The 43827-nt window shown below is 61.1% G+C and carries 29 protein-coding genes and 2 pseudogenes; 17 read left to right on the forward strand and 14 right to left on the reverse strand.

Going from position 1 to position 43827, the window contains the following annotated elements; all coding sequences use genetic code 11:
• Positions 1 to 482: ISAs1 family transposase (locus P0D89_RS33675; protein WP_408377764.1), on the forward strand; the 482-nt coding region annotated here is incomplete at its 5' end.
• Between the two features lie 111 nt (positions 483 to 593).
• Here the strand turns inward: P0D89_RS33675 and P0D89_RS33680 are convergent.
• From P0D89_RS33680 to P0D89_RS33705, 6 genes are all read right to left on the reverse strand, one after another.
• The gene (locus tag P0D89_RS33680; RefSeq protein WP_408377766.1) at positions 594 to 1328 is read right to left on the reverse strand and encodes an ABC transporter ATP-binding protein; all 735 of its coding nucleotides are present in this window, start codon (positions 1326 to 1328) and stop codon (positions 594 to 596) included.
• A 46-nt stretch (positions 1329 to 1374) separates the two neighbouring features.
• A complete protein-coding gene (locus P0D89_RS33685) occupies positions 1375 to 3315 on the reverse strand; it encodes a branched-chain amino acid ABC transporter ATP-binding protein/permease (protein ID WP_408377768.1) in 1941 nt (646 codons plus the stop codon).
• Positions 3316 to 3323: 8 nt separating this feature from the next.
• Complete coding sequence (locus P0D89_RS33690; RefSeq protein WP_408354906.1) at positions 3324 to 4199, reverse strand: branched-chain amino acid ABC transporter permease; 876 nt, start codon at positions 4197 to 4199, stop codon at positions 3324 to 3326.
• A 127-nt stretch (positions 4200 to 4326) separates the two neighbouring features.
• Entirely contained in the window at positions 4327 to 5541 is a 1215-nt protein-coding gene (locus P0D89_RS33695; protein WP_408354903.1) for an ABC transporter substrate-binding protein, read from the reverse strand.
• A 275-nt stretch (positions 5542 to 5816) separates the two neighbouring features.
• Positions 5817 to 6839, reverse strand: a complete 1023-nt coding sequence (gene galE, locus P0D89_RS33700; RefSeq protein WP_408377769.1) for a UDP-glucose 4-epimerase GalE — start codon at positions 6837 to 6839, stop codon at positions 5817 to 5819.
• 12 nt (positions 6840 to 6851) lie between these two features.
• A complete protein-coding gene (locus P0D89_RS33705) occupies positions 6852 to 7976 on the reverse strand; it encodes a glycosyltransferase family 4 protein (RefSeq protein ID WP_408377802.1) in 1125 nt (374 codons plus the stop codon).
• Positions 7977 to 9147: 1171 nt separating this feature from the next.
• Between P0D89_RS33705 and P0D89_RS33710 the strand changes: the two genes are divergently transcribed.
• Entirely contained in the window at positions 9148 to 10173 is a 1026-nt protein-coding gene (locus tag P0D89_RS33710; RefSeq protein ID WP_408377770.1) for an IS30 family transposase, read from the forward strand.
• A 419-nt stretch (positions 10174 to 10592) separates the two neighbouring features.
• A pseudogene (locus P0D89_RS33715) lies at positions 10593 to 10930 on the forward strand (transposase domain-containing protein); the annotation flags it as partial.
• Positions 10931 to 10982: 52 nt separating this feature from the next.
• Here P0D89_RS33715 and P0D89_RS33720 read toward each other — a convergent pair.
• The 4 genes and pseudogenes from P0D89_RS33720 to P0D89_RS33735 form a co-directional block, all read right to left on the reverse strand.
• On the reverse strand, positions 10983 to 11675 hold the full coding sequence (locus P0D89_RS33720; protein WP_408377771.1) for a phosphatase PAP2 family protein: 693 nt from the start codon (positions 11673 to 11675) through the stop codon (positions 10983 to 10985).
• Between the two features lie 536 nt (positions 11676 to 12211).
• Positions 12212 to 13780: a hypothetical protein gene (locus tag P0D89_RS33725; protein ID WP_408377773.1), complete on the reverse strand. Its 1569-nt coding sequence runs from the start codon at positions 13778 to 13780 to the stop codon at positions 12212 to 12214.
• Positions 13781 to 14000: 220 nt separating this feature from the next.
• Positions 14001 to 14441 (reverse strand): annotated as a pseudogene (locus tag P0D89_RS33730) (transposase); the annotation flags it as partial.
• A 382-nt stretch (positions 14442 to 14823) separates the two neighbouring features.
• Complete coding sequence (locus P0D89_RS33735) at positions 14824 to 15375, reverse strand: tyrosine phosphatase family protein (protein WP_408354876.1); 552 nt, start codon at positions 15373 to 15375, stop codon at positions 14824 to 14826.
• Between P0D89_RS33735 and P0D89_RS33740 the strand changes: the two genes are divergently transcribed.
• A complete protein-coding gene (locus tag P0D89_RS33740; RefSeq protein ID WP_408377774.1) occupies positions 15376 to 15795 on the forward strand; it encodes an NUDIX domain-containing protein in 420 nt (139 codons plus the stop codon).
• Between the two features lie 238 nt (positions 15796 to 16033).
• Here P0D89_RS33740 and P0D89_RS33745 read toward each other — a convergent pair whose 3' ends face one another.
• Positions 16034 to 18493, reverse strand: coding sequence for a membrane-bound PQQ-dependent dehydrogenase, glucose/quinate/shikimate family (locus P0D89_RS33745; RefSeq protein ID WP_408377775.1), 2460 nt, complete (start codon positions 18491 to 18493; stop codon positions 16034 to 16036).
• 695 nt (positions 18494 to 19188) lie between these two features.
• On the opposite strand from P0D89_RS33745, the gene P0D89_RS33750 reads away from it, so the two are divergent.
• Positions 19189 to 19494, forward strand: a complete 306-nt coding sequence (locus P0D89_RS33750) for a hypothetical protein (protein ID WP_408377777.1) — start codon at positions 19189 to 19191, stop codon at positions 19492 to 19494.
• 175 nt (positions 19495 to 19669) lie between these two features.
• Here the strand turns inward: P0D89_RS33750 and P0D89_RS33755 are convergent, their stop codons facing one another.
• Together P0D89_RS33755 and P0D89_RS33760 are read right to left on the reverse strand one after the other, a co-directional pair.
• Positions 19670 to 21358 (reverse strand): GDSL-type esterase/lipase family protein, encoded by a 1689-nt coding sequence (locus tag P0D89_RS33755; RefSeq protein WP_408377779.1) that lies wholly within the window; start codon positions 21356 to 21358, stop codon positions 19670 to 19672.
• 52 nt (positions 21359 to 21410) lie between these two features.
• A complete protein-coding gene (locus P0D89_RS33760; RefSeq protein ID WP_408377780.1) occupies positions 21411 to 23228 on the reverse strand; it encodes a serine aminopeptidase domain-containing protein in 1818 nt (605 codons plus the stop codon).
• A gap of 567 nt (positions 23229 to 23795) precedes the next feature.
• Here P0D89_RS33760 and P0D89_RS33765 point away from each other — a divergent pair.
• The 11 genes from P0D89_RS33765 (at position 23796) to P0D89_RS33815 (ending at position 40943) form a co-directional block, all read left to right on the forward strand.
• Positions 23796 to 26861 (forward strand): acetoacetate--CoA ligase, encoded by a 3066-nt coding sequence (locus tag P0D89_RS33765; protein ID WP_408377781.1) that lies wholly within the window; start codon positions 23796 to 23798, stop codon positions 26859 to 26861.
• Between the two features lie 668 nt (positions 26862 to 27529).
• Positions 27530 to 28696, forward strand: a complete 1167-nt coding sequence (locus tag P0D89_RS33770) for a hypothetical protein (protein WP_408377782.1) — start codon at positions 27530 to 27532, stop codon at positions 28694 to 28696.
• A gap of 604 nt (positions 28697 to 29300) precedes the next feature.
• Positions 29301 to 31541 (forward strand): polysaccharide biosynthesis tyrosine autokinase, encoded by a 2241-nt coding sequence (locus P0D89_RS33775; protein WP_408377783.1) that lies wholly within the window; start codon positions 29301 to 29303, stop codon positions 31539 to 31541.
• Between the two features lie 89 nt (positions 31542 to 31630).
• Positions 31631 to 32908: a Vi polysaccharide biosynthesis UDP-N-acetylglucosamine C-6 dehydrogenase TviB gene (gene tviB, locus P0D89_RS33780; RefSeq protein WP_408377785.1), complete on the forward strand. Its 1278-nt coding sequence runs from the start codon at positions 31631 to 31633 to the stop codon at positions 32906 to 32908.
• Between the two features lie 83 nt (positions 32909 to 32991).
• Positions 32992 to 34023, forward strand: coding sequence for an NAD-dependent epimerase/dehydratase family protein (locus tag P0D89_RS33785; RefSeq protein WP_408377786.1), 1032 nt, complete (start codon positions 32992 to 32994; stop codon positions 34021 to 34023).
• A gap of 88 nt (positions 34024 to 34111) precedes the next feature.
• On the forward strand, positions 34112 to 35476 hold the full coding sequence (gene murJ / locus P0D89_RS33790) for a murein biosynthesis integral membrane protein MurJ (RefSeq protein ID WP_408377787.1): 1365 nt from the start codon (positions 34112 to 34114) through the stop codon (positions 35474 to 35476).
• The gene (locus tag P0D89_RS33795) at positions 35473 to 36681 is read left to right on the forward strand and encodes a glycosyltransferase family 4 protein (RefSeq protein WP_408377788.1); all 1209 of its coding nucleotides are present in this window, start codon (positions 35473 to 35475) and stop codon (positions 36679 to 36681) included. The genes murJ and P0D89_RS33795 overlap by 4 nt, the downstream gene beginning before the upstream one ends.
• Complete coding sequence (locus tag P0D89_RS33800; protein ID WP_408377790.1) at positions 36678 to 37802, forward strand: glycosyltransferase family 4 protein; 1125 nt, start codon at positions 36678 to 36680, stop codon at positions 37800 to 37802. The genes P0D89_RS33795 and P0D89_RS33800 overlap by 4 nt, the downstream gene beginning before the upstream one ends.
• 61 nt (positions 37803 to 37863) lie before the next feature.
• Positions 37864 to 39054, forward strand: a complete 1191-nt coding sequence (locus P0D89_RS33805; RefSeq protein ID WP_408377792.1) for a glycosyltransferase family 4 protein — start codon at positions 37864 to 37866, stop codon at positions 39052 to 39054.
• Positions 39055 to 39163: 109 nt separating this feature from the next.
• Positions 39164 to 39901, forward strand: coding sequence for a DUF2334 domain-containing protein (locus P0D89_RS33810; protein WP_408377794.1), 738 nt, complete (start codon positions 39164 to 39166; stop codon positions 39899 to 39901).
• A gap of 40 nt (positions 39902 to 39941) precedes the next feature.
• Positions 39942 to 40943, forward strand: a complete 1002-nt coding sequence (locus tag P0D89_RS33815; protein ID WP_408377796.1) for a right-handed parallel beta-helix repeat-containing protein — start codon at positions 39942 to 39944, stop codon at positions 40941 to 40943.
• Between the two features lie 226 nt (positions 40944 to 41169).
• On the opposite strand, the gene P0D89_RS33820 is transcribed toward P0D89_RS33815, so the two are convergent.
• The gene (locus tag P0D89_RS33820; protein WP_408377798.1) at positions 41170 to 42345 is read right to left on the reverse strand and encodes a glycosyltransferase; all 1176 of its coding nucleotides are present in this window, start codon (positions 42343 to 42345) and stop codon (positions 41170 to 41172) included.
• A gap of 429 nt (positions 42346 to 42774) precedes the next feature.
• Between P0D89_RS33820 and P0D89_RS33825 the strand changes: the two genes are divergently transcribed.
• On the forward strand, positions 42775 to 43827 hold a 1053-nt coding region (locus P0D89_RS33825), incomplete at its 3' end, for an EpsG family protein (RefSeq protein WP_408377800.1).

Below are 43827 nucleotides of genomic sequence, written 5' to 3' on the forward strand. Positions count from 1 at the left end.
GCTATTGCGCTGCGGCCCAATGCAACGTGCAACACGACAAGGGACACGGCCGTATCGAGACGCGTACCGTGCGCATCTGGAGCATGTCGGAGAACTGGCTGGAAGATGACTGGCAGCCGCTGGTACAGCAGATGGTCAGCGTCTCGCGTACGGTCGAACGCCGCCACCGCACTGACGGCTGGGTCCGCACCAGCGAAACTGCGTGGTGGGTCAGTACATCCGTCATGAGCGCCGAAACCTGTCAGACGGCCATCTGTGGCCACTGGTCAGTAGAGAACCAGAATCATCACGTGCGCGATGTGGCCTTGCGAGAGGATCACTGCTCGACGCGAACCAAGCCCGGAATTCTGGCGCGCCTGCGCTCCATGGCCCTGAACTGCATGCGGGCTACATCAGGCCGAAGCATCACCATCGAGTGGCACCGCAACGCGCTGAACTTTGAACATTTGCGGCGCTGCGTCTGCGGAGCCACGAGAAATTAACAGCCCTGGCCCCCGAACGATCCGATCGTGCCCGCCGGGCCGCTATTCCGTTTCCGTGCGCACGCGTTGATGCGTTACGTGAAGTGCCCACCGCCTGGAATGGAAATAACCTCAATGACTCGTACCCAGATAAGCAGCCTTCACCGACGGATCGTTGCGCAATTGCAGCGCCGGCCCATGCGCGGCGATCCGGCCGTTCTCCAGCACATAGCCGTAGTCGGCCACGTTGAGCGCCGCCGCGGCGAACTGCTCGACCAGCAGCATCGTCACGCCTTGGCCCTTCAGATTCTCGATGATCCGGAACACCTCTTCGACGAGAATCGGCGCGAGCCCCATTGACGGCTCGTCGAGCAGCACGAGTTCCGGGTTCAGCATGATCGCGCGCGCCATCGCCAGCATTTGCTGCTCGCCGCCGGAGAGCGTGCCGGCCAGTTGATGGCGCCGTTCCTTCAGACGCGGGAAGAGTTCGATCGCGCGCTCCAGATCCGCGTTCACGTCGCCGCGCGGGCGCGCCCAGGTGAGGCGCGCAAACGCGCCGAGAATCAGGTTGTCGGTCACGCTCATCGTCGCGAACACGCGCCGGCCTTCCGGCGAATGCGCGAGGCCGAGCCGCGCGATGTGATGCGAGTCCAGCGCATCGATGCGCTTCGCGCCAGCGCCCACGCCCATCGTGATCTCGCCCGCGCTCGGGCGAATCATCCCGGAGATCGCGCGCATCGTGGTGGTCTTGCCCGCGCCGTTCGAGCCGATCAGCGTGACGACCGAGCCCTTCGGCACGTTGATCGAAATGCCGTGCAGCACCTTCACCTTGCCGTAGCCCGCATGCAGATTCTTGACCGATAGCATGTCTGTTCCTGTGGATCTCGTGGGTCTCGACGGAGGCCGGCGCGGCTTACGCCGCTTGCCCCGCCGCCTGGCCGCCGAGATAAGCCTCGATGACTTTTTCGTTCGACTGGATGTCGGCCGGGTTGCCTTCCGCGATCTTCTGCCCGAAGTCGAGCACCGACACGCGATCGCACACGCTCATCACGACATCCATATGATGTTCGATCAGCACGACCGTAATGCCGTGATCGCGCACCTTGCGGATGATCGCGACCAGCTCCTTGATGTCCGGCGCGGTGAGCCCGGCGGCCGGCTCGTCGAGCAGCAGCAGTTGCGGATCGAGCGCGAGCGCCCGCGCGATTTCGAGCAGCCGCTGCTTGCCGTAGGGCAGGTTGCGCGCTTCCTCGCCGGCAACGTTCTCCAGCCCGACGAAGCGCAACATGCCGAACGCGCGCTCGCGCGCGGCGCGCTCTTCGCGCCGGTAACGCGGCGACATCAGCCCGACGTCCGCGAGATTGGCGCGGAACGTGTGATGCAAGCCGACCAGCACATTTTCGAGCGCGGTCATTTCGCCGAATAGCTGCACGTTCTGGAACGTGCGCGCGATCCCCGCCAGCGCGATCTGTGCCGAGGTCTTGCCTGCTAGCGACGCGCCGCGGTAGTCGAGCGTGCCCGCGGTCGGCACGTAGATGCCGGTCAGCACGTTCATCATCGTGCTCTTGCCCGAGCCGTTCGGGCCGATCAGACCGTGAATCGTGCCGCGCCGCACGGTCAGATCGACATTGTTGAGCGCCTTCAGGCCGCTGAACTGCATCAGGATGCCGCGCAATTGCAGGATGTCTTCCGCGCCGCCCGCGTGCACGGCCTGGATCGCGTCGGCGCCGATGGCCTCGGGCTTCGTGGTGTCGACCGTGACTGTACGCACGCGGCCATGCATCACGATCTTGCGCACGAAGCCGACCACGCCGTCCTGCAGGTAGTACACGACCAGCAGGATCATCAGGCCGAAAATGGTCAGGCGCCAGTCGGCGAGTGTGTCGATGCGGTACGAGAAGGCGGCGAGCCCGACCGTGCCGAGCACCGGAATCGCCACCTTGCGCGGCGTCGACACCTTGCGCGCGAGCGCCACGCCCGCGCCGATCACCACCACGGCCGCCAGCACCGACCCGACCGTGCGGAACATGTCGATGTCGTCGAGCAGCTTGGGCAGCAGCACGATGATCGCCGAGCCGAGCAGCGCGCCGGTACGCGTCTTGCGCCCGCCCATGATGATCGCGAGCAGGAACAGGATGGTGAGTTCGAAGTTGTAGGTATTCGGTGAGATGTACTGCTCCGAATACGAGTACAGGCAGCCCGCGAGACCGGCAAAGCCCGCGCTGATCACGAACGCGTAGACCTTGTAGCGGTACACCGACACGCCCATGCAGTCCGACGCGATCGGACTGTCGCGCAGCGCTTCGAACGCGCGGCCCAGATGCGACTTCAGCACGCGGTGCACGACGATCAGCGACACCACCAGCAGCGCCGCGACGAGCCAGTAGTATTCGACTTCGTTCATCGGCCGGCCGCCGAGCGAGGGCTTCGGAATCTTCACGCCCATCGGCCCGTTGGTCAGGAAATCCATCTCGTTGATGAGGATTTGCAGGATCGTGCCGAACGCGAGCGTGACCATCGCGAGGTACGGGCCGGACACGCGCAGCGCGGGCAGCGCGAGGATCGCGCCGAAGCCGGCCGTGATCAGGATCGCGAGCGGCGCGGTGACGAAAAACGGCATGCCGAGCTTGATGAACAGCACGCCCGCCGTGTAAGCGCCGACGCCGAACAGCCCCGCATGTCCGAGCGAAACCTGGCCGGTGTAACCGACCACGATGTCGAGACCGAACAGCAGGATCGCGTAGATCATGATGGTCTCGAACAGATGGATGTAGTACGGGTTGCCCGACAGCACCGGGAACGCCGCGAGCGCGATCAGCGCGAGTGCCGAAGCAATGAGTTTCTTCAGGTTCACGGCGGCCCTCACACTTTCTTGATCGAGGTTTTGCCGAACAGCCCGGCGGGTTTCAGCGCGAGCACGATCAGCAGCAGCACGAGTCCCGGCACGTCTTTGTAGCCGGTGGAGAGGTAGAAGCCGGTGGTGGTCTCCGCGATCCCGAGGATCACGCCGCCCACCACGATGCCCAGCCCGCTCGACAACCCGCCGATGATCGCCACCGCGAACGCCTTGAGCCCGAGCACCGCGCCCATCGTCGCGCCGGTCAGCGTGAGCGGGGCGATCAGCACGCCGGCAAACGCGGCGGTCAGCGACGACAGCGCGTACGAAAACGTGATCACGAGGCCGGTGTTGATGCCCATCAGCGCTGCGGCGTCGCGGTCGTTCGCGGTGGCCACCACCGCCTTGCCGAAGATCGTCTTGCGGTTGAAGAACTCGACGGCCAGCATCATCACGAGCGCGCCGCCGACCACCAGCAGTTCCATCGGCAGCACGTTCGCGCCGAACACTTTCAGCGGCGCTTCCGGCAGCGGCGACGGGAAGCGCAGGTCGTCGCGGCCCCAGACGTTTTCCGCGACGTTCTTGAAGATGATGCCGAGCGCGATGGTCGACATGATCCAGCCGAACTCGGATTTGATCTTGATCGCGGGCCGCACGCCGATCCGTTCGACGAACGCGCCCTGTAACAGACCGAACACGCAGACGAGCGGAATCATCAGCCAGTAGTTGACGCCGAGTGACACCAGCGTGAGACCGACCAGCGCGCCGAGCATCAGCGCGTCGCCCTGGCCGAAGTTCAGCGTGCCGGAAGTGGCGAACGTGAGTTGATAGCCGAATGCGATCACGGCGTAGATCATGCCGAGCGCAATGCCGCTATAGATGAGCTGCAGAAGAATGGCCATCGTCGAGCGCCTTGGAGTTCACCGTGTATGAAGCAAAGCCGCCCCCGCCGGCGGGCGGGTGCGGCTCTGGAACATGCTGCCGCGCCGGGTTCGCGCGCAAAACTGTGCGAATCTGCGTTGCTTGCGCCTAGTTCGCCGACGCCTGCTTGCTGCGCAACTGGCTGCCGCCCTTGCGATCGGCTTCATACGCATAGACCACGCGGCCACCCTTGACCTCGCCGACCACCGGCACGTTCGGGCTGATCGCTTCGTGGTCGTCATGCGTGAACGGCTTGTCATAGACCATCACGACGCCTTCCACCTTGGTGTTGAGGGTTTCGAGTGCGGCGCGCACCTTCGGGCCATCGGTCGAACCGGCCTGGGTGATCGCGGCGGCCAGCAGGTACACCGAGTCGTAGCCTTGTGCGGCGGACACCGGCGAGTCGATGCGGTTGTTCTTCGGCTTGAATTCCTTCAGGTACGCGTCGATGAACGCCTTGCGTTTCGGCGTGTTCGCTTCCTGAATGAAGGTCTGCGGCATGCGCGCGCCTTCGCCGTTGGTGCTCGCGTTGTCGATGTAGTTCGCCATCGACAAGGTCCAGCTGCCGATCAGCGGCACCTTCCAGCCGAGCTTGGCCATGCCGTTGGCGATCTGCGCGAGTTCGGGCCCGATGCCGTAGGTCAGCACCGCTTCAGCGCCGGCCTCCTTGGCCTTGAGCAGCTGCGCGGTCATGTCCACGTCCTTGATGTTGAATTTCTCTACGGCGACCGGTTTCACGCCTTTGGCGGCCAGCGCCTTTTCGAGGTCTTCGCGGCCGAGCTGGCCGTAGTTGGTCGAGTCCGCGAGAATCGCGACCTTCTTGAAGCCGCGTTTGGTGACTGCTTCGTCGACGATCATCGGCGCCTGAATGCGGTCGGCGGCGGCGTTGCGGAACACGTAGTTCTCCGGTTGATCGGTGAACTGCCGGGTCACGATGCTGCCGGTCGCGACGTTGTTGAAGACCGGAATCTTCGCTTCCTGGAAGAAGCGTTGCGACGCGAGCGCGACACCGGTGTTGATGTAGCCCACCACCGCGACGACTTTTTCCTTGTTGATCAACTCTTGCGCGATCTGCACGCCGCGTTCGTTCTTCGCTTCGTCGTCGCGCTCGACCAGCACGATCTGACGGCCCAGCACGCCGCCGGACTTGTTGATTTCAGCGGTGGCGAGACGCACGCCGTCGCGCATGCTCACGCCCATCGAAGACGACCCGCCGGTGAAAGGTCCATCGACGCCGATCTTGATCGGGTCGGCTGCGTAACTGACGTTGGCGAGGGCACACAGCGCGAGCGCGCTCACTACGCTCTTCAAGCGAATTCCCATAACTGTCTCCGTAGCATGTCTTTTCTTGCACGGAGCCTCGATGGGGCTCCCATGCGCGCCGACCGGACGTTCTTAGGAAGCCTGACCGTCGATCGGTGAGGCAGTATAGGAAATCGTAAAGATCCAGTAATATTCGGAATTACCCGCTTGGTGCAATCCCTCAATCGACGGCGGCGGAGTCCGTGCGTCGCGACTCGCCAGATCCGCCGTCGATTTTCACTGCTCTTCGGTGCTCTTCAGTGCGCCTCGACACGCTTGAACGCACTTTGGCCGCTTCACGCGAAGCCGTGCGGATTGCTCGACTGCCAGCGCCAGTGATCCGCGCACATCCGCTCGATACCGAACTGCGCGCGCCAGCCGACGATGTTCTCCGCCGCGGCCGGATTGGCGAAGCACGACGCGACATCGCCCGGACGGCGCGCGACGATCTCGAAGGGAACCGGCTTGCCGGACGCCTTTTCGAACGCCCGCACCACGTCCAGCACGCTATAGCCCTGGCCCGTGCCGAGATTCACGACGAAGCTCTCATCGCGTTTGACCAGCGCATCCAGCGCGGCGATATGCCCGCGCGCCAGATCGACCACGTGGATATAGTCGCGCACGCCGGTGCCGTCGGGCGTTTCATAGTCGCCGCCGAACACGCGCAGTTTTTCGAGCTTGCCGACCGCCACCTGCGCGACGTACGGCATCAGGTTGTTCGGAATACCCGCCGGATCTTCGCCGATCAAACCGCTTTCGTGCGCGCCGACCGGATTGAAGTAGCGCAGCGTGGCGATGCGCCAGGACGGGTCGGCCAGTTGCAGATCGCGCAGCACCTGCTCGGCGATCAGCTTCGACTGGCCGTACGGATTGGTGGCCGACAGCGGGAACGACTCGTCGATCGGCGAGCTTTTCGGCACGCCGTACACGGTCGCCGACGAACTGAACACGAGCTGCTTCACGTTGCGCTCGCGCATCACGCCGAGCAGCGTCAGCAGGCTGCCGACGTTGTTGCTGTAGTACTCGATCGGCTTGGCCACCGATTCGCCCACCGCCTTCAGCGCGGCGAAGTGAATAGCGCCCGTGATCGGGTGAGCGTCGAAAATACGGTTGAGCGCCGCTTCGTCGCGCGCGTCGGCTTCGTAGAACGTCACTGCCTTGCCGGCGATCTTTTCCACGCGCCGCAGCGATTCGCGGTTGCTGTTCACGAGATTGTCGATTACCACCACGTCGTAACCGCCGTTCAGCAGTTCGACACAGGTGTGCGAGCCGATAAAGCCCGCACCGCCAGTTACCAGAATCGTGCCCTTCGTGGTCATGCTGTTGCTCCGTTAAAGTAGAACGCCCGTTATTTTCCGCACCAGGTCTTTATAGGTTTCGACGACCACGCGCTCGTCGAATTCCGTCGCGACTTTCTGCCGGCCGCGTTCCGCCATCGCGCGGCGTTCCGTGTCGCTCATGTCGAGCATGCGCGCGAGGCTCGCGGCGAGGCTCGCGGCATTGCGCACTTCGCACAGCAAGCCGTTGACGCCGTCGGCCACCACCTCGCGGCAGCCGGGCACGTCGGTCGCGACGATCGGCCGGCCCATCGCCGACGCTTCCATCAGCGTGCGCGGCACACCCTCGCGATACGACGGCAGCACGACACAATCGGCGTCGGCGATGAACGGCCGCACGTCGTGCGCCTCGCCAAGATACTCGATCACGCCTTCGCGTTCCCATGCCGCAACTTCGTCGCGCGTGATCGCGCTCGGATTGTCGACGCCGACCGGCCCGAGAAGCTGGAAGCGCGCGCGCGGATAGCGTTCGCGCAATTGCCGCGCGGCCTCGACGTATTCGCCGACGCCCTTGTCCCACAGCAGCCGCCCGATCAGCACGAAGCGGAACTCCGCGCCCTCGCGCAGCGGCGTGAACGCGAACTGCTCGAGATCGACGCCTTCGCCATGCAACAGCCGCGCGCGCTCGGGATGCACGAGCAGCTTGCCTTCGACGAACGCAGCCTGATCGTCGCGATTCAGAAACCACACTTCGCGCGGGAACCGGAACGCGAAACGATACAGCTTTTTGGCGACCTGCGCGGCGCGGCTGTGCTGGATGAACACATAGCCGAGCCCCGTCGTGACCGCGACCGACTGCACGCCGGCCAGCTTCGCCGCGATCGAGCCATAGATGTTCGGCTTGATGGTGTAGTGGAATACGACGTCGGGCTTCAGCGCGCGATAGTGCTTGAACAGCGCGAGCAGCGTGCGCAGGTCGTCGACGGGATTGGTGCCCTTCGAGGTCACCGGCAGATCGATGCAGTGGCAGCCGAGCGCCGCGAGCGGCTCGAACGTGCGGTCGCGCGGCGCGATGACGGTGACGCGGGCACCAGATGCCGTGAGCGCAGAAAGCAGCCCTTGGCGGTAGGTATAGATCGCCCAGGCGGTGTTGCAGACGAGCGCTATATGTAGCGGCAGCCTCTGCGCTGTAGCATCGCGTGGGGAAAGCGGGGTTTGGGCAGCAGGGGGGGTCACGAAGGAAGAGTCGTCATATCAGTATGGCGCGACCTGGCCGGGTCATCGCTATTTGTCGATGTCACACCGCATAGCAGGCGGAAATTCGCCGGCACCACATGAGAAACGCGCGTGGTATCGCGCAACGCCGTGCACGGGCCGGTCGTCATTCTAGCCGATGCGATGCCAGCGCCAGCGGAGGCGCACGGCATCGGGGCGCCGATGCTTCGGTTCACCGGCGAGGTTTTTCGGCGTGCGGTTTGCCCAAGGTCGTGGAGCTTGGCTTTGCAAGGAGCAGGCTGATTGGACCCATGGCGGCTGTAAGGAATGCGGTGATGCCGTCGCCTGTGTCTCGTCAAACGCTTGCGGCGCGAGTGTGCGAAGGAAAAAGTGCGCGTTATTTCGGAGGCGACGGAATGACTTTGCCCGATCTACCACTGATTACAGGGTAACGGGCTGATAAATGGTGTGGCGGCCTCAAATATGAAGTGCGACACCTTATACGAGACAGGTGTTGCACTCCATATTTGAGGCCGCCGTCTTCGACTCGCGGCTGGCCCGCGTCGAGCGCCAGGCGCGTTTTGAAAGTCGATGGGGTTCGTCGCGATGGCCTATGTATGGTATATGCGGGCCGGCCTCTACGTCCAACTGCCCCGCAGATGATGAGGAGCATCGGCATCACAGCGTCGAGCTCTCTTCCGGGCGGCGGCCTTCGCGCACATCGGGCCAATCTCCGTGATCACCTTTGACTTCGCCGCTCGTGACGGATCGTGGCGATTGAGTTTCCCAATAGCGCAGCTCAGACGCGGTATGAGCCTTGAATTGCCTCGATGAGGCAAGTAGCTGATCGTGTTGCTCGCGCTCTCGAATTGCTCCCCTGCGGACCAGCGCACAGAGGAAAAGAATGAAAATAAGCCATAGCGATATGCTAAGGATTACTGTAGAAGTTGTCGCCATAACGAGCCTTTTATAGATGGAAGGCGATATTTGAGAAGCGCAAACGGCTGCGTTACCTTCAAATAAACCGGCTCGAACTTGGCACCTGGAATTTTCCGATTGGGCATAAGAGTCTCCTTTTTTATGAAGGGCGCGATCAAATCTGAAGTGCAACACCTTCCTCGTGTAAGGTGCGCACATGCAAAAAAGAAGAACGTATCAACAGCTTCAGCCTGAAGAGCGCATGACCATTGCAAGCATGAAGCAGCTGGGATCGAGTGTTCGGGCCATGGCCCGAACACTCGGGCGCTCGGCATCGACCGTGAGCCGCGAGCTGGCCAGAAACACCTGTTCTGCCGTGGGCTATGCGTCTGCACCGGCGCACGCGCTTAGCGCGAGTCGACGTGAGGCTGCGCGCCCCTGTCCCAAGCTGCACCCTCAAAGCGTGCCGTGGCGTGTAGTACTCACACTGCTGGAGTGGAAGTGGTCACCCCAGCAGATCTCAGGTACCCTCAAGCGGATGTGGCCCAACGATCCGACGCAGCACGTCTCGCACGAGACCATCTACACCGCCATCTATGCGCAGCCACGCGGTGAGCTGCGCCGCCAGCTTATCGCCTGTCTGCGCCACGGCCACAGCACGCGCATGTCACGTAAGCGCGGCACTGACCGGCGTGGCCAGATCCCCGACATGGTGAGCATCCATGTGCGCCCGCCCGAGGTCGACGACCGGGTGATGCCTGGTCACTGGGAGGGCGACTTCATCAAGGGCGCCGGCAACCAGTCTTCCGTCGGCGTGCTGGTTGAGCGCACCAGTCGCCTGGTGCTGCTGGCGAAGATGGAAGATGCCACCGCCGCCTCGGCCCTGGCGGGCTTCACGGCCAAGCTGAATTCGATCGCTACCCCACTGCGCCAGAGCTTCACCTACGACCAGGGCAAGGAAATGACCCGCCATCAGGAGCTCAGCGCCGCCACCGGCGTGCGCGTGTACTTCTGCGATCCGCACAGTCCATGGCAACGCGGCACCTGTGAGAACACCAACGGGCTGCTGCGTCAGTACTTGCCAAAAGGCACCGACCTCTCGATCTACAGCCAGGACGAACTCGATGCCATCGCCGACAGCCTCAACAGCCGACCGCGTGCTACCCATGCATTTCATTCGCCATTCGAGGTCTTCGAACGTATGCTCGCAACCGCTTCGATAACTTCAGCTTCCGTTCATTAACTCCCTGTTGCGCTTCACTCTTGAAACCGCCAAGTATTTGATATCAACCGTACAACCAACGCCATGTCATTTCTGCGGCGTTGAACACACACGCAGTAATTTTTTTGCCGCGGAAGAATTGAACGACAATTAGCTCATCGTATTGCGGACGCTCCGGCTTTGAAGCCCTCGGTGCGCCCGCCAGCGCACTGCGTGCCCACAAGGAGAAGTCACGCAGATCGCGTACCCATTGCCGCGGTGTCTATCGAAATCATCACAGATGACAGAGTCAACGGCTCGTCGAGGCCGACGCGATTCGCGTGACTCGCAAGGGGCGGTGGCCACGACAAATGACGCGCCACGCGCAAACGCGTGATCACGGAAAGCGACCTATAGGTTCATCGATTCAACTGCGACGAGCAGAACCGCGCGTGTTGCACTACGTGCGCGAGTGTCGGGACGGCCTGATGCTGTATCTGGACGACCCGGATGTCGAGATCGATACGAATTCATTGGAGCGCGCGTTGCGCGCCATTCCAATGGGAAGAAGACCTGGATGTTCTGCTGGACCGAACTCGGCACCAGGCAGATCGGCATCGCGCAACGCCTGTAGGTGACGTGCAAGCTGCACGATATCGAACCCTACGATTATCTGGTCGACGTGCTGCAGCGCGTGGGCCAGCATCCGGCTTCGCGCGTGAACGAACTTACGCCGCTTATGTGGAAACAACTCTTCGCCGACAACCCACTGCTCTCGCCCCTGCGTCACATCGTCTGAGATCGCAAGGACGTCGGTGAATTACCGATTACTTCATTGCTGAAGGCCACACTCACAGGTTTCTAAAAACGGCATTGGCGAACGACCTCAGTTCATCGAACTGGGTCACGATTTCCAGGCACAGCACGAACCCAAGCACCGCCGATTGTCCCGGGTAGGATTCGATCCAACGCAATACACGGGTCGCGTACAAAGTCCTGACAGAGTCCCGCGTCATAAGGTAAGTAATGAGAATTCCGATCGCTGCCCCCGCAAGCAGATCAGTTGGATAGTGAAAGCCGAGGTAAGCACGCGGAGCGCAGATAACGATTGCCGTGTACAAAAGCGCGAGCACACCCAGCCGGCGGGAGACAATAAGAATGCCCACTGAGACCGCGGCCCACAGCATGGCGTGATCACTCGGGAACGAACTCCACGCCGACAGCAGGCTTTCATGCTGCGGGATAGAGGGAAAGCTCAGATGCAAGTCCTGCGCATAGAGAGGCCGTACCCGGAACGGCAAGAAATGGGCGAGAAGCCGCCCGACCAGAAGGGCGAGCAGGCCGCTGAAGATCGCCGCGATAACCATTTCCCGCCGCCACTCGCGACGCGCTCCTGGACGGAACCATATCCACCATAGAACCGGAATGAGCACGAGACCTTTGAAGGTATACGAATCCGCGACGAATCTTATTGCCGAGCTACACAGGACGCTAAGGTGCAATTGCGTCAGGAAAGTCTCGATGGCTGTATCGAACGTGTCCATTTTTTTCTATGTGGTGTGTGGAGAACGGCGGCAGAATAAGAGCCGCGCTCGTTATGTTATGGAGTCCACTGCGTGGAGTCGCCGCGCACAATCAAGGCGAACCTGCCATCTCAAATGACTATGCATCTGTTGCTGGACAACCAGGTACGCACAAGAGCTCCTCCTCCAACTTATGGCTGGGGCGCCATTCGCATTTTGATGCGCATCTCATCCAAGCCTCCTACTTCGTGGATTAACCATGTCACACGATGGTTTGTAGTGCTAATCACAATACACATCCGCCGCGGCGCTCATCACTCCACCCCGGCAAATCGGACAGGCTATTCGCCATCTGTCCAGTTCAACAACGCCTATCCGAGACCTTTCCGCTGGTCCAGACCGGCCCACGACGTCCTCGCCAGCGCTAAGCGCTTCTTCTAGTAATCTGTGGATCGCAATATTAGGTTAGGCCAGTTCCTCTACTGCTGTACAGGGCATTCGCAATCGAATGCGCGACCGGTCACATAAGTGCAATAAATTTGGTGTAAGGCGCAAAATCAGCTTCCCGGCAACCGCGCTGAAGGGGACGCAAGTTCATACAGCCGATGTTCGGGCAAAGTCGCGACTAGGCGCCAGCCGGGCAGCGTCTCCGAAAGACGCCGATAGGGGTCGAACACTGCAAGATAGACAGCTGTGAACCGGTTTTGAAGATCAGGAAAGCGTTGTTGTAGCTCGGTCGACCATGCGCGCAACATGGCGTCGTTCGCTTTGAACTCAATGTCGCCGTTCTCGCTATCGTCCTGGAACCGCCTCAATGCGGCATTCTCGCCTCGGTAGAGCACAGGTTGCTGGCCAGCCTTCAGATAAAGATCGGGCACAAGAACACCGTCGAGCGTTGCGAGCGCGACGACCTTGTCCAGATACGGATTCCATCGGCGAGGATCGTTTCTTGGGGATGGGTAAGTTGTGTCCTGTTTGTATTGGAAGAGGACGGACCCGACCTTCAGGGATGTGAAGCTTTTGCGGTAAGCGTCAATGGTGGGTTTCGCGGCCTGCCAGTCGTGAGTCACCGTCGCAATCCGGAAACCGAACACAAGCACGAGCGCGAGCGCGGCGGCACGCTGCAGGCGGGGCGTGGAAGCCCGCACGTCAACCAGGGCAGTCAGCAGGAATGCGAAGCTCAGCGCGCATCGCGGGACGACGCCGTAGGAAGCGAATGCGGAGAACGGCGCAAACAACGCTACGAGCGGAAGCGCCATCACCGTTATCCGGCACTCCGGCTTCCACGTCCACCACCTCAGTAGTAAGCCGATGGCCAATGCCAAGCCCAAGCTTGACAATATCGCCACGTCGGCCACCCGATTGCCAATTGTAAATACGTCGAGCCATTGGTTGATCTTTGTGCGGATATGAACGAGGCCGAAGTCGATCGATCCACTAAGTCCGCCGGTACTGCTGTGCGCTAGCAAAACAACGGGCACAACTAATGGAAGGAGACTCGCTGCCGCATGCAACGTCAACGAACGAATCCGAAACTTCCTTTCCTGGATCAGGCAGCCTAATTCCCAGGTGCCTGTGACGAGTGCGAAAACGGCGAGAGGAAATAGGTGACAGAAATAGATAATGAACGCAGTGCAGCATGAGGCGACGATGCGTGCCACGGTTGCGCCGCGAAGCGCGATATGAAGCGCGATCGCCCAAAAGCAAAGACCGAGGCCGAAGAGGAAGTTGTCGTAACCGCGAATGAGCATCCAGTTATAGAGCAGAAGGAAACTGCTAAGCGGCAACCACGACCAGCGACCATTGACGACGCGGCTGAGCATCACGCAGCCCGACGTCAGCAGCCCGAGTTCCACGACCACAAACAGCCAGGTGGCCCATGCCACGGGCATGAGTCTCGTCAGCCAGGGAACGGTGAGATCCATCGCGAGATCGGGCAACGGATCCCACCGAACTACGAAATTGCCGGCGTACGCTGCCGGGTGCGAAAGGATGTCTATTCTTACGATGTTGTAGAAGTGCTGGCCAAGCGGTGGGATCGACGTAATCAGCAGTGGCACAGAAGCCAACAGCGTTCCGACAAGCCAGATGCCCCACACACGCGATGGCAAAACGCCATCGGCCATTCGTCTTTCCGCAGTCATTCGAGTCACCATGGGGGTCTGTTAATTTCTTTACGGCGGGAGAGTTCGAGAAAACACCTGCCTCTCACACGGCTTGCATAAGCCTTTCGCGCAACACGCGTACGGTCATGGCTGAAATCGATTCTAATGTGTGGGGGAACGCAGATTTGTACGCCAATGCACAGTCACAAGCGGCCCGCGTGGGGAAGCATGCACACGCTTGTCATACAAGATGTATCTCGCAAGCCCTGAGCAACTCTCTCGAACGTAAAGCGTTTTTGGAATCCGACTGATGAAAAACAGCGTCCCACGGCTTCCCTGTTTTGACCATTGCGTTGAGGATGGTCAGCAGCTTGCGCATGCAGGCGACGAGCGCGACTTTCTTGGGTTTGCCTGCGGCGACGAAGCGGTCATAGAACACCTTGATGGCAGGATTGAAGCGAGCCGCCACTAGCGCAGCCATGTACAGCACCTGCCGCACGCTGCCGCGACCGTCGAAGATCGTGCGTCTTCCCCGCATGCGCCCCGAGTCGCGATTGATCTGCGCGACACCGATCAGCGCACTGATCTCGCGCCGCGATAGCTTGCCCAGTTCAGGAGCCTGAGCAATCAGTGTGGAAATCGGTGTCTTGCCGACACCCTTTGCGCTGTCGAGCAGTTCCGACAGGCCGGCACAGCGACCGCCAACTGGGGAGGGGCACGGGTTTGTGCGCGTAGGCGCTGTCGATGTTCGACAGCCTCGCCGAGCGCATCCTCGAGTCTGATGCGAAGGCCGGGGCGCTGCCGATACCGCAGGGTGTCATGAGGTGGAGCTGACCGGGCTGGAGAAGAAGCGCTACAGAACATCCCGCGGTTCGACGCGCGGGCCGTGCTGGCGGACTGGGCGGGCGTGGACGTCACGCGCATGAAGGCCTGCCCGAGGCAACCGTGATGACACCCTCTCCGGGAACGGTCCGGACCATGGAATTTTTACAGACCGTCGGACGGTCCTGACGGCCGATGGAACACCTTCTATTGCTTTTATTTCCGATAGGAGTTGCCTCTCGCTACCGCACGATTTCCGAAGAACGCCCCATGCGTTCGAGCGAGCGGGCCCATTCAGGATTCGTTGCTAGCCCCCGCTTGTACAGCTCGCGTGTCGCTTGAATCAATCGTCCGTTACGACTTAGTAATTCATCCGCGTATTTGATCATTAAGGAATTAGGCCAAGCCTCAGGCCTTATTTGCAAAAGATGTTCGATGATCGAGGACTCGCTTCTTTCGGGCATCGCCTGGGCCCAAACCATTACGGCTGCCGCGGTCGATCGCGACTTCCCCGATAAGCAATGAACAAATAAACGCGAATTTGGGTAGATGTTAAGCTTCTTTCCAAATGCTAGGATCTCGGCAACCGATCCTTGAGTTGGCAATAGTCGTCCTTCCCTTTGTTCAACATCATCATGAAAACGTTGCAGCAACCATTGGCAGGGCGGCCATGACGCGAACGCCACGGGCTGGGTCCATTCTGGATCGATGAGAGAAAGCACGTGCGTATGCCCCGTCGGATCGGCCAGTTTTCGCAAACCAGAAATTGTCGTGCGGTCCAGGAAATCATTCATATGCATAATGTCACCCTAACCTTGGCTAGCGTAAATGTGATCGTCCGGGACGCGGCTGGTCGTACGCTACTGCAGATGCGCGACAGTCAGACCAAGATATCGCCATTGCTTTGGGGCTTCTGGGGTGGAGCAGTCGATGTGTCGGACGAATCTGCTTATGATGCTGCGGCACGCGAGTTAAGTGAAGAACTTTGCGTGCCCGCCGCTTCTGCCGATTTCCTGAGCCTGGGTCGGCGTGTTGACAGTCGCGGGCGTTTAGCGGAACTGCTTTTGTATCGTCCGCCACTGTCATGGACGCAAATTTGCATTTGTGAAGGCGCGGGCGCGGCTTTCTTTTGGCGCAGGGAAATGAAAAATCTTCCACTAACAAATAGCGTAGCCTGGTATTTAGACAGGAGCCCGGAGTTCTTCTCCGACTGACGCGTCAGTGGCATACCAATTTTCATCGTGTCCTTCAATTGCGGGCGATCGGGCACAAAACGCACATCAATGAAGTCGTTGAGCGCGGCGAGCGTCATTTTTGCTGCCGCCTTGGATCAGGCGTTCGGCTCGAGATTACGCAGACAATACAGTCTTGCGAAGTGCAAACATGGCGGCGAAAATGGGGATGAATGCTACTGCAGACATTGCGTGTCGCGCACGACAACTCGAGCCGATCTCAAGCTCCGCGCTTCGGTAAAGCGTATGCAATTACGTAGTCTCCAGGCGGCGTCTGCATGAAATGATGGCCCGCGGCAACAATGGCAATGAACTGGCGGCCATTCACTTCATACGTCATCGGAGTCGCCTGACCGCCCGCCGGCAGAACATCACTCCAGATGACCTTGCCTGTTTTTACGTCGATCGCGCGGATAAGATTGTCCGTCGCTGCCGCTACGAAAACGAGGCCACCAGCAGTGATTATCGGACCGCCGTTATTTGGTGTCCCAATATCTATCGGCAAGCCGGTCGGCAAGCCGAAAGGCCCGTTGGCGCGCGCCGTACCAAGGGGGCGCTGCCATAACACCTGACGGGTGTGCATGTCGATCGCAGTCGTCATTCCGTAGGGCGGCTCATTGCACAGCAGGTTGGTGTATCTCATGACGAAGGGGCCGACTGAAACGCCATAAGGTGTCTCTGCTTGCGCCCCTGACCCACCTCCGTCCGGGTCGAAGGCCGAGTCGTCGATCGACTTGAGGAGGCGCGTGTCAGCCTGAGATCGAGTGAGCAACTGGTTGTACATCGGGGTGTTGTTCCAGTTGGCGATCAGCACGCCAGTTGTCGGGTCATACGCCATGCTGCCCCATTCGCTCCCACCGTTATTCCCAGGATATTGAATCCAGGGCCGAGTAAGGCTCGGCGCAGTAAATTCACCTTCGTAACGTGCGCGTCGGAACTTGATTCGACAATAGAGCTGGTCAAGCGGCGTCAGCCCCCACATTTGCTTTTCGCTGAGATCGCCGAATCCGAGTCGCGGCATACCAACCGACCATGGCTGGGTCGGCGCGAGAGGATCTTCAGCCAGGACGCTTGCTGGTGCCGGGCGCTCTTCGACGGGTGTCAGCGGCGCACCGTTACGTCGATCTAGCACAAACGTCTGCCCGCGCTTGGTAGGAACGATCATTGCGGGGATCGGGACGCCATCCTTATCAGGGAAGTCGATCAGCGTGGGCTGTGATGCGATGTCATAGTCCCAAACATCTTTGTGCACAGTCTGAAATACCCAACGCTGGTCACCGGTACGCGCGTCTAGCGCCACTATCGCGGAAGAGACCTTGTTCTCTTCCGGCGAGCGCAGCGCGCTGTAGTAGTCCACAGCGGAATTTCCCGTCGGCACATAGACAAGGCCAAGCTTGTCGTCACCGACCATCATGGTCCATGAATTTGGCGTACCACGGCTGTACCACTTACCCGGCGGAGGTTCGGCATGGTCGTTGGGACGCTTGACGTCCCATGCCCAAACAAACATACCAGTCTCGGCGCTGTAACCCCGAATTACGCCGGACGGCGCCCAGCGACGCTGGCCGTCCAGCACCTCCTGGTTCGTGACGATGACGCCATTGACCACTGTCGGCGGCGAGGGCTCAGCAACGAAGCCGGGCATAGACGGTCCCATTCCGACCATGAGATCCACCTGACCGTGAGTGCCGAACGTTTCGCATGCCTTGCCTGTGTCAGCATCGACTGCGATCAGCCGCTCGTCCAAGGTCGCTTCGATAATCCGTTGCCTGCACGGGAGCGAAGCAGAAATGGTCTGCGACCTGTAGTACACGACTCCACGACAGGCCGCGGTATACGGTACGTTTTGGTACTTCACTCCTGATTTATAGCGCCAGACTTCACGTCCAGTCTCTGCGTCGAGCCTCACAAGATCGTTCGTCGCCGAGCACAGGTAGACTGCGTCGCCAATTTTGAGTGGGGTCGTCTCTGCAGCCCATTTATTTCGCTGGCCAGCCGGAGGCAAATCGCCGGTACGGTATACCCACTCTCGCTGCAATTGGCTGACATTCTCAGCTGTGATTTGCGTTAGAGGCGAGTATCGCGTCGCATCATTGTCGCGGCCGTAAACCGCCCAGTCGCCGTCAGGTTGGGGTGCAACGTTGGCCTTCGCTGTTACGAGTGGCTTGTCTGGAAACGGCCCAACTAACGACGTGACGTTGTACGGCACGAAGGCGAGCGCAGACGCCACGATAAAGATTCCCGCCATAATTGCGGCCAGGGAGTACGCCACTTTCTTCTTAACATTCAATATCGGCAACAGCAGCGCCAGAAAAAAAGCGATGAGGGTCAACGCTCCAAGGCGCGGCACCCAGCCCCAGTAATCCAGGCCACTTTCCCGAACAGTCCACATCACTGTTCCGGAAAATACGATGGCGTACAACCACGCTCCTGACTGACGAAGACGGAACAGCTGCACTCCGGACGCGACAATCCCAGCGCCTGCTGCCAGGTAATACGCAGAACCGCCGAGCCAGATCAACCAACTCCCGCCCGCGACGAACGCAAACCCGAGCAAAACTAACAATCCCGCTAGCAGACGTAATGGCCATCGCGAGACGCCCCTTTCCCGCGTTGTCGGAGGTGACAGACGTAGTGGCCATCGGGAAACGCCCCTTTCATGAATTGTCGGAGGTGACATTAGCTTCTCTCCTCGTAACGATCATGCATATTTCGCGGAAATGGAACGCTCGCCCGGTGAAGCCGAAAATCTAGAGGGCAGTGCCCTGTGAGGGATTTTCGGAGCGTCACTCACAGGGTTATTCCTATTACGCTTTTATCTGTTGTGAACGCAGCGTCCGCAATTCGACCTCGGACAATTCCAGATCGCGCCTTGATTGTCGCGCACGGTTATATGTGTTTTCATGCAACGTCATTAGGCTGTGGCGAACCTCCTGATTGGCCGCACGATGCTTGCTTGCTCACATCTTTCAATCGAGAACATTTCGACGGGAGCAATTGGAACCTTCGGAACCACCGGTCTGAGAGCTCAGCCGCCCCCGCCAGTTGAAAGGCCAACGATTGCAATAGGAGATGATTGCGGCCAAGCTCGTCAAAACACTGAGGTGCGCTTCGATTATTCCGGAGGCGCGACGTTGTCAGCAAGTTAAGATACTCATTCAGAATCGTTTCATTACGTGCTATGTAATGCATTTTAGGTATTGGAGAGGAAATATCCGTTCGTTTCCGCACCCACAATGATGCCGGTTTTAAGAAACAGGGCTTCCGTGGTCGACCAGAAAAACTGGTTTTAGAGTGGGCTTTGATGACGACGCCAACGTTGAATATCGCGACGTCGGTTGACGCAGGTGACTTGCCGGGTGACGAGCAGGATGAGTGACCGATGTACCCTCATTGTCGGAAAATCGCGACCTGGAGATGGTGGGCTATCCTGGACGCCATCAATCGACGAGTGAGGTCAGGGTTTGTGGGGTGGAAAGTTGCTCTAAGTTTTATCGCCGCAACGACGACAGTCTTCAATTTGATCCGCAACGACACGGCGCTTTTTCGACGCAATCGAACCTGTGGTACCGTCGTATCCTTATTGGAGGAGAGGGGTTTGAACTGGCTAATCTTGTGTTCGTCGAGCGTATCTTCGCGATTCAGCGACCATTGCGGCACCGAACCCAAAGCCAGCATTGAAAACGCCCGAAAACGCGACGAGCGTCGACATTCAGAGCGACGCGTGACAAAAATCCGAAGCAGCCGCGCTTCCCCTTAACTGACGGAGGGCATATGAAAATTTTAAGCATCATCGGGACGATTGTGTTCGTCGCGGTGGTCGCGCTCTCGTTGCTGGCCGTGATGGATATCCTCTTCAAGTCCACCAAAAAGAAGAGTCGAAAGAACAATGCTGCAACGCGAAGACTGCATGAACATAAGCGTCCGACATGGTCGCGTAAATAAGTCGCCTCGTCCGCGCGAGCCGGCAAGGGCGTTCGCCTCGAGCCGTCGCTATCGATACGTGGATACCGCGCCGCTGCGCGTATAGATCGAGGAGATTCCCGTCGTTCTGCATGTGCGTGTAGGCGCCGCGATTGCCCGGCGTGCCGCTTTCCCCAACAGGCGTCCCATTGGCGTCGAAGGTGACGAGGTTGCCGTTTTCCCGCATCCGCACTTCGACCGCAGCCGGCCCGCGCGTGCCGGCCGACCAGAGTGTCGCGCTCGACTGCGTCACCCTCAGATTGCCATCGGCTTGCATGTTGAGATTGAAGTGGTTGTCGGACGACGACAGCTTCTGACCGCGCGCGAGACCCTGACCCGGCGCCAGTTGACCGCATGCCGACGGCGCCCGGATCGGCGGTAGTGCTGCGAGCGCATTGAGATCCATCGCGTTGGCGATCGCCTGTAAACCCGCATCGTTCGGATGTAGCTTATCGCCGCTGTCATAGGCCGGCAGCAACGCGGCGGGATTGGCCGGATCGCTCACCGCCTGCGCCTGATCCAGCACCGCATCGCAGCCGCTCGTCGAGCTCAGGACGAATGCATTCACTTGCTGGCGCGCCGCTTCGATGTCACCCGTTGCGCTGAACGGTGTCAGCGTGGAGCAGATCACCTTGATGTTGACGCGATGGGCCCGCTCGACCAGCTGCTGCAACGTGCTGATCAGTTGCGGCGCAGTCGAAGGATTGTCGGTGTTCAGGTTGTTGATCGCATCGTCCGAGATGATCACCCACTTCGCGCCGGGTTGCTGGAGGGCGTCGCGATCGAAGCGGGTGAGACCGGCCTGACCGGCGCTATCGGTGAAGAAGTTGTTGCCGCTGATCCCCATGTTCAGCACGCCCACGGTCATGCCGGCCTGCTGCAGCCGCACCGCGAGGCGATTGGGCCAGCGCTGGTTGCTGCTGGCGCTCGACCTGAAGCCGTCCGTGATGGAGGCGCCAAAGGCGACCACCGAGCCCGTCGCGGCGTCGTTTTGCACGTCGAGGTTGGTGATGAAATAGTAGGACTGACCGCCCGCGGAATTCGCAGTGCCGCCGGAGAAGGCGGGATCGGCGCTCACGTCTCCAGAAGCGATATAGACGTCCTGTAAGCCGTCGACGTGACCTGTCGAGCGTGGCGGGGTCCGCGAAGACAAATAGAGGCTTATGGCGACGTCGGCGAGGATAGGGACCTGAAACGCGACCGGATCGCTCATGACCGACGCGCCCGCCGGAATCGTCACGTGCGGCTGGCCGCCGAACATGACGGCGCGGTCACTGCCGGTCACCGTTTGGGGACCTTGGGCGCGCCGCGCGATGCGCGCATTGCCGATCACGAGCGGCGCGGTGCCATAGAGATTCGACACGCGGATCCGCGCCGATGTCCCGCCGATGCTGGTGCGCACGATCTGCCGCACCGTCTGGTTGTTGAAGCCGGGATCGTCCATGATGGAGGGCGCCATCGACCACGTGCCTGTCCACGATGCCGCGGACGGGGTGCCTTGCGCAAAATAGTGCGTCGTGCAAGGCATCACGATGACGACGACCAACGCCGCTTTTAAAAGCACCCGCATCCATCGTTTCACTACCCTCTCCCTCGCGGGGCGCAAGTCTTGGGCTCGCGGCCCGGCTTCTTGCCTAACGCTGCTGTTGCGGCACGGCCAACACCGGATCGACCAGCTTGGGCGCCGTCGCCTTCTGATTCAGATCCTTGATGAACGCTTCGCTCAGCGCCACGACTTTGGCCGACGCTCGCGGATCGAAAAGCGCGTGATCGAGTTCATCGAAAACGACAGCCTTGACCTTCGAAAAACGCGACAGCTTCTTCCCGCGCTTGCCGAAATGCGCGTTGAGTTGTTCCATGCCTTCGTCGCCTGAACCGTAGATGAACAATGTCCGCACGCCTTTGCGCTCGAGCGCGTGAACGACGCCATGCGGGTCCGTCAACGCATCGACTTTGGGCGGGGCGGCACGGTTGCCGGTCAAATCCAGCCTATGCGAGCGCAGACGCGCGATCAAGTTCGACGCGACCGCCTGCGCGATCGGCCGGAACCTGCGCTTTCCGCTCAGGACGAGCCACCATTTGGACGGCTTGAATATCGCCGGCCCAACACGCTTCAGCGAGTTGCGCTGGAGCTCCTCCAGGTCCGCCATCGACATGCCTTCGGGAATGTGAAAGCGCGCGAGGTTGACCGCGATCACAGCCGTGAGCGCCGGCTCCACGAGCGACGCACGCAAGGTGCTGTAGGCGCCCGAGCAGATCCCGAACGAGATGACCGTGTGATAGCCCTTGCGCTTGAGCCAGGCGGCGGCGGTCCCGACATCCTCGATCGTCGTGCTTGCATGGATCGACGGGACCAGGTCGAGCGGCCCGTGCGCGGTGCGCGGCGGACTGTCGCCGATGCCGCGCGCATCGATGCGCATCGACGCAATCCCGCGCCGGGCCATTTCCCGCGCGATGCGCACGGACAGCCGGCTGTCGCCGTGATGCACGCTGCCGGCGGTATTCGTGATCAGCACGACAGGCCCGAACGCGAACCTGTCGCGCGGTTCGCAGAGCATGCCGAAGAGGCCGTTGGCGCCGAAGGTGACCGGGCGCTCGCGGGCCTCGGGCGTATCGATGATCGCTTCGTCGTCCAGCGATACGCTCGGCCGTGCGCCCTTGTTCAGCGGGCTTCGAACGCGCGTGTCCGGGGTGCCGTCCGCGATCCATTGCGCGGCCCGTGCAAGCGCGCGAGCCGGTACGACCGACGACTTCGTCTCATCGACATATTCGTAGTAGCCTTCCATCACGGCCGTCTCGACTTCGACGCCACGTCCGCGCAGCGTCGAACCGAGCGCGGCGCTTGCGCGCGGGCGCGCATCGAGCACGAGCGCGCGCGGGGGAATCGAAGCGTGTTCGTCCATTGCCTTCGAGAGATCGAGCGCGTCCAGTTCACTGCACAGCTTGTCGCTGTAAACCTGGCCTAGTACGTTGAACGGCTTGTCGCGCTGCGTGGCGCGCAAGGGCGCGGGGAGGTTGTCGAGCCAGACCTTGCGTAGCGCCGCCAGTTCGCGCAGATACGCGTGCCCGCGCGTAACGGGCGCGAGCAGCACGAGCGAGTCGACCTCGCATCGACGCGATGCCAGCGCCGCCAGGGTCGCTCCGAGACGCAGGCCGCATAACGTCACGCTCGTCACGCCGGTCTCCTTGAGCCGCTCGACGGCCGCGACGATATCGGACACGAAGGCATCGAAATGATGGGCATGGCCGTCGACGCCAGCGGAGTCTCCCGTCGCGAGATAATCGAAGCGCAGCGCGGGAATGCCGTACGCGGACAGTTCCTCGGCAAGATACCGGATGCCCTTGTGACACCACGGTTCTTCATGACCGAACGGACTGCAGATCACCACGCCATGCGGGCCTTGCCCGGGATGAAGCCATCCAAAGCGTCCACCGAACGCGATCGGCTTCATGGGTTACCTCGACTGGCTGGGTTATCGTCGCCTGCGATAGCCGGCTGACAAAGAGCGGACGTTGCAACTTCTTTTGCAACCGCACCGCGCGATGTTCTCGTCTTGTAGCGCATCGGAGTGAAGCCTCTTTTGGTTTTGAGTGTTTCGGCCGATTGGATCGTTCTTTAGATATACATTCGGTGCGCTAAGCAACACTGCACGAAGCAGGAAACGAATTTGACCTGGACACCGTTATTCAAGCGATCGCGCCGCAATCCCTTGCCATCGGGCGGCGATAAGGCTTGACGATAATTGGAAACGTTTACCTTTAACGCGAGTTCGAAAGACGCGATCTAGACCACGCACATCGGCATTAAAAGCGTCGATCAGGTTTACCCGTAAGCGCGAGGCTGAGCGGATTGTGGGAGTCCGCACATAGCATTATCGGCCGGCGCGATAATCTGTTTGCGCGGGAAAATGCCCCTTGGGCAAAAGTAAAAGTGGGGCATTTGTCGGAATGCGTTTGTCGCGGCGGCTGCCGCCGGCAAATAAATACTGTGTAACGCGTTGTTTGCATACGGGTGCGCGATGAATCGCGAGAACATCTTCGGGGGAAGCGTGCGCATGTACGCGCGTGAACCTTTGTTTCAAAACCCACCAGAGCGAGTCGCTCAAACACGCATGTCACGCTTTACCGCAGCGCTCGAGGCCTTCACTGGCGAGCGTTTCGCGGACTATCCGGCGCTGCACGCCTACTCCACGCGCGAATACCGCTCGTTCTGGCAGTTCTTCCTGCAATGGACCGAAGGCATGGAATGGTCGGGCAGGGCGGAGCCGGCCTGCATCGGCGACGAATGCGAGACTGCGCGCTTCTTTCCAAACGTCGAGCTGAATTATGCGCAGTGCCTGCTCGGTCGCAAGATCGCGCCGGACGAAGCGCCCGCGTTGACCGCGCGCTATGCCGACGGCCGTCGCGAAACCATTACGCGCGGCGATCTGCGCGAGCGGGTCGCGCGGCTTGCTCATTCGCTTAGCGAGCTTGGCCTGCGTCCCGGCGACCGCGTGGTCGCGATGATGCGTAACGACGCCCAGGCGATCATCACGGCGCTCGCCGTGACGGCGCTTGGCGCGACGCTATCGACCGCGGCGCCTGAAACCGGCGTGCAGGCGATCCTCGACCGCTTCGAGCCGCTCGAGCCGCGCATGCTGTTCGCGCATACGACGCAGCGCTCGTTCGACACGGCAGGCTCGATCGCCGCGCACGTCGCCGCGGTGGCCGCCGCCTTGCCGATGCTCACCGCCGTCGTCTGCCTCGACGAGACGCCGCTGCCGAGCACGGTCAGCCAGCCTCAGCATTCGCTGCGCGATCTCATCGTGCGGGGCAACGCAGAGCAGTTCGAATGGCGGCGCTTTCCGTTCAACCATCCGCTTTTCATCATGTTCTCGTCGGGCACGACGGGCAAACCCAAGTGCATCATGCACGGGGCGGGCGGCACGCTGCTCGAGCATCTGAAAGAGCACCAACTGCACAGCGACCTGGGTCCCGGCGACAAGCTCTACTTCCACACGAGCTGCTCGTGGATGATGTGGAACTGGCAGTTGTCGGTGCTGGCATCGGGCGTCGAAATCGTCACGTACGACGGGCCGGTGACCGAGGTGGACACGCTGTGGCGCCTCGTCGCCGACGAGCGCGTGACCGTGTTCGGCACGAGCCCGGCCTACCTGAAGATGAGCGAGGACGCGGGCCTCGAGCCCGGCAAGCAGTTCGCACTGGATGCGCTGCGCGCGATGATGTCGACGGGCGCCGTGCTCTACGACCCGCAGTTCGAATGGGTGAACAAGCACGTCAAGCCGCTGCAGCTTCAATCGATTTCAGGCGGCACCGACATCATCGGCTGCTTCGTGCTCGGCAATCCGAACCTGCCGGTCCATGCCGGCGAAGCGCAGTGCAAAAGCCTCGGCCTCGACGTCCAGGCGTGGGACCAGGGCGCGTCGACCTTCATGACCGGCGAACTGGTCTGCGTGAACCCGTTCCCGTCGCGCCCGCTCGGCTTCTTCGGCGACCCGGACGGCTCGCGCTTTCACTCCGCCTATTTCAAGGCGAATCCGGGCGTGTGGACGCACGGCGACATCATCGAGATTTCGGGGCAGGGCTCGGCGCGCCTGCACGGACGCAGCGACGGCGTGCTGAACGTGCGTGGCATCAACGTGAGCCCGGGCGAGATCTATCGCATCCTGAGCGACATCGCCGAGATCCATCAGGCGATGGTCGTGGCGCAAGCCCCCGACGAAGCGAGCGGCACCGGCCAGCGCGTCGTGCTGCTGCTCGTGTTGCGCCAGGGCGCGCGCATGAGCGCCGCCCTCGCTTCGCGCGTGCGGCGCGAGCTGATGCGCCAGGGGGCGGCCGCGCTCGTGCCGGACGTGATCGCCGAGGTGGAGGCGCTGCCATTCACGCATAACGGCAAGGCGTCGGAGGCAGCCGCACGCGATGCCGTGAACGGCTTGCCGGTGCGCAATTTGTCGTCGCTGGCGAATCCGGGATGCGTCGAGAAGATCAGCGTGCATCCCGCGCTTGCCCGCAAGCGTCGCGAGCTGCCGGAACCGGGCGAATCGGCGGAGCAGACGGAAGTCTATCTGCGCGCGCTCTGGGAGCAGCTTTTCAGCTTCTCGCCGATCGGTCTCGACGACAACTTCTTCGAGCTCGGCGGCCATTCGTTGCTCGCCGCGCAAATGCTCGCTGAGGTCAAGCGGGCCACCGGACGCACCTTGCCGCTCGCGACGCTCATCATCGCGCCGACCGTGGCGCGGCTTGCGGCCGTGATCGTGGAAGACGGCGTGCAGGGCGGGCAGCCGAACCTCGTGCCGATGCGCGCGGGGCGCGGGCGGCCGATCTTCATGGTCCACAGCATCACGGGCTCGGTGATGGAGTGCCTGACGCTCGCCGGCACGCTGCAAAGCGAGCGGCCGGTGTACGGCCTTCAGGCGCGCGGGCTCGACGGCGACGAAGAGCCGCAGCGCAGCGTCGAGGCGATGGCGGGCGTCTACGTCGAGCAGATGCGCGCGGTGCAACCGAGCGGTCCGTATGCACTCGTCGGCTATTCGTTCGGTGGGCTGGTGGCGTTCGAGATCGCGCAGCAGCTGATCGCGGCGGGCCAGAAGATCGAGCTGCTGTGCCTGCTCGATACCTACGTCGACGAACGCTACCTGCCGCTGCCCGCGTGGGTGCGCTTCCAGTCGGAGGTGATGGTCGAGCGCGTGCGCACGTTCCGCGAGCTCTCCGCACGCGAGCGCCTAGCCTACATGATGGAGAGGTTGTCCGGCGCCGCCGACCGGATCCGCATGCGGCTCGGCAAAATGGCCCGCAAGCCGGCCTCCGATACGCAGGGCCTGCCGCCGGTGCTGCGGCGAGTCCGCGAATCGATGCGCGTCGCAATGGCGACGTATCGGCCGCGCCGCTACTTCGGCAGCCCGATCGTCTACGTGCGGGCGTCCGTCAGGGAAGACGGGCAGGGCGATCCTTTGCCGGCATGGCAGCGGGTCGCGCGGCTGGGCCTTGTGGTGAAGAACGTCGAAGGCGCGCATACCGATCTCGTCGTCGAGCCGATCCTCGCGACGGTCGCGGATACGCTCGCGCGCAGGCTGACCGGCGCCTGACCAGCGCCGCGGGCGCGGCGGTGTGATCCGCCGCGCCCGCCATGCGTCCGGAACCCACGAGTGTTCCAGGCGTCATCCCACATTTTAAATCATTCCTTTCAAATAAATTGCTCATACGGTTTAAAATCGACTTTTAAACCGCCGGAATGAATACCTCTGATTATCCTTCATACGTTTTAGATCGCCAATCTACAGATGAATAAAATCGGTTCGGATATCCATGTAAATACGGATGTTCAGGAAATCATTCCGTTTTGGCTGAATTATACGATGATATGTCGTACAGTTTGAAACAAGTGTAACGTGGAATCGCTTTTGGTAATCTGATATGATTATTACCAGTCGGTATTAGTTACCGATCAGCTGCTGCTCTATGCGTCTCATCGGTCGCTTATGCGCCATCGAAATGCAAGTCGTGGTGAACCCTTCCGGAAGACCCTGCTTTACCACCTGAAGTTCTCTTCGCTTTAAACCGGAGAAAACGCTTCGGGAATTCGCTCGCCCTGCGCGTTTTCGCATCGCCGATTACGCGGGGCAATGTGTACGTCAGCGTTCGGGCTTTTTGCGCCCGTTATCTCGCTTAATTTCCCTTTTAAACGCCTGTGTGGTCGAGGGTCGTGCCCAGTTTTTGGCTTTTCGATCGCGCCGGCACAGCTAAAAAGACTTGAATGCTTAAGAACAAATCAGCTCAAAAATCCCAAGTTAGTGACGATCAACTCGCGGTCCGTCGTAAATTTTTGACATCGCTATTGGCCGGCAGCGGCGCACTCGTGCTGGCCGCATGTGGCGGCGGCAGCAGCGATCCCGCCAGTCCCGAGGCGGTAGCGAACCGAAGCCGGCACCCTGGCGGCGCCTCGTCCTCGAGCGGCACCAGTTCCACGCCGGCTGCGAGCGCGCCGGCAGCAACGACACCGGCGAGCGCGCCGGCGAGCACCGACGGCGTTCTTCTTGACACGTCTTTCGGGGTAACGGGCGACGGCACCACCAACGATCGTGTGGCACTCCAGCGCGCGATCGACGGCTCGGTCGGACAGATTTTGCTGATTACCGGAAAGAGCCGGATCGATGCGGCCGGTCTCGACCTGCGCACCAACAGCCACGTGCGTTTTGCAAGCGGCGCGTCGATCAAGCTGCTTTCGCATAACACCGATACGTATGAAATCATGCGTTTGGCGGACGTGGATAACGTCACGCTTGAGAGCCCGTATCTCGATGGCAGCAAGGAATTGAATTCGGCGACGTCAGGTGAATGGGGAATGGGAATTTCGATTAATGGCGCAACGAATTGCACCATCACATCCCCGACCACAATCAATTGCTGGGGCGACGGCATTTATATCAATAATAGCGATCAAAATAGCGGCGTCTACAGCAAGAACATCACGGTCAATTCTCACCACGCGAGCGGATGCCGCCGCCAGGGTGTATCGATCATCAGCGGCAGCGGCATCACGTTCAATACGCCGCTTTGGGAAAATATTGGCGGAACGCAACCCGGCGCCGGGCTCGATATCGAACCGAACGACAATACCGCCGTGTTTGAAAACATCAGCATCGTCAGCCCGACGACGAACAACTGCGCCGGCGGCGGGATTCTCATTTATTTCGGCTTCCTGCCGGGTCCGGTCAGCAAGACGGTCGGCATCAGCATTACCGGCCATACGGATACGGGCAGCCCCGGCGGCTCATTCAACGTCCAGGGCCTGCACCTGAACGGCTACGTCGTGAATGGCTCGATTACCAGCACCGATCCGGTCTGGAAAACCGCGATGAGCCTGGAAGACTGGGACAAGGGCGGTCCGACGGTGACTGTCACCAACGCCAAAATCGGCTGATGTAAGTGGTTTGCCGGGGGCGCGATACCTCAACGGATCGCACCCCCGCTGTCTGACCGGGCAACGCTCGACCCCCGCGCTTCACCCCCCGCCTCAAATAACAGCACCCGGCATTCGCCGCGCATGCTGATCCCTATTCGTCCGTTGGATAACCCACAGTGTATTGCGTGAAAACCATAATATGTCTGGTCGGACATTTTATGGTTTTCCCTATTTTACAAATCCGATATTCATATTCGTAAAACGTTTGCGCAGCCGCTTATAGCCGAATAGGTCTGGGTTAATTTGTGTGCGCTATCGCGCATACTTGGTGCACCCTTGTGCCGTATCGTTGCTTCTAGGAAAAGGGCGATTATTGTTTAATCGTCTGGGGGGAACATTTTCCATAGGAAAATAACGATGAATAGTTCAAAAACCAGTCGACGCTTTAATTCGTCGAATTCGTGGATAAAGTCTTCCTTTCGGAAGGAAGATTCTTCGAGCTGATTTCTCATCCGGCGATCAACCCATATTGGTCGCGCGCGGACGTGAGGGATGAGTTTATCCCTCGTTCGAATCCGGGTGCCCGCGCGGTCAAAAGAAAACCACGTGACGAGACGTGTCCATGAAACTTAAAACTCAAGCGTCAGAGGCATTGTCAGAGCGTAACGATGAATTCGATCCGGGATCGATCATCGACACGTTGATTAATCACCGGGTCATGATCATTGCGACGACGATGCTCTTCGTAGTGGTGGGCGCCCTGTACGCGTTCTGCGCGACACCCGTCTATCGGGCGAGTATCTCGATCAAGGTGGAAGACAACACCCCGACCGCGCTCCCGGACTCGAAAGACCTGGTGCGCAATGCGTCGTCGATGTTCGAGGAAAAGTCCTCGGCCGAAGGCGAGATGCAGATCCTCCGGTCGAAATCCATCGCCATGCAGACGGTGGACTCGCTCAAGCTCTATATCGAAGCCGAGCCGAAGCGCCTGCCGCTGTTTGGCGGCCTGATCGCGCGCCACAACGACACGCGGCTCACACCCGGACTCCTCGGCTGGGGCGGCTTCGTCTGGAGCGACGAGGCGATCAACGTGGCGACGTTCGAAGTACCCAAGAAGCAAGAGGGCGCCGGCTACACCGTCACCGCGCTGCCGGGCGACCAATACCAGCTACGCGGATCGGGGATCGAGCAGCCGCTCACCGGCCGGGTCGGCGTCGAAGAGCATTTCGAAACCAGCCACGGGCCGGTTACGCTGCTCGTGAGCAAGATCGACGGCGAGAGCGGCGCAGTGTTCAACCTCACGCGCCATTCGCGCCAGCAGACGCTCGAGCAACTGCAAACGCGCCTCCAGATCGATGAGCAAGGCAACAAGTCGAACGTGCTCGGCGTCTTGCTGGAAGGCAGGGACCCGGTTCTCGTGAGCAGCATCCTGAACGAGATCGGTAAGGAGTACGTCCGCCAGAACGTGAGCGAGAAGGGCGCCAACGCCGAGAAGTCGCTGAATTATCTCGAGCAGCAGCTGCCGACGGTGAAGCGCCAGATGGAGCAGGCGGAAGAAGCCTACAACTCCTATCGCAACAGCCACGGCCTCCTGGACGCGGACGAAGAGGGCCGCCTCATCCTGAGACAGGCCACCGAAGCGGACTCGCGCCTCTTCGACCTGAAGCGCCAGCGCATGGACCTGACTGCCCGCTTCTCGCCGTCGCACCCGAGCGTGGAAGCGATCGATCAGCAGATCGCCGGTACCAACAAGTACGTCGAGAGCCTCGCGGCGCGCGTTCGGGCGATGCCGTCGGCGGAGCAAGGTGCGCTGCGCCTGATGCGCGACATGCGCTCGAGCTCCGACATGTACGCGGCATTGCGTAACAACATCGAAACCTTGCGTCTGGTCAAGGCCGGCAAGTCCGCCTCCGTGCAACTGCTCGATACCGCGGACGTCCCCGAGCGGCCGGTCAAGCCGGTGAAATCGCTGGTTCTGCTTGTTGCTGCCGTGCTGGGTCTGTTCATCGGTATCGGCTTGGCCTTCCTGCGCGACTTCCTGTTCAAGGGCGTGGCCGATCCGGAAGAGCTCGAATCGCGCACGGGCCTCAGTGTCTACGCGACGATCCCGGTCAGCGATCGTCAGTACGAACTGACGCGCAGGATGTCGAGCAAGGGTGAAGAGCCGCTGGCTCTGGCCAACCGCTTCCCGATGGATCCGGCAGTGGAAGCGCTGCGCACGATGCGCGCGTCGCTGCAGTTCGCGCTCAACGGCGATCGCAACAACGTCGTGATGCTCGCGGGACCGCTGCCGGGGATCGGCAAGTCGTTCCTGTCGGCGAACCTCAGCACCTTGCTCGCCGCCGGCGGAAAGCGCGTGCTGCTGATCGACGGCGACTTGCGCCGCGGCCATCTGAACGAGTACTTCGGTTTGCCGCGCGGCGCTGGCCTCGCCGATCTCGTCGCCGGAAATCGCTCGTTCGATGACACCGTGCACAAGGAAGTGCTGCCGAAGCTCGACGTCCTGCAGTGCGGTGAATATCCGCGCGACCCGGCCGAATTGCTCCTGAGCGCCAATTTCAAGGCAACTATTCGCACCGCGTCGGAGCTTTACGACATCGTCCTGCTCGATGCACCCGCGATTCTCGCCGTCTCCGATACGGCAACGATGGCGCCCGTCGCCGACTCGATCTTCCTGGTCGCGCGTTTCGCCGATACGCGTGCCGGCGAGATCTCGGAATCGGTCAAGCGCCTCGCGCAAACCGGCGCGAAGGTCGAAGGCATCTTGCTGAACGGATTCAAGGTGAATCGCGGCAACTACGCCCAGTCACGTCGGTACGGCAACTACGCATACGAAGCCTACTACTCCGATTCAACGAAATAACGCGCGCTTGCCCGGGCAACGGTTCACTCCTGCTGAACCTCGCCCGTAGGTTCGACAAGACGCGGTAGCAAAAAAACAGGGGAGCAATCATGCACTCGTTAAACGAGCTGAAAGTCGCGGTAGTGGGTCTGGGTTATGTCGGGTTGCCGCTTGCGGTGGAATTCAGCAAGCGTCGCCCGGTCGTGGGGTTCGACATCAACAACGCACGCATCTCGGCGTTGCGCGAAGGGCGTGACGTTACGCTCGAAATCAGCGACGAAGAACTGGCCGCCGCCACGGGCATGAAGTTCACGGCGGATGTCGCCGAGATGAAGGGCTGCAACGTGTACATCGCCACCGTCCCGACGCCGATCGACGAATACAAGCGTCCCGACCTGAGTCCGCTGATCGGCGCGAGCGAAACCATCGGTAGCGTGCTGAAGAAAGATGACGTGGTCATCTATGAATCGACCGTCTATCCGGGCGCGACGGAAGAAGAATGCGTGCCGATTCTCGAGCGCGTGTCGGGCCTGAAGTTCAACGTCGATTTCTTCGTCGGCTACAGCCCCGAGCGGATCAATCCGGGCGACAAGACGCACCGCGTGACGGACATCAAGAAGATCACGTCGGGCTCGACGCCGGAAATCGCCGAACTCGTCGACGGGCTGTATCGCGAGATCATCGTCGCGGGCACGCACAAGGCGAGCAGCATCCGGGTCGCCGAAGCGGCCAAGGTCATCGAGAACACGCAGCGCGACGTCAACATCGCGCTGATCAACGAACTGTCGATCATCTTCAACAAGATGGGGATCGATACGGAATCGGTCCTGCAGGCCGCCGGTACCAAGTGGAACTTCCTGCCGTTCCGTCCGGGTCTGGTGGGCGGGCACTGCATCGGCGTGGACCCGTACTATTTAACGCACAAGGCCCAGGCCATCGGCTATCACCCCGAGATCATCCTCGCCGGCCGCCGCCTGAACGACAGCATGGGCGGCTACGTCGCAGCGCAGCTCGTGAAGGCGCTGACCAGGCGCCAGATCGGCGTCGCTGGTGCGCGTGTGCTGATCATGGGCCTGACGTTCAAGGAGAACTGTCCGGACCTGCGCAATACGCGAGTCGTCGACATCGTCACGGAATTGCGTGAGTACGGCGTCGAAGTCGATGTCTACGATCCGTGGGTCTCGAAAGAAGAAGCGCGGCACGAGTACAACCTGGACCCGATCGAGCATCCGGCAAAGGGCATCTACGACGCGACCATCCTCGCCGTCGCGCACAGCCGCTTCCTGGAACTCGGCGCCGAAGCGATTCGCGTATTCGGCAAGCCCGAGCATGTGCTCTACGATCTGAAGTACCTGCTGCCCGCAGCGGCGAGCGATCTGCGTCTCTGACCGATCCGCGGCACGTCGCGCAGCACGCAGCACGCCACGCCACCACAATGTGATGGCGTGCCCATCTCAAACGGAGGGCACCGATGCCTGATCGCTACGACATCATTAGGCAACGACTCGCGCAGCACCCGCAGCAGTGGCTGATCACCGGCGTGGCCGGGTTCATCGGCTCGAACCTGCTGGAAGCGCTGCTCAAGCTCGATCAGACCGTGGTCGGACTCGACAACTTTTCGACCGGCTACCAGCGCAACCTCGACGAAGTGCGTTCGCTCGTCTCGCCGGAGCAATGGAAGCGGTTCAGGTTCATCGAAGGCGACATCCGGCGCATGGAAGATTGCATGAACGCCGTCAAGGGCGTCGATCACGTGCTGCACGAAGCGGCGCTTGGCTCGGTGCCGCGCTCGGTGAACGATCCGATCGCGACGCACGAAGTCAACATCAGCGGCTTTCTCAACATGCTCGTGGCCGCGCGCGATGCCGAGGTGTCGAGCTTCACGTACGCCGCATCGAGCTCGACGTATGGCGACCATCCGGGCTTGCCGAAAGTCGAAGACCTCATCGGACAGCCGCTTTCGCCGTACGCCGTCACCAAATACGCCAACGAGCTGTACGCCTCGGTTTTCGCGCGCACGTACGGCTTCAAGACGATCGGCCTGCGTTACTTCAATGTGTTCGGCAAACGCCAGGACCCGGACGGCGCCTACGCCGCGGTCATCCCGAAATGGACGGCCTCGCTCATCCACGGCGACGACGTCGTGATCAACGGCGACGGCGAAACCAGCCGGGACTTCTGCTACATCGACAACGTCGTGCAGGCGAACATCCTGTCGGCGACGTCGGATGAAGAAGCACGGAACCAGGTATACAACGTCGCCGTCGGCGATCGCACGACGCTGATCCAGCTCTACGACGGCCTGCAGTCCGTGCTCGGCGACAACGGCGTGTCCTGCGATAAGCGTCCCGTGTTCGGGCCGTTCCGCGCCGGCGATGTCCGGCATTCGCAGGCCAACGTCGACAAGGCGCATCGGCTGCTAGGTTACGAGAACACGATTCCCCTCGCGGCAGGGTTGTCCCGGGCGATGCCCTGGTACATCCAGTTCGTGGCCCAACGGTGATGTCTTCAGGATTGCCCGCGTCGCGGGCGCACTTCGGCACGACCGATGTATCTGCAACGGATAGCACTTCTTTAGGACGGTAGCGTCAATGTCTCAGATCGCAGGGTGGCGAAGCCGTCTTCCGCAGATTCATCCTGACCATTCCCGGATCGCACGCAGTGCGGTCTGGGTTTCCCTGTTCGCGCTCATCGGCAAGTCGGCGGGCGCGCTCAAGGAAATGGCGATCGCGTATCGCTATGGCATCAGCAACGTCGTCGATGCCTATCAGCTCACGCTCACGCTGATCACCTGGCTGCCGGCGACGTTCGTCGCGGTCTTGACGGTCGTGCTCGTGCCGGCTTTGGTCGAGCTGCGCGCGAAGCCCAAGCAGGAGCAAGCAAAGTTTCTAGGCGAACTCGACGTGATGGCGACCGTCGTCGGCTTGCTGTTCGCGGTCATTCTCTACGTCTCCTGGCCGTATGCGCTCGATTTGATGGCGCGCAACCTGTCGGAAGAGACCCGCGTGATGTCGCGCCGGATGATGCTCGGCATGGTGCCGGTCGGCATCGTCATGTTGACGAGTTGCGTCTATGCGGCACGGCTCCAGGCACGCGAAAAGCACGTCAATACGCTGCTCGAGTGCGTGCCGGCGGTCGTGCTGCTAGCCTTCGTCCTCGCCTGGCACGACGCGAGTTCGCCTGCGCCCCTGATCTGGGGCAGCACGCTCGGCTTCGTCCTCCAGGCGGTGATCTTGCGCGTGCTCTCCGGGCGTGCCGACCAGATCCGCGCGCGACTCAGCTTCTCCCTCAGCTCGCCGCAGTGGCCGCACATGTATCGCGCAATCGGCGTGTTCATGATCGGCCAGCTGATCATGAGCCTCGCCACACCGCTCGATCAATATTTCGTGGCGGGTCTCGGCGACGGCGCCATCGCCACGCTCGGCTATTCGACCCGCGTGCTTGGGCTGCTCGTCAGCATGGGCGCCGTGGCGATCAGCCGCGCGACTTTGCCGGTTTTATCAGAGCTCTTGAGTGCAGGAGACAACGCTCGCGCACGAAGCATCGCGCTAAAGTGGTCGCTCTTCATGCTGGCGATGGGCTGCGTGGCGGTGGTGGTGGCGTGGTTCCTCGCGCCGATGGTCGTGAAACTGCTGTTTCAGCGCGGCGCCTTTGTCGCTGCGGACACGGTGGCGGTATCGGGCCTCTTCCGCTGGGGATTGATCCTGATCCCGTTTTACTTCGCCGTGCTGGTGCTGGTTCAGCTCTTCGCGAGCGAAGGTCGCTTTAAAGAAATGGCAGTCATCGCGGCGGCGAATTTCGCGGTCAAGGCGGTGGCCAATTACTTCCTCATTCGACGGTTCGGCATCACGGGGGTCGTTCTCGCAACTGGTGTCATGGGCGCGAGTTCGTTCGGGTGCTATCTGTTTCTCACGTTGTCAAACGGGTCATCAAGAAATAAGACGGGTTCGCTATGAAGATTCTGCTGTTCATCCATTCCCTGCATTACGGTGGTGCGGAGCGCGTGGCAATGAACCTGTCGAGCGAATGGGTCGCGCAAGGTCTGGATGTCAGCGTCGTGACGCTGACATCCACGGCGAGCGACTTCTATGAGTTGCACAATTCGGTCGAGCGCATTACCCTCGACCTCGCGGGCGCCACGGGAGGCTTCGCAGGCGCCATATTCGCGAACGCGTGCCGGATGCTGGCATTGCGCCGCGTGCTGAAGCAGGTGAGGCCGGATGTCGTGATGGGCATCGAGACGCGGCCGTCGATTCTCGCGATCCTGGCCGGCCTCGGCTTGCCCTGCAAGGTGATCGCGACCGAGCACATTCATCCGCCGATGCTTTTCGAAGGCAAGTTCTGGGAGACCTTGCGCCGCTGGACGTACCCCCTCGCGGACAAGGTCGTCGCGTTGACGCAGAAAAGCAGGATCTGGTTGCAGGAAAACTGCAATTGCAAGTCCGTGAGCGTCATTCCGAATTCGATCTCGCTGCCGATTCCGGTCGTCGAGCCTGTCGTGGCGCCGCAGGAAGTGGTCGGCGCCGAGCGTCGCGTATTGCTGGCGGCGGGACGCATGGCCCCGCAAAAGGGTTTCGACATTCTGATCGATTCCTTCGCCCGGATCGCAAGCGACTTTCCCGCGTGGGATCTCGTGATCGTCGGCGATGGCGACGATCGCCGCGCGCTCGAAGCACGAGTGGCGGCGGCTAAGCTAGGCGATCGCGTGCTGCTGCCGGGCCAGGTCGGCAACATGCCCGACTGGTACGAACGCGCCGATCTGTACGTCCTGAGCTCGCGGTTCGAAGGCTTCTCGATGACGATCGTCGAGGCGATGGCGAGCGGCTGCGCCGTGGTGAGCTTCGATTGCGACGCAGGCCCCGGCGACATCATCACGCACGGCCACGACGGCCTGCTGGTTGGTGCTGTCGGCGACCCGCAGGAACTCGCCGATGCCCTGTCGACCTTGATGAAGGACGACGAGAAACGGGCGCTGATGGCCGAGCGTGCGCGCGCAGTCGTCGACCGGTTCTCGGTGGCCCGCGTCTTCTCGCTGTGGCGTGACGTGTTCACGCAAATCGGCGTGAAGCCTTCGCGGACCATCGATCGGGCTTCCTTGCGGGTGACGGAGCGAGCACCGAGCTTCCACTCATCAAGCGGGCGGAGACCTGACAATCCATGAAGATCGTCTTGTTCATTAGCGCGATGCAGGATGGCGGCGCCGAGAGCGTCGCCGCGACGCTGGTCAATGCGTGGGTCGAGCGCGGCGACACAGTGACGCTCGTCGCCACGTATTCCGGACGGAGCACCTGCAATTACCCGGTGTCGGACCGCGTGAAGTTCGTTTTCCTGGCCGACCTGGTGAAGCGAAGCGGCCGCGGTCCGCTCGCCTTCGTCGAGCGCATGCGTGCGCTGCGCGCGCTCATGCGCGACAGCAAGGCGGACGTGATCGTGTCGTTCCTGACGAACGTGAACGTCGCGACGATTCTTGCCTCGCGAGGACTCAGCATTCCGATCATCGTGAGCGAGCACACCAATCCGCTCGCCGACCGCCGATCGTTGGTCTGGCGGATGCTTTGCCGGTTCGTTTATCCGAAGGCGAACCTCCTGACTCTGCTGACCGACGACGTCGTCGCACCGTACAGAAAGAGCGTGCCTGGGTTGAAGGACATCGCGGTGATGCCCAATCCGCTGCCCGATGGTCTGTTCCTGCAGCAACTGCAACAGCCCACCGCGCGCAAGCGCGTCATTACGCTGGGACGTCTGAACAAGACGAAGCAGTTCGATTTGCTGATTCGCGCGTTTTCGCTTCTGGCCGACGAGTTCCCGGACTGGGACTTGTGGATCTGGGGAGAAGGGCCGGAGCGCGCCGCGCTCGAGGCACAGGTCGGGCAACTGCATATGGACGAGCGAATTTTCCTGCCCGGCCGCACGCTGACCCCGTGGAACGAACTGGCGAAGGGCCAGGTTTTCGCGATGTCTTCGAGCCATGAAGGCTTGCCGATGGCGCTGATGGAAGGCATGGCGCTCGGACTGCCGGTCGTGTCGTTCGACTGTCCGAGCGGTCCGCGGGAGTTGACGCGCAACGGCGAGGACGGCCTGCTCATCCCGCCCGGCGACGCAAATTCGATGGCCGCCGCATTGCGCCGCCTGATCTCCGACGATCCGCTGCGCGCCGAGCTCGGCAGGAAGGCTGCAATCTCGGTGCGGGAGCGCTATTCGCTGAAAGCGGTATTGCAGATCTGGGACGGCCTGTTCGACCGGGTCGGCGCGCGGGCGAAGCACCTTGAATCGTCGCATTGAATAAGCAATACGGCCGTGACCTGCCGTATCCAACACAAAGCTCGGAAAGCCAGGGGCGGACATGACCGGACCTAAAGTCGTTCTCTTTGCCAACACCGATTGGTATCTCTACAACTTCCGCCTCTCGCTGGCGCAGAAGCTGCGGCAAGACGGCTATGAAGTCGTGTTGCTGTCGCCGCCGGGCGAGTTCGGGCCCAAGCTGCAGGCGCTGGGCTTCAGCTGGCACGCGATGCCGATGAACCGACGAAGTCTCAATCCGCTGCGCGAATTGTGCGTGCTCGCTTGGCTCGTGCGGTTTCTCCAGCGTGAAAAGCCCGACCTCGTGCACGGCTTCACGATCAAGAGCGCGGTGTACGGGTCGCTCGCGAGCAAGTTCGCCGGCGTGCCCGCGCGGATCAATGCCGTCGCGGGCATGGGCTACGTCTTCACAAGCCGCGATCTGAAGGCGCGTGTGCTGCGGCCCATCGTGCGCCAGTTGATGCGCTCCGCTTTGAACGGCCGGCGAAATGCGCTCGTCCTGCAGAACCCTGACGACGTCGCGGTTTTCAAGAGCGCGAAGATCGTCGATGACCGCGCGATCTGGCTCATCAAGGGATCGGGCGTGAACTGCTCGCGGTTCACCGCACGGCCGGTGCCTCATGAAGATTCGCGCGCTCCGCTGCGCGTCGTGCTGGCCGCTCGCCTCCTGTGGGACAAGGGCATTGCCGAATACGTCGAGGCTGCCCGGGCGCTGAAGGCTGAAGGTCGCACTGTGAAGTTCCTTCTCGCCGGCTCCCCGGACGATGGCAATCCGGCCTCGGTATCGAAAGAACTCGTCGAAGGCTGGGCCAACGAAGGCCTTCTCAACTGGCTCGGGCATGTCAGCGATATGCCGAAGATGCTGTCCGAAGTGGACGTCGTCGTGCTTCCGAGCTACCGCGAAGGCTTGCCCAAGACGCTGATCGAGGCGGCCGCGTGCGCATTGCCGCTGATTACGACCGACGCCCCGGGCTGCCGCGAAGTCGTGAGCAACACGGGCGAAGACGGCTTGCAGATTCCCGTGCGCGACAGCGCGGCGCTCGCCGACGCGATCCGCCTGCTCGACGACGACCGCAAGCTCTGCCGCAAACTCGGCCTCGCCGCGCGTGAAAAGGCCCTGAGGGAATTCGACGAATTGATCGTGATCAGCAAGACGCTGCGGGTCTATAGCGAATTGCTGGACCCGGTGCCGCACGAAGTCGTCACGGCGAGTCAGCGCGAGCGGCAGATTTGAACCCGAGCGGCACCGCCTGAGCGCCAGGGCAAGCCTCGCATCGATGCGTAATCGCGAGGCTTGCTCCAGGACAGATTCAAAGCAATATCTTGAAGGAGATTCAGTGGCTATGGTGGTTCCGAAATTCTTGCTGCGCTTCGATGACGTCACCCCGGAAATGGCCTGGTCGCGATTCGATCCCTTCGATGCGCTTTCCGAGGATCAGGACTTGCCGCTGCTGGTCGGCGTCGTGCCGAACTGCCTCGATGAGACGCTCGTCGTCGAACCGGCGCGAGACGCGTTCTGGGATACGGTCCGCGGCTGGGCGGATCGCGGCTGGAGCATCGCGCAGCACGGCTACACCCATCAGTACGTCACCGAGCACCCCGGGCTGTTGCGCCTTGGCAGCAAATCGGAGCTGGCCGGCCTCTCATACGAGGAGCAGTTTGCCAAGTTGCAGGCGGGAAAGACGATCCTTCAGGAACAAGGCGTTTGGCAGCCGGTCTTCATGGCGCCGTCGCATTCGTTCGACGAAGCGACGCTCCGCGCGCTGGCCGATCTGGACTTCAAGTACCTCACGGACGGGAGTGGCGTCTATCCGTACGAGTTCGGCGGTCTGACGGCCGTACCGCAGTTGTTCGCCACGCCGCTGAATTTTGGCTTCGGCGTGTATTCAATATGCCTGCACGTCAATACGTTGAGCGAGGCCGAAGTCGAGAAGATCGTCGGATTCGTTAAGAAGAATCGCTCGCGGTTCATCTCCTTCGAAGACGCCGCGAGCATCAGGAACCCCGTTCCGGGCGTCGCGATGGCGATGCGCTTTCTAACGTCTACCCCGTTGCGCGCCATGCGCCGCTTGAGGGGCTGAACTCTACATGGGGTGCATTGTGCGCAATAGACGAAGAGCGGTGAATGCTTTTCTCCTCGGCAGCATGGTGGGTGCCATTACCCGGCCGCTCGCTGCCGTGGCCGACGTCGTGACCGATCAGCACGCCTCGACCGGCGAAGTCGTCGACCGATGGTTTGGCGTCAGGGCTGACGGCAAGACGAATGACCGTGCCGCGCTTCAGAAGGCAGTCGATAGCGCAGTCGGCAAGACGCTCGTCATTACAGGCCCGTGCAGGCTCGATCAGCAAGGGCTGCACATGCGCAGCAACAGCCGCTTGCGCTTCATGCCTGGCGCCTCGCTCAAGCTGCTTCCCCACGACACTCAAAACTACGAGGTCATCCGTATCTGGGACGTGCGGCATGTCGTTCTGGAGAATCCCCGCGTCGACGGGAGCAAGGATCTGAACAGCGCGACCGGCGGAGAGTGGGGCATGGGCATATCGATCGCAGGCAGCACCGACGTGACGATCCTTTCCCCCACCACGACCAACTGCTGGGGCGACGGCATCTATATCGCGAACAGCTTCGGCAAGGGCCTGCCGTATTCGAGCGACATCCGCGTGAAGAATCACTACGCCTCCGGCTGCCGCCGGCAAGGCGTGTCGATCATCAGCGGCAGGAATATCCTGTTCGATCATCCCGTGTGGGAAAACATCGCCGGTATGCTGCCTTCCGCCGGACTCGACATCGAGCCGAACGAAAACACGGACATCATCGAAAACATCCGGATCGTCAATCCGACTACGCGTAACTGCCAGTTCGGCATTCTCGTGTATCTGGCAGCATTGCCGGGAAGCCGCGAGAAGACCGTCAGCGTCGTGATCAGCGGACACAAGGACGAAGGCAGCCGGGAAGCGGCCTATAGCGTCTCCGGATTGAAGATGAAAGGCAACGTGGTCACGGGCTATATCACGAGCATTTCGCCGACGTGGATTCGTCCCAAGCGGGACGCCTTCGTCAGCACCGACTATGACCGCGCGGGACCGAAAATTGATATCTCGAATCCCACGATCATCCGCTAGTGTCGTGAGTTAGCAGATGGTTCGCGTTGCTCACTGATGTGCTGAACCGACTCCATGAACGAGGCTTCATCGAAGACCCAGTCAACAAGGCGTAGTCCGTGATCTTTACCGAAGAAGGACTGCGCGAGTCCGAGCGGGTTTTTAATCAGCACTTCACCATTCGGAAAGAACGGGGAATTGATTCAACGAACTTCTGATTCACGACCCTAGCTTGATGACGTGGCGCTCAACGCGTCACGCCTTTCTCGCGCAGCAAGGTCGCGTACATCTCCCGATACTGCTGCCAGCATACGGAGATCGAGAACGATTCGACGATCCGCTCGCGCGCAAGAGTACCCAGCTTCTTGCGCTGCTCGAGACCCAGCGTCGCCATCTCTTCCAGCGCATGCGCCAACTTGACAGGATCTCGCGGCGGCACCACCAAACCCGTATCGCCGACGAGCTGGCCGGTATCGCCGACATCCGTCACCACGCAGGGAACGCCGCACGCCATCGCCTCGCCGACGACCGTCGGCAAGCCTTCCGTCCGCGATGAGAGGCACAGGATGTCGAACGCCGGCATGAGTCGATGCAGGTCGTTGCGGGCGCCCAGCATGTGACACACGCCCATCAGGCCGAGCTCGCTCATCCTGCGTGCGAGCGTCGTGTTGCTCGCATCGACATCCTTGCCGATCATCACGAAATGGCAGTCCGACACGCGTTGACGAAGCAGCGCGGCCGCACGCAAAAAGTTGTCGTAATCCTTGGCGGGATTGGCGCGCCCGACGATGCCGATCAGGATCGATCGGGAAGGCAAGTCGAGCGCGTCGAGTAGCGCGGCCCTGGCGCTGGCATCCGGCACGAACTTGCGGACATCGAAGCCGTTATGAATCACGCGCATCCTGGCGGGATCGTAACCGTAGGCGACGTGAGACTTGTACGACGCGTTGGCGCAGCAAATGACCGAGTCCGGCATCTGGTTCGAAGTCAATGCGCCGATTCGCGCGAGCGAATGCAGAAAGCGCCCGACCTTGGGCGTGGGCACTTCGGTCCGATGGATGCCCCAGACGAGCGCGAACTTGTGACGATTCCCGCGGACCCGGAACATCAGCCGCGCCAGCAGCGCCGCGACGCCGCCGAAAATATCGCCGTGATACATCCACGTCTGGACGACGTCGGGACGCGCATCGACGATCCACCTGGCGAGCATGACCAGAAGCAGAGGATTCGGCGCACCTTGCCGCATTCCCAGAAATTTGACTTCGGCGCCCGCGCCACGCAGACGCTCCGCCATGACATCCAGCGGCGACAGGGAAATGACGACGTGCGTGTCGCCAGCGGTGCGCGACTCCAAAACGAGGTTCAGCAGCAGCGTTTCGGCGCCGCCCACACCAAGGCCCGAGATGATATGGACGATCTTCATTGTGTTTGCACAGAGCGCGCATCCGGTGATGTGAAACCCGCTTCTCTATTTCTTTCGATTGGATAGACCAGTAGCGGAATTCTGATTAGCCTTCGTTCCCCCATCGCGCTCGCTCTAATTGGATTTGATAGGACGATAAGTTCAGTCGAAGGATAAGTGATCAAAGAGGCGCTTTACCGTTCGGCAACCAACACACATCGGGGACGCGATGCTCTGGTTATACAAATGAGGTACAGCGACCACGGATCTCGAGTCGTCGCAAAACTTGTGTGCCGTGCCGCTCGTAGGACAAATCGAAAAACTGATAGCGTTCAGGGGCGTAATGCGATGCGAGTTCCAACGCCGATTACCGAAAGCACACTTTAGCGGCATAAAAACGGACACAATCCGCCAGTTTGCAAAAGACTGGGAAGACGACGGACGAGAGATATGAAAGTGGCCCAACAACTCAACTCGAACCAGGTTCCCGCGGCCTTCCGATGGTTGCGCCCCTCCACGCTGGGATTCCTGGCAGTGCTGGCGTTCATCCTGTGCACGCTCGCCTTGGGCGATCGCACCCGGCTGCTCGACCAGGACAATTACGTTGCGTACTTCCGCGAAGCCGATCCGCTCTGGATCATGCATCTCTGGTCGAGTAACCGCTCGATCGTCCTCTTCCTCGTGAAGACGATCACGGATGAGCTCGGCTGGCGGGTCTGGGTGCTGGGCATCGATTCGCTGGGCGTCTCGCCGGAGATGGGCGTGCGCATCACGGTGATCGCGCTGAACGTGCTCATGGCGCTTGCACTGAGCCGCACGCGCCGGCCGCTCCTCGGGCTGCTGCTCTGGGCGCTGATCCCCACAGGCCTCGCGACGGTCGGGCTGTTCCAGATCCGACAGGGGTTCGCGCTGTCGATCGCAATGTATTTCGCAATGTGCCGGCGACAGCCGATCCGCGGCGCGCTGCTCGCCAGTATCGTCCACACGACGTTCGCGTATCCGGCGCTTTTCCTGATTCTCGCGCACGTTCTCACGAAGCGCAGCAGGACGCTCGCGATCGTAAGCGTGGTCGGTGCGGCGCTCGCGATGTCGCTGGCGTCGGCGTGGCTTTTCAACACGTTCGGCGGCCGCCGGCTCGAGGAGTACACGCAGCAGGAACAGTTCACGGTGAACTTCCTGATATCGCTCGTGCTGTACCTGGTCGTGCCGGCGCTCGTGCTGATGCTGCGTCGGAAGAATCTCGAGGACACGGCGCGCGAACTGGTCATTCAGAAGATCGCGATCATGCATATCGGGCTGATCATGTTCCTGATCATCTCATTCTTCGTATATCCGTTCGGGACGCAGCGAATTATCTACTACGGACCGCTGCTGCTCGCCTTCATGCTGCCGGAGGTCCGGCTCAAGAACTCGCTCGTCCTGTGGATGGTCGGGCTGATCCTGGCCCTCATCATGTACGACGTCATCAAGAACTATCAACTGGGTACCTACCGGTACTTTCTC

This window comes from Paraburkholderia sp. RL18-085-BIA-A (genome assembly GCF_046027075.1).
Taxonomy (GTDB): domain Bacteria; phylum Pseudomonadota; class Gammaproteobacteria; order Burkholderiales; family Burkholderiaceae; genus Paraburkholderia.

Coding starts and splice junctions, on each gene's coding strand:
- P0D89_RS33760 (WP_408377780.1), bottom strand. CDS start 23,228: ATGAAGCCGATCGCGTTCGGTGGACGCTTTGGATGGCTTCATCCCGGG.
- P0D89_RS33740 (WP_408377774.1), top strand. CDS start 15,376: ATGCATAATGTCACCCTAACCTTGGCTAGCGTAAATGTGATCGTCCGG.
- P0D89_RS33725 (WP_408377773.1), bottom strand. CDS start 13,780: ATGGCCGATGGCGTTTTGCCATCGCGTGTGTGGGGCATCTGGCTTGTC.
- P0D89_RS33680 (WP_408377766.1), bottom strand. CDS start 1,328: ATGCTATCGGTCAAGAATCTGCATGCGGGCTACGGCAAGGTGAAGGTG.
- P0D89_RS33810 (WP_408377794.1), top strand. CDS start 39,164: ATGGTGGTTCCGAAATTCTTGCTGCGCTTCGATGACGTCACCCCGGAA.
- P0D89_RS33720 (WP_408377771.1), bottom strand. CDS start 11,675: ATGGACACGTTCGATACAGCCATCGAGACTTTCCTGACGCAATTGCAC.
- P0D89_RS33770 (WP_408377782.1), top strand. CDS start 27,530: ATGCTTAAGAACAAATCAGCTCAAAAATCCCAAGTTAGTGACGATCAA.
- P0D89_RS33785 (WP_408377786.1), top strand. CDS start 32,992: ATGCCTGATCGCTACGACATCATTAGGCAACGACTCGCGCAGCACCCG.
- P0D89_RS33690 (WP_408354906.1), bottom strand. CDS start 4,199: ATGGCCATTCTTCTGCAGCTCATCTATAGCGGCATTGCGCTCGGCATG.
- P0D89_RS33820 (WP_408377798.1), bottom strand. CDS start 42,345: ATGAAGATCGTCCATATCATCTCGGGCCTTGGTGTGGGCGGCGCCGAA.
- P0D89_RS33775 (WP_408377783.1), top strand. CDS start 29,301: ATGAAACTTAAAACTCAAGCGTCAGAGGCATTGTCAGAGCGTAACGAT.
- galE (WP_408377769.1), bottom strand. CDS start 6,839: ATGACCACGAAGGGCACGATTCTGGTAACTGGCGGTGCGGGCTTTATC.
- P0D89_RS33710 (WP_408377770.1), top strand. CDS start 9,148: ATGCAAAAAAGAAGAACGTATCAACAGCTTCAGCCTGAAGAGCGCATG.
- P0D89_RS33695 (WP_408354903.1), bottom strand. CDS start 5,541: ATGGGAATTCGCTTGAAGAGCGTAGTGAGCGCGCTCGCGCTGTGTGCC.
- P0D89_RS33800 (WP_408377790.1), top strand. CDS start 36,678: ATGAAGATCGTCTTGTTCATTAGCGCGATGCAGGATGGCGGCGCCGAG.
- tviB (WP_408377785.1), top strand. CDS start 31,631: ATGCACTCGTTAAACGAGCTGAAAGTCGCGGTAGTGGGTCTGGGTTAT.
- P0D89_RS33765 (WP_408377781.1), top strand. CDS start 23,796: ATGAATCGCGAGAACATCTTCGGGGGAAGCGTGCGCATGTACGCGCGT.
- P0D89_RS33805 (WP_408377792.1), top strand. CDS start 37,864: ATGACCGGACCTAAAGTCGTTCTCTTTGCCAACACCGATTGGTATCTC.
- P0D89_RS33795 (WP_408377788.1), top strand. CDS start 35,473: ATGAAGATTCTGCTGTTCATCCATTCCCTGCATTACGGTGGTGCGGAG.
- murJ (WP_408377787.1), top strand. CDS start 34,112: ATGTCTCAGATCGCAGGGTGGCGAAGCCGTCTTCCGCAGATTCATCCT.
- P0D89_RS33745 (WP_408377775.1), bottom strand. CDS start 18,493: ATGTCACCTCCGACAATTCATGAAAGGGGCGTTTCCCGATGGCCACTA.
- P0D89_RS33735 (WP_408354876.1), bottom strand. CDS start 15,375: ATGAATGATTTCCTGGACCGCACGACAATTTCTGGTTTGCGAAAACTG.